The sequence below is a fragment of the Endozoicomonas sp. ALC020 genome, assembly GCF_049275935.1.
Classification (GTDB): domain Bacteria; phylum Pseudomonadota; class Gammaproteobacteria; order Pseudomonadales; family Endozoicomonadaceae; genus Endozoicomonas_A.
Genome location: NZ_CP184830.1, coordinates 2497844 through 2555514, shown reverse-complemented (window position 1 = coordinate 2555514; position 57671 = coordinate 2497844). Strand labels below are relative to the sequence as shown.

Genomic DNA, 57671 nt, shown 5'->3' with positions numbered 1-57671 from the left:
GATACGGCTGTCGAATCCGAACATCAGACAGGGCAGGGCACAATATGGATATATTTAACCACTACCAGGAGCGATTCCAGTCCACGCAGCAGGAAGAGCTTACCATTCAGGAATATCTCGACCTCTGTAAAGATGATCCCGGGGTCTATGCCAATGCAGCAGAAAGAATGCTGATGGCCATTGGCGAACCGGAGATGACAGACACCTCCCGGGATTCTCGCCTGAGTCGTATTTTTTCCAACAAACTGATCAAACGTTACCCCGCCTTTGAAGAGTTCTATGGTATGGAAGAAGCCATTGAACAGATTGTTTCTTACTTCAAGCACGCTGCCCAGGGACTGGAAGAAAAGAAACAGATCCTTTATTTGCTGGGTCCGGTGGGTGGCGGTAAATCTTCTCTAGCGGAAAAACTGAAAGCCCTGATGCAAAAGCAACCTTTCTACGCCATTAAGGGGTCGCCGGTTTTTGAATCACCACTGAATCTGTTCAATGCCGATGAAGATGGTGACATTCTGACTCAGGAATACGGCATTCCCAGACGTTATCTGGGCGGCATCATGTCACCCTGGGCAGTGAAGCGTCTTAACGAGTTTGGTGGTGACATCACCAAGTTCAAGATTGTAAAACTCTGCCCCAGCATTCTTAACCAGGTGGCCATCGCCAAGACCGAACCCGGTGATGAAAACAACCAGGACATTTCCAGTCTGGTGGGTAAAGTGGATATCCGTCAGCTGGAAGAATACTCTCAGGATGATCCGGATGCTTACAGCTTCTCCGGAGCACTCTGCCGCGCCAACCAGGGTCTGATGGAATTTGTGGAGATGTTCAAGGCTCCTATCAAAGTTCTCCACCCATTGTTGACTGCCACTCAAGAGGGTAATTACAACAGTACCGAAGGGATGGGCGCGATTCCTTTCAATGGTGTGATCCTGGCTCACTCCAACGAATCAGAATGGCAAACCTTCAAGAACAATAAAACCAACGAAGCCTTTATTGACCGGGTTAATATTGTCAAAGTGCCCTACTGCACAAGGGTGAAAGAAGAGATTCTGATTTATGAGAAACTGCTCTCCAGCAGCTCTCTGAGAGAAGCGCCCTGCGCACCCGATACCCTGAAGATGCTGGCCCAGTTCTCGGTTCTGTCTCGAGTTAAAGAACCTGAAAACTCCAACGTTTACTCGAAGATGCGAGTCTACGACGGTGAAAACCTGAAAGACACCGACCCTAATGCCAAGCCGCTGCAGGAGTACAAAGATGCTGCAGGAGTGGATGAAGGTATGGAAGGGCTTTCAACCCGTTTTGCCTTCAAGATTCTTTCCAAGGTCTTCAACTTCGATCCCACCGAAGTGGCGGCAAACCCGGTTCATATGCTGTACGTATTGGAGCAGCAAATAGAACAGCAGCAATTCCCGAAAGAAATCCATGAACGCTACCTGCGTTATGTGAAGGAATTTCTGGCGCCGAAGTACATTGAGTTTCTGGGCAAGGAAATCCAGACTGCTTACCTAGAATCATACTCTGAGTATGGACAGAATATCTTCGACCGTTACATCACCTACGCTGACTTCTGGATTCAGGATCAGGAATACCGTGATCCGGAAACCGGAGACATACTCGACCGGGCTTCAATCAATGAAGAGCTGGAGAAGATTGAGAAGGCCGCCAGTATCGCCAATCCGAAAGACTTCCGTAATGAAGTGGTGAACTTTGTACTCAGAGCCAGGGCCAACAATCAGGGTAAAAACCCAAGCTGGTCCAGCTACGAGAAAATGCGCACCGTGATTGAGAAGAAAATGTTCTCCAATACTGAAGACCTTCTGCCGGTCATTTCATTCAATGCCAAAAGCAGCAATGAAGACCAGCGCAAACACAACGAGTTTGTGAAGCGCATGGTCGAGAGAGGCTATACCGAGAAACAGGTGAGACTGCTGGCTGAATGGTACATCAGAGTCAGAAAGTCACAGTAAGAGCTGAGGCCTGCGACAGCGTCGCAGGCCCTTTTTAAGTACCTAATCAGGTACTTAATGGAATTATTCTTTGATCATTTACAGGTCCGACCAACGACCATGGGCAGGTGAAAAAAGTGATCAAAAAATAATTTCGAGACCGCTTCTAAAGTGACTGACGAACGTCAGAAAATAGCTTTCGGAGCCAAAATACACAAAAACGGTGGAAAGATGTCACCCTATTCCGATAACTACTAAAACCATGAGCAAAAAAAGCGGTAAGCGAAAAAAATCATGGCAAGCAGGGATTGGAATAACAAGGTTTTGAACAGGCAGTTCAAAACTGGCGACATGGAAATCATGAAATGTTCTGTGTCATAACAGACAGGGAGCGTGCTGATGAGCATTATTATTGATCGACGTCTGAACGGGAAAAACAAGAGTACTGTCAATCGACAGCGTTTTCTGGACAGATACCGAAAGCACATTAAAAAAGCGGTTTCTGAAGCGGTTAACAAACGCTCCATTACGGATGTGGAATCTGGGAGTCAGGTTACCATTCCCACTAAAGATCTCTCTGAACCCCACTTTCAGCATGGTCAGGGTGGCCGCTACAAACAGGTTCATCCCGGTAATAAAGAGTTTGTTTCCGGCGACAGAATCAAACGACCATCCGGTGGTTCCGGGCAGGGTTCAGGCCGGGGCAAAGCCGGTAACTCCGGCGAAGGCATGGACGAGTTCAGTTTCCAGATCAACCATGAAGAATTTCTGAATCACATGTTTGATGATCTTGAGCTGCCAAACCTGGTTCGAAAGCAGCTTCAGGATGCCACTGAATTCAAAATGAAGCACGCCGGTTACACCAGCGAAGGCTCTCCTGATCGATTGAACATTGTTCGCTCCCTGAGATCAGCACACGCTCGAAGAATTGCCCTCGGTGGCGGTGCCCGAAAGGAAGTAAGGGCATTAAGACGGCAGCTTCGTGAGCTGGAAGTCAGTCCGGAGGAAACCGATTCTCAACTTGTAGAAGAACTTCGCGAGAAGATTAAAGAGCTCAATGGCAAGTTGAAAAAGCTGCCCTTTATTGATGACTTTGATCTCAAGTACAACAACCTGATTAAAGTTCCCAGCCCCAGTAACAAGGCCGTAATGTTCTGTGTCATGGATGTCTCCGGTTCCATGACACAGGAAATCAAAGACATGGCCAAGCGCTTTTTCATCCTGCTTTATTTGTTCCTGCAACGTAATTACAAACAGATCGAAGTGGTCTTCATTCGGCACCACACTGCCGCAAAAGAAGTTGATGAGGATGATTTCTTTTATTCCAGAGAAACCGGCGGAACCATTGTCTCCAGTGCTCTGGAAATGACCAGTGACATCATCAACAAACGTTACAGCCCGGTGGACTGGAACATTTACGTCGCCCAGGCTTCCGATGGTGATAACTGGGAAGGAGATTCCAGCGTCTGTTCGAAAATTCTGACCGAGCAGATCATGTCGAAGGTTCAATACTTTTCCTACGTCGAAATCACCGACCGGGCTCACCAGAACCTGTGGCGTGAATACGAAAGCATAGCTGAACAGTTCGCCGATCAGTTTGCCATGCAACAGATCAAAACACCGAATGACATTTATCCGGTGTTCCGTCGTCTGTTTGAGAAAAAAGAAACCGTATAAGTGAGGCATCCGCCATGAGTGAGGTTACAGATATTAAAGAGAGAGAACCCATCTCCACGGGTTCAGAATGGACCTTTGATCTCATTCAGGAATACGACCGTGAGTTGGCGCGGCTGGCAGACAAGTTCCGGCTCGACACTTACCCGAACCAGATTGAGGTCATCAGTGCCGAACAGATGATGGATGCCTACTCTTCTACAGGCATGCCATTAATGTACAGTCACTGGAGCTTTGGCAAACAGTTTCTCCATACCCAACAGAATTATCAGCGCGGCCGCATGGGGCTGGCTTATGAAATTGTGATCAACTCCAACCCCTGCATTGCTTATCTCATGGAAGAAAACACCATGACCATGCAGGCTCTGGTACTGGCCCATGCCAGTTATGGTCATAACTCATTCTTTAAAGGTAACTATCTGTTCCAGACCTGGACCGATGCCGAATCCATTATTGACTACCTGATGTTTGCCAAGCGTTATGTTGCTGAGTGCGAAGAAAAATATGGCGTTGAAGCGGTTGAAGATGTTCTGGACGCTGCCCATGCCCTGATGAACCAGGGTGTTAATCGCTACAAGCGCCCGAGACCACTTTCAGCAGAACAGGAAAAAGAGCGCCAGCAGGAAAGAGCAGAGTATATTCAGAGAACCCTGAACGACATCTGGAGCACTATTCCAAAGACGGAAGATAAAGAAGAGAAAAAAGTTGAACGCTTTCCTAAAGACCCGGAAGAGAACATTCTCTACTTTCTGGAAAAAAATGCGCCACTGCTGGAAACCTGGCAGCGTGAACTGCTGCGAATAGTCAGGAAAGTATCCCAATACTATTACCCTCAACGTCAAACCCAGGTGATGAACGAAGGCTGGGCCTGCTTCTGGCACTACCATCTTCTCCATGAGCTTTATGATGAAGGAAAAGTCACCGATGGCTTTATGCTGGAATTTCTGCACTCTCACTCAAGTGTCGTATACCAGCCTCCCTTTGACAGCCCGCACTACAGCGGCATCAACCCCTACACACTGGGCTTCAGCATGTTTCAGGATATTCGCAGAATCTGTGAAAATCCTACCGATGAAGACAGACACTGGTTCCCGGACATTGCCGACAGTGACTGGCTGGAAACCGTGCATTTTGCGATGAAAAACTTCAAGGATGAAAGCTTTATTCTGCAATTCCTGTCTCCCAAGGTGATGAGAGAACTCAGACTCTTCTCGGTTCTGGATGACGAAAGCAAGTCCTACCTGGAAGTCGATGCGATTCATAACAGCACCGGATACAAAGAAGTAAGGGAGTCGCTGGCTGCTCAATACAATCTTGGCAACCGGGAGCCCAATATCCAGGTCTTTGATGTGGATGTGCGTGGCGATCGAACCCTGACTCTCAGACATTACCAGCACCAGGGACGTCCACTGGATAAAAGTACAGAGGAATTACTCAGGCACGTACACCGGCTCTGGCAATTTGATGTCAAACTGGAGTCGGTGACCATTGATAACAAGGTAAGCAAAAGCTATCAGTGCCCGGATAAAAAAGATTCCGGGAAGTCTCACTAAAAAGATCTGATTGAAAGACGAGGGTCTTTTTATATTGAAAACTAATAAGAATTAAAAAGCCATCCGAGAGTCTCCCGGACTTAAGCCTCCGTCCGGGTCACCCCGCAGCAAGGGTTGCTATTGCAACCTCACGACTGCATGGATGCAGGAGCAGTAGCTGCTTGGGACGGCCTTAAGTCCGGCAGGCTTCTGGCCCCACATATCCTATCCACTTAAAACCGAATCCCCGCTGCCACGACAGAAAGAACCAGCCCTTCCGTTCAATGCAAAAAATACTGACTACGGTGATAACCAGAAGCTTGATGCCTATTAACGATATTTTCAAAGAGTCAGATGCACGGCTGAATGGCTGTTTTTTAAAAACAAGCAATACCCACTCAAAGCAATTCAATTCATTTGCATGTCTTGATGACTCATAACCGTTTATGTATTGCACAAAATTATTCCTACCATCACATAAAGCGTTATTAAATCTATTTAAATAGTCCATAAAAGCACATTAAATGCTTCCATCAATTTAAAGCTTCCTGTATAAATAGTTACCTCCGTCATTGATAACCATTAATACCCGGTCGAATTAGTCTGAATTGGGAGTTCCTGAATGAACGTTTTTGAAGAAATTCATCACCGCCTGAGCAGTAAAACTCGTATCCGCTCTTTGTTTAAAGATGTTCATGTCGAAGATCTTGAGCGTATCATCTCCAGAATGCAGGACGTAATGCAGGAGAAAGTTGAAGCCCGCAATAAGATTGACGAAGAGCGTCAAGCCAAACTCGAAAACATTGAAGCCGTTAAGCAGATCATGGCCGAACGCGGCATTTCAATGGAAGACTTGGACCATCTGGAAATAGCGACTCAAAAACGTCGTCGTAATGTCCAAAGGTTTACTTTTGAGTACCAGACAGAAGCCGGCGACACTGTCCAATGGGATGGCTCTACCACAGGGCGCTTGCCGCGTGACTTCCAAAGCTACCTGGACCGCACCGGCAAAAAACGTCTGGAATGCGTCGTTGGCGAAGAGTAAGTCTACCTTCGTCAGTATTTCGGGTTCATGCCCGGTCTGCAACTTCTTGAATAGAGACACCAATGGATCAAAGTATCATTCTTTGAAAAACCTCCCCCTCTGACTCGAAGTAATCAGTTGGGGATCCCATTACAGAGTGCTCAGGTGGGACCACTCTCATCAACACTCTGACCAACAGCCCGCAGTGCACCCCACAGCAGGTGTTCAAGAGACAGATACAAACTAGTAAAGAAAATACAAATACGCAAGCCCGGTCTTTGCAGGATGGTTAAAATCCACCACCCTGCCAGCTCCCGGGGATTAGCGTTTCAGAGTAAAGATAGTCAGGATCAGTCTGTAGTACAACAGACTGTTCGCGAATGATGAAACCATGAAAAGATTATTCATTTTTTGATGGTAGTCCTAAAAGCAGAAAAGGTGCCACCGGCCCTTTTCTGCTTTCATGAGTGTTCCAACTCAAGGCATTTTTCCGGAAAGTGGCAAATAAAGCGGCTGCCTTTTCCTGGGTGACTGCTGATCGTGAGTTTGCCTCCGTGTCTCAGCATGACGTGCTTGACGATAGCCAGGCCAAGCCCCGTTCCCCCGGTATTCTGGCTACGACTTTTATCAATCCGGTAAAAGCGCTCAGTCAACCTCGGAATATGCATTGGATCAATACCGACACCATTGTCTTCTACCATCATATGTCCGCCTTCCCCGTCCTGCCACCAGCGCACAAGTATTTTCCCACCCTCGGGTGTATAGCGCACGGCATTAAAGACCAGATTCGAGAAGGCACTGCGCAACTCATTACTGCTGCCTGCCAAAAAGACATCTTCAGGACAATCCAGAGAAATCTGATGCTGGCTTTCACCACTGAGTGCACATCCGTCTTCAACGATACTGCTGAGCAGGGTTTTAACATGAACCCCATTCTCGTCTGCCTGAGCTTCAGCCGACTCCAGTTTGGACAGCAACAGCAGGTCTGCCACCAGATTCTGCATTCTCAGCGACTGCTCCTGCATCCTGTTCAGTGCTTTTTCCCAAACAGGGGGCAGACCTGAATCCGGGCCCAGACTGTCCAGCATGGTTTCGATGTATCCAGACACAACCGTCAGTGGTGTTCTCAGTTCATGGGAGACATTGGCAACAAAGTCTTTTCTCATGACTTCCAGCTGATTCAAGCGCGTGACATCTCTAACGGTCATGAGACGATTGCCTTTGCCATAAACCGTTATATTAAATTGCAGTTGATGATCAGGGTTGATTGGCGAGGGGATCTCAAGAGCTTTTTGATAACCACCCTGCTCAAAGTAGTCGACAAACCTTGGATCACGTAGCAGATTGGTAATCAACTGCCCCTGATCGTCAGGCGTCTTAAGCCCTATCAAAGTTCCAGCGGCGGGATTCCACCATTCCAGGTTGCTCTGATTATCTATCATTACAACACCGTCGTTCAGCGCAGCAGTTGATTCCTGAACACGTTCAATCACTCCGGCCAGCTTTTGCCGGGAACGACTGTGCTGTTTTTGCAATCGATAGATACCATCAAAAATTTGCCCCCAGAACCCTTTACTCTCAGGAGGCTCTTTGCTCCTGGCCTTGGGGTCATTCAGCCAGTCCAGCAGCTTGAAAAGCTGACGGAAGCTCCAGACAAAATAACCTCCCATGACCACACAGAGTCCTAAAAAAGGCTCTCCAAACAACCAGCCCAGGGAAAACCCGACAATCACGTAGGCGATCATGCGGCTCAGCAAATGGGTTTTTGAAATTGTTGTCATATTACTCCCGGCCAGATAACTGCTGAGCACTGAGCATAAAAGGTTTACACCCTCGTTGAGAAACGATATCCAGTACCACGAACCGTTTGCACAAAGGCTTCGTAGTTATCACCTAAGGCCTTACGCAAGCGTCGAATGTGTACATCAACGGTTCGCTCTTCCACATAAACGTTGCCACCCCAGACCTGATCCAGTAACTGCCCACGGGTATAGGCACGCTCCTGGTGCGTCAGGAAAAACTGCAGCAAACGGTACTCGGTAGGTCCTATTTCAGCAGGTGAGCCATCAATAGAGACTCTGTGGCTGACAGGGTCCAGCTCCAATCCCTTGATGACAATGGGAGACTGGTTATCAAATCCGCCTGTACGACGGAGAACCGCTTTTAAACGAGCAGCCAGCTCGCGGGGAGAAAAAGGCTTGGTGATGTAGTCATCGGCACCGGTTTCAAGTCCCTGGATTTTGTGGTCTTCTTCACCTTTGGCCGTCAACATAACAATGGGTATTTCAGAGGTCAGCTCATTGCGCTTCAGACGACGGGCCAGTTCAATTCCAGAGACATCTGGTAACATCCAGTCCAGCAAGATCAGATCGGGTTTGTTATCCACAATCAGAGAGTGCGCTTCTCTGGCATCTGCTGCCTCAAGACAGTCATACCCTGCCATTTCCAGAGCAACGGTCACCATTTCGCGAATCGGTGCTTCGTCATCTACGATCAGAATGGTCTTTCCTGGCATTAATCTCTACCTGTTATCTGTCGATTCGATTTCGGCGGTGACGTTCTGGCATCTATCAGCTGAAGCTCATTAGGGCTATATCAGGATGGTAGTGTCTCAGGACAGCACCTTTCCTATCGCTCAGGCTGTTTCTCACTACTTTGATCAACCGCACTATACACCGGACATTACACCTTTGAAATGTTACAGGCAGATGACACACTAAAGGCTGATATTGCAGCTTAAAAATAAAAAGATCCCTCAGGGTTTACAGGGTAAGGCTTTTCGCCATTTATCCCCACAGCCACCATAAGTAGCAATACTTACCGGGCTCTAAGCCGGATTGAAGATCAAAGATAACTCAACACGAAACCTGCAAATACAATGGCTCCGGCCCAGTGGTTACTAAGAAACGCCTTGAAGCAGGCTTCACGCTCACGACGACGGGTTAACCATTGCTGGTAAACGAAAAGGGCTGCGACAGCCAACAATGAGAGATAATAGAGAGCACCTAACTCCAGTTGATGGCCTGCCATGGCCAGTGTCATCAAGGTAAGTACCTGCAGGCAACCAACAATCAGGTTATCCATCTCGCCAAATAGAATGGCTGTGGACTTGATACCTACTTTCAGATCATCGTCACGATCCACCATGGCGTATTGAGTATCGTAAGCCACTGTCCAGAAGAGATTGGCCAGAAACATCAGCCAGACGATGTTTCCCAACGAGCCACTCTGAGCCGCAAAAGCCATGGGTATCGACCAGCCAAAAGCAGCCCCCAAAACCACCTGAGGCAGATGAGTGTGTCTTTTGGCAAAAGGGTAAGCCGAGGCCAGCAATAATCCGGCAAAAGAGAGCTGGACGGTAAGAGTATTGGTAAAGAGTACAAGAATGAAAGACAAAAGTACCATACCGGAGAAATAGATCAGCGCTTCTTTTTCCTGAATTTTACCCGTTACCAGCGGTCGATGCTGTGTTCTCTTAACATGGCCGTCCACTTTCCTGTCAGCAAAGTCATTAATAACGCAGCCTGCACTGCGCATCAAAACCACGCCGACCGAAAAAATCACCAGATTCTTCAGACTCGGTACACCTTCTGCCGCCACCCAGAGTGCCCACATAGTAGGCCAGAACAACAGATAAATACCAATAGGCCGGTCCAGCCGGGCCAGCCGTAAGAAATCTTTTAAACGGGGAAATCGTTGCAGAACTACTTCAGTGCCTGCCAATACCGCCATTGGTTTTCTGAATTGCATCATAATATTTAGCTGCTTATCTGCATCTTTATTATCATCGCTGAGATTCTTATTGCTCATCGCCCTGAATCATGACCCGCATCGCCAGTTTATCAGGTCAGGCCAGGTTCTCAATCAGGCCATGACCAGACCGACTGCGGAAATCTCTATATTTCACGAGGTAAGTGCTTCGACAAACAATCATTCTTGTAGAGCTTCAGGGTTCAGGATGCTTCGACATGACTCTGGAGTGCTTCTCTGTCTGTTCAGACAGGTCCGGCAAAAAGATTTCACAAACAGATATAGACTTTTCGTGCAAATAAAATAACGACCGCCTTCCCCAGGCTGTTTCATCAGAGTATTTTTCAACCAGATGAGGATTAAACTGACGAGCCGGCAGTTCCGCTACCTCAAATGGTCCCCGACGCATACCGGGATGATTAAATAAAAACTCCCCCAGGGGCTTAGTGCCCAGTTGCAGCAGCTCTCTGTTCGTGCCAATAAGACTGCTGTGAGGCAATACACTTCGTGCAAACACTCTGGGTCGGCCACCACAGATCAGCAGAACCTCCCTGATAGAAGCCATTTTGCTGCAATGTCTGTTTTCGAATGATCCTGCCAACTCACCAGACGTGGACGTAGCCTTTGACTGTTCATAGTTATTGAGAAACTTTAGCTCCGAACAGGTCGGCATAAAGGTCCCGTGACGAATAACCTGAACCCTGAAGTCGCCGTCAAACTCATGTTTCAAACGCTGAGTCAGGGAACCTCTGTCCAGCAGCCAGTCTCTCCAGGGCTCTGGAATCTGCTGTTTCAAATAATGTCTCGGCTTCCAGGATAAGCCTGAAAAATCAATAAAAGGCACCATCACTCCTGCTGCACAAATCCAATTTTCCAGAACTGCCCCGGGAGGAAACAAGGCAGCTCACCTTGACACTCCCCGCCTTGTCAGGCGAGGCTTCTGACTTCATAAGCTACAGCCAGCCTATAACGACCGGACTTACGCAGAAGCCTCCATCAGCAGCAACCGGGTGCCCCTCGGTTATTTATTGGTCTTTTGTTTGATTTGCCGCTGCCTTAACGGGTCACTCAGGTATGGGTTCATCTGGTTCTTCAAGGGCGGTTGGGCAGTTGGCTCTGCCTTAATTTTTTGTTAACAGTGCTTGGTTTTCATCATCGTGAGTTTCTGCATAGAGACAGACCGACAGTGAATTTAGCCAACTATGCACAAACACGCAAGCATAATGCTCTTCACCTGCGCGGCCCGACCTACGCGGCCCGACCTACGCGGCCCGACCTTCCCGACTTATATCTCCCTCCGCCCGATTGAGGGTGTCGCAAAACTCCAACAACTCGTTCCCACGCTGGAACCCACAGGGCCTAAAAGCATGGCAACCAGAGTTTTTGCGACACCCTCCAAGGAGCCTGACCGAGAATAGACTGCCCTACTGCGGCGGCAGCAAATTGGTCTGAAAATCCGCTTTTGTTCGTCAAATAGCTCGCTATTCTCCTCACAAAACCGAATTTTCATCCTCAATTTTCTGCCGTCCTCGCTACGGGCGCTATTCTCGGTCAGGCTCCAAGGCGGGGAGTGTCACGGTTTCCTCAATTTCTTTCTGCCTGACTTTAATGGACACGACCGAATTCTTTTCTATGCTTCCTGCCAATGGTATAAATCATCCCCAAGGGATGATCGAAAACTATAAATCAGGATCCGCGCATGGCTGTCGTAAAACGTACGCCCCAAAAGACCGGTCGTATAAGAACCGAGAGAGTTCGGCTGATTTTGAAAGCTGCCGAACAGGAGTTTGCCCGGCATGGATTCGGGGGAGCCACAATCCAGCGTATAGCTGACCTGGCCGATTTACCAAAACCGACTGTCTTGTATTACTTCAGTAACAAGCAGGAAATTTATGACGAAGTTCTTAACAATATTTTGTATCTCTGGAATGACAAACTGAACAGCTTTCATCCGAAAGATGACCCTGCAGAGTCACTTGAACGGTATATCCGCTCAAAAATAGAAGTCTCCAGAAGATACCCCACAGCCAGCCGAATTTTTGCCAGTGAAATCATTCATGGCTGCCAGCAGCTGTCTCCGTCCATGAAGGACTCTACCCAGCAGTGGTTTAAAAACAAAACAGAGATTTTTCAGCACTGGATGGATGAGGGTAAAATGGCCCGGGTAGAGCCCATGCACCTGATTTTTATGATCTGGGGATCGACTCAGCATTACGCTGATTATGAAAAACAGATCTGCCTTATCATGAACAAAAAGAAACTGCCTGCCTCAACCTACGATCAAGCCGCTGACACTATCTGCGACATTGTTCTTCGTGGTTGCGGTCTGAAGGTTTGAGAAACGATAAAAATCTTGTAGAGTCACAAGGTAAAAATGAACCGGGCAGATTAACACGCAAGTCACTGCCATAAACTGCTGTATTGGCGGTCTATGGTATACGGCAGCTTGTTGCACTATCCAGACCGTCCTGCTCATAACAAGAGGCAGATGATGAGAGTCTGGATAAAACATCCCCTGGCTATTTTCACCGCAAACAGTCAGGACGCCGGTAACGGCGTGGTGATTGATGAAAGCTCCGGCAAGATCACAGAGCTGGTTCCCTCGGGACAGTCTCCGAAAGTCTCCTGTGATCAAAGCTATGACGCTTCCGGACAGGTTCTCCTTCCCGGTCTGATCAATACTCATCACCATCTTTATCAGACCCTGACCCGCGCCTTCCCTCCGGCACTGAATAAAAAACTCTTTCCCTGGCTGCAAACGCTTTATCCTGTCTGGGCCAGACTGAAGCCAGAGATGCTGTTTAACGCCACTCAGCTGGGACTGACAGAACTGCAGCAGTCCGGTTGTACAACAGTGGCAGATCATCACTACCTATTCCCGGAAGCACTCACAGAAGCCATTGATATTCAGGTGAAGGCCGCTGACAGTATTGGCAGCAGGGTTATACTGACTCGGGGTTCCATGAGCCTTGGAGAGAAGGATGGAGGCCTTCCTCCCCAGTCTACCGTGCAAACAGAAGCTGAGATACTCGACGACTCCGAACGTCTGATTCATCGTTATCATGAGTCAGACGAGGGGGCAAAGGTTCAGATTGCCCTGGCACCCTGCTCACCTTTTTCAGTCAGCACAGAGTTGATGAAAGAGACCGCTGGGCTGGCCCGTAAACACAATGTTCGATTACATACCCATCTGGCTGAAACCCATGATGAAGACAACTTCTGCATCGAGCGGTTCGGTTTACGGCCACTGGATTACCTGGAATCTGTGGATTGGCTGGCTGACGATGTCTGGCTGGCCCATGGTATTCATTTCAATGACGATGAAATCAAAAGAATGGGACAGGCGGGCATGGGCGTCTGTCACTGCCCTACCTCGAATATGCTGCTGGCATCGGGCATCTGCCGCACCAAAGAACTGGCGTCTGCAGGCGTGCACGTCGGACTGGGTGTGGATGGCTCCGCTTCAAACGACGGCTCCAATATGATGCAGGAAGTCCGTCAGGCTTTGCTGATCAATCGTCTGCGTTACGCCGCAGACGAAGTCACTCATCTCGATGCTCTGTACTGGGCAACAAAAGGCTCAGCCAAAGTGCTTGGCAGGGGCGATATTGGAGAACTGGCAGAAGGAAAGCAAGCCGACCTTGCTCTTTTCAGCCTGGATGAGTTGCGTTTCAGTGGCAGCCATGACCCACTGGCAGCACTGGTTCTTTGTGGAGGCCATAAAGCAGCTGCCGTTATGTGTGCAGGAAAGTGGCTGATTAAAGATGAAACACTACTTCATCTTGATCAAGAGGCCATCATGGCTGCACACCAGCTTTCTGCCAGAAAGCTGGTGTCTTGAGAGGCTGTCGTAAATCTCTGGTTCCAATGCTCCAGAGATTTATGACGGGGAACGAGTTGTAGGGTATGACGGAAATAATCAGGAAGTGGTTTCTTCTTTGATGGCTCCCGAAGATGCATTAATATTTTTCACCACTTTTCTCTGATCGCTGGATTCAGGCCCGGAATCTTCAGGCAAAACCAGTGTCAGCAAAATAGCGGTCAGACCTCCGGTGGTAATCGCCGAGCTGAAAATGTTTTTGACCAGTTCCGGCATCTGGCTCAGCACCCCGGGCACAATAGTGACGCCCAGCCCCATACCCATGGACACAGCAATGATCATTACCTGTCGACGATCAAGTGATCCTGAAGCCAGGATGCGAATACCTGAAGCGGCCACCGTGCCAAACATAACCAATGTAGCCCCACCCAGCACAGGCTTGGGAACCAGCATCAGGATGGCCCCGAGTATCGGGAAAAGTCCCATCACTAAAAACAAACCGGCAATGATATAGCCAACAAACCGGCTGGCGACACCGGTCATTTGAATCACACCATTGTTCTGGCTAAACGTCGTCGTTGGAAAGCTGTTCAGGCAAGCTGCGGTCAGAGAGTTCACGCCATCAGCCAAAATACCGCCACGAATACGCTCAACGTATCCATTACCCTCAATAGGTTCACCCGAAAGTTTTGCTGTCGCAGTCAGGTCACCGGTAGATTCAATGGTCGTTATGACATAAATGAGAGCAATCGGAATGAATAGCTCCCAATCGAAGGTCATTCCATATTTAAAAGGCACCGGAGCAGTAAATAAAACCGAGTCCGACAATCCCTGCAGAGTCATTTTACCGGTATAAAGTGTTATCAGGCTGCCCACCAGCAAGCCAAGGAAGATCGCCGAGAGACGCACCATGGGACGAGAACTGCGATTAAAAAAGATCACAGTCGCTAACACGGTGATGCTCACTGCAAGGTTGCTCAGCGCACCAAAATCAGGCGCATTGAAGCCACCGGCCATATCGGTCACAGCTACCTTAATCAGGCTGAGACCAATCAGTGAAATAACAATTCCGGTAATGGTTGGCGTAATAATCTTGCGCAGCTTATGGAAAAAGCGGCTCAGGACAATCTCGATAAATGCCCCGAAAAAACAAAGACCCGTCATCAGTGCAATAATCTCTTCACTGCTGCCTCCCCGACTCTTAACCACAAAACCGGCAGCAATAAGGGAGCTCAAAAACGCAAAACTGGTTCCCTGAATACTCAACAAACCAGACCCCAGGGGACCAAACCGTCTGGCCTGGATAAAGGTACCTATCCCTGAGGCGATCAGCGCCATACTGATCAGGTAAGGAATATGCTCTCCCAAACCCAACACCCCACCGATGACCAGGGTCGGTGTCACAACCCCCACAAAGCTGGCTATCATATGCTGCAGGGCACTGAAAAAAGCTCGAAATAATGGTGGTTTGTCGTTTAATTGGTGGATGAGGTCGGGATTATGAGTCTGGCTATTCATGCATACTCCTGCCGTCTATTTTTTTTATACAGAGTGAGTATTGCAATTCCTTGACCAATTATTCAATTTTTTTTGGGGTACTATACCAGCGCAACCAGCCTGCCAGGTGCTAGCCTTTCCCACCTGGGCCTGCGACAAGCAGAAATCAATCACTTGACTTTGCATCATCAAGCTTTCGTTTCCGGTGTTGTCTTTTGTGATTCGACAGAGCTTGAGGGTTTGGCAGGAGCTTCTGGCACTCAGGGCAAGTTTGCACTCTGGTGTGATCTTTTCTTTTGTGAACCGACAAGACTTTCGCGTTTGGCAGGATCTTCTGGCACTCAGGGCAGGTTTGTTCTCCGCTGTGATATAGACTTTTGTGAACCGACAGGGCTTGGGCGTTTGCCAGGGTCTTCTGGCACCCAGGGCAGGTTTGCTTTCCGGTGTGATCTTTTCTTTTGTGAACCCACAGGGCTTGAGCGTTTGGCAGAGTCTCCAGGCACTCAGGGCAGGTTTGCTCTCCAGTGTGATCTTTTTTTTTGTGAAACGCCAGGGCTTGAGCATTTGGCAGGGGCTTCTTGCATTCAGGGCAGGTTTTCTCTCCAGTGTGATATTGACTTTTGTGAGCCGACAGGGACTTACCGTTTGCAAAAGTCTTCTGGCACTCAGGGCAGGTTTGCTTTCCCGTGTGATGTTTTCTTTTGTGAACCGCCAGGGCATAAGGGTTTGGAAGGGGCTTCTGGCACTCAGGGCAGGTTTGCTTTCCCGTGTGATGTTTTCTTTTGTGAACCGCCAGGGCATAAGCGTTTGGAAGGGGCTTCTGGCACTTAGGGCAGGTTTTCTCTCCGGTGTGATCTCTTCTTCTGTGAGACGACAGGGCTTGAGCGTTTGCCAGGATCTTCTGGCACTCAGGGCAGGTTTGTTCTCCGGTGTGATATTTTCTTTTGTGATGCGACAGGGCTTGAGCGTTTGGCAGGGTATTCTGGCATTCAGGGCAGGTTTGTTCTCCGGTGTGATATTTTCTTTTGTGATCCGACAGGGCTTGAGCATTTGGCAAGGACTTCTGGCACTCAAGGCAGCTTCGCTCTCCGGTGTGATATTGACTTTTGTGATTGCGCAATGAGGCTTGAGAGCTAAATGATTTCTCACAGCCAGGGTGATCACATCGGTATTTTTTGGAGCCTGCCTTCCTTTGTTTTTCCGCAGGTGGTGGATTTAATTTTAATGATGAACCAGTTCTGCTGTCAGCTTCTGAGACAACTGTCGATGCTTCAGCAGGATGGCTAACCGGGCCAGATTCCTGATCGCCTGTTTGCAAATAGACATCGCAAGCGAAAGAGTCATCTGAGATTGAACGACACCGGGTACTTGTGGAAGGAGCAAAGATACAGACTCCCTGTTGAATACAACAGGGCTGTTCATGGCAATTTTCGTCAAGACTATGTCGGGAGTCTGTGGGCTGCCCCGAATTTTCATCATTATGGTCATTGTCGTATAGATAATGCGGTTTTTCTGAATGTCTATTGAATGACTGACCATGATCCTCTGACCCCATTGCCCAGGAATTGTTACCGCCGCCCGCCCCGTCCATCAAAGTGATAATCTGAAGTTTGTTTCGCCGACAGGGTTTGTCATCGGGCAGCATGCCTGACCCCGAATATCCGTTTGTGCTGAGCATATGTGATGGCTGTTTTTGCATCAGCCTCCAACCAGTCATTGGCATTGCAGTTGATATGCCCGGCTCAGTTTTTATAGAAAAACTCTGGCTTGTCGAAGCCCCATTCTGATCAACCTCAACGATAAAACCATAAGTCTGTGGCTCAACCGGGGAGACGAAAGGCAAAAAGACCAATACGTGCGAGAGTAGACTTTTAATGGTTCTATCCTTTTTTTCCGGGGATAGGAGCAGTGAGGATAGACGATAGGAACTTTGGGAGCTTTTCAATGTTGGCAAGCTCTATTGCCTCCCATGTCTTTTTGTCATCGGTTAACCGCCGCTGGTGATAGACAGATAGACGTGATCATTGCACTTCAGATCATACCCAAACGTGTGCAGTGCCCTTCCCTCCTGAGCCTGTGACAAGCAGAAATCAATCACTTGACTTTGCATCTTCAAGCTTTCGTTTCCGGTGTAGCCTTCTGTGATTCGACAGAGCCTGATTGTTTGGCAGTAGCGCCTGGCACTCAGGGCAGGCTTGTTCTCCGGTGTGATATTTTCTTTTGTGTGCCAACAGGGCTTGGGCGTGTGGCAGGGTCTTCTCGCACTCAGGGCAGTTTTGCTCTCCGGTGTGTTCTTTTCTTTTGTGAAGCGCCAAGGCTTGAGCGTTTGGCAGGGGCTTCTGGCATTCAGGGCAGATTTGCCCTCCGCTGTGATATCGGCTTTTGTGATTCGACAGGGCTAGAGCGTTTGGCAGGGGCTTCTGGCATTCAGGGCAGGTTTGCTCTCCGCTGTGATATCGGCTTTTGTGATTCGACAGGGCTAGAGCGTTTGGCAGGGTCTTCTGGCACTCAGGGCAGGTTTTCTCTCCGGTGTGATATTGACTTTTGTGAACCGACAGGGCTTGAGCGTGTGGCAAGGTCGTCTGGCACTCAGGGCAGGTTCGTTCTCCGGTGTGATCTTTTCTTTTATGAACCCACAGAGCTTGAGTGTTTGGCAGGGTCTTCTGGCATTCAGGGCAAGTTTTCTCTCCGCTGTGATATTGACTTTTGTGAACCGACAAGGCTAGAGCATTTGCCAGGGTCTTCTGGCACTCAGGGCAGGTTTTCTCTCCGGTGTGATCTTTTCTTTTGTGAACCGTCAGGGCTTGAGCGTTTGGCAGGGGCTTCTGGCAATAAGGGCAGGTTCGTTCTCCGGTGTGATATTGGCTTTTGTGATTGTACAACGAGGTTTGAGAGCTAAGTGATTTTTCACAGCCGGGGTGATCACATCGGTATTTTTTGGAGCCTGCCTTCCTTTGTTTTTTCGCAGGTGGTGGTTTTAATTTTAATGAGGCACCGGTTGTGCTGTCAGCTCCTGAGACAACTGTCGGTGCTTCAGCAGGATGGCTTACCGGGCCAGATTCCTGATCGCCTGCTTGCAAATAGACATCGCAAGCGAAAGAGTCATCTGTGGTTGAACGACACCGGGTACTTGTGGCAGGAGCGTAGATACAGACTCTCTGTTGATTACAACAGGGCTGTTCATGGCAATTCTTGTCAAAGCTATGTCGGGAGTCAGTGGGCCGACCCGAATTTCCATCATTATTGTCGTTGTCGTATAAATAGTGTGATTTTTCTGAATGTCTATTGAATGACTGACCATGATCCTCTGACTCTGTTGTCCGGGAGTAGTTACCCCCGCCCGTTCCTTTCATCAAAGTGATGATCATGTGTGATGGTTCGTTTTGCATCAGCCTCCCATCGGTCATTGGCATTGCAGATAATAGGCCCGGCTCAGTTTTTATAGAAAAACTCTGGCTTGTCGAAGCCTCATTCTGATCAACCTCAACGATAAAACCATAAGTCTGTGGCTCAACCGGGCAGACGAAAGGCAAAAAGGCAAATACGTGCGAGAGTAGACTTTTAATGGTTCTATCCTTTTTTTCCGGGGATAGGAGCACTGAGGATAGACGATAGGAACATTGGGAGTTTTTCAATGTTGGCAGGCTCTATTGCCTTCCATGTCTTTTTGTCATCGGTTAACCGCCGCTGGTGATAGACAGATAGACCTGCGCATTGCACTTCAGATCATACCCAAACGTGTGCAGTGCCCTTCGTTCCTGACCCTGAGACAAGCAGAAATCAATCACTTGACTTTGCATCTTCAAGCTTTCGTTTCCGGTGTTGCCTTCTGTGATTCGACAGAGCCTTAATGTTTGGCAGTAGCGCCTGGCACTCAGGGCAGGTTTGTTCTCCGGTGTGATATTTTCTTTTGTGATCCGACAGGGCTTGAGCGTGTGGCAGAGTCTTCTGGCACTCAGGGCAGGTTTGTTCTCCGGTGTGTTCTTTTCTTTTGTGAACCCACAGGGCTTGAGTGTTTGGTAGGGTCTTCTGGCATTCAGGGCAGGTTTTCTCTCCGCTGTGCTCTTTGCTTTTGTGAACCGACAGGACCTGACTGTTTGCGAAGGTCGTCTGGCACCCAGGGCAGGTTTGCTTTCCGGTGTGTTCTTTTCTTTTGTGAACCCACAGGGCTTGAGTGTTTGGCAGGGTCTTCTGGCATTCAGGGCAGGTTTTCTCTCCGGTGTGATATTGACTTTTGTGAGCCGACAGGGCATGACTGTTTGCCAAGGTCTTCTGGCACTCAGGGCAGTTTTGCTCTCCGGTGTGTTCTTTTCTTTTATGAACCGCCAGGGCTTGAGCGTTTGGCAGAGTCTTCTGGCACTCAGGGCAGGTTTTCTCTCCAGTGTGATATTGATTTTTGTGATTCAACAGGGCCTGTTTGTTTGCCAAGGTTTTCTGACACTCGGGGCAGGTTTGCTCACCGGTGTGTTTTTTTCTTTTGTGAACCGCCAGGGCTTGAGCGTTTGGCAGGGGCTTCTGGCACTCACGGCAGGTTTGTTCTCCTGTGTGGTATTTTCTTTTATGATCCCAAAGGGCTTGAGTGTTTGGCAGGGTCTTCTGGCATTCAGGGCAGGTTTTCTCTCCAGTGTGATACTGACTTTTGTGAGTCGAAAGGGCCTGACTGTTTGCCAAGGTCTTCTGGCACTCAGGGCAGGTTTGCTCTCCGTTGTGTTCTTTTCTTTTGTGAGTCGCCAGGGCTTGAGCGTTTGGCAGAGGCTTCTGGCACTCAGGGCAGTTTTGCTCTCCGGTGTGTTCTTTTCTTTTGTGAACCGCCAGGGCTTGAGCGTTTGGCAGGGTCTTCTGGCACCCAGGGCAGGTTTGCTTTCCGGTGTGTTCTTTTCTTTTGTGAACCCACAGGGCTTGAGTGTTTGGCAGGGTCTTCTGGCATTCAGGGCAGGTTTTCTCTCCTGTGTGATATTGACTTTTGTGAGCCGACAGGGCATGACTGTTTGCCAAGGTCTTCTGGCACTCAGGGCAGTTGTGCTCTCCGGTGTGTTCTTTTCTTTTATGAACCGCCAGAGCTTGAGCGTTTGGCAGAGTCTTCTGGCACTCAGGGCAGGTTTTCTCTCCAGTGTGATATTGATTTTTGTGATTCAACAGGGCCTGTTTGTTTGCCAAGGTTTTCTGACACTCGGGGCAGGTTTGCTCACCGGTGTGTTTTTTTCTTTTGTGAACCATCAGGGCTTGAGCGTTTGGCAGGGGCTTTTGGCAATCAGGGCAGGTTCGTTCTCCTGTGTGATATTGACTTTTGTGATTGCACAACGAGTTTTGAGAGCTAAGTGATTTTTCACAGCCGGGGTGATCACATCGGTATTTTTTGGAGCCTGCCTTCCTTTGTTTTTTCGCAGGTGGTGGTTTTAATTTTAATGACGCACAGGTTGTGCTGTCAGCTCCTGAGACGACTGTCAAACTTTCAGCAGAATGGCTTTCCGAGCCAGATTCCTGATCGCCTGTTTGCAAATAGACATCGCAAGCGAAAGAGTCATCTGAGGTTGAACGACACCGGGTACTTTTGGAAGGAGCGTAGATACAGACTCTCTGTTGATTACAACAGGGCTGTTCATGGCAATTCTTGTCAAAGCTATGTCGTGAGTCAGTGGGCCGACCCGAATTTTCATCATTATGGTCGTTGTCGTATAAATAATGTGATTTTTCTGAATGTCTATTGAACGACTGACCATGATCCTCTGACTCTGTTATCCGTGAATAGTTACCACCGCCCGTTCCGTACATCAAAGTGATGATCATGTGTGATGGTTCGTTTTGCATCAGCCTCCCATCGGTCATTGGCATTGCAGTTAATAGGCCCGGCTCAGTTTTTATAGAAAAACTCTGGCTTGTCGAAGCCTCATTCTGATCAGCCTCAACGATAAAACCATAAGTCTGTGGCTCAACCGGGCAGACGAAAGGCAAAAAGGCCAATACGTGCGAGAGTAGACTTTTAATGGTTCTATCCTTTTTTCCGGGGATAGGAGCAGTGAGGATAGACGATAGGAACTTTGGGAGTTTTACAATGTTGGCAAGTTCTATTGCCTTCCATGTCTTTTTGTCATCGGTTAACCGCCGCTGGTGGTAGACAGATAGACGTGAGCATTGCACTTCAGATCATACCCAAACGTGTACAGTGCCTTTCCCTCTTAACCCTGAGACAAGCAGAAATCAATCACTTGACTTTGCATCTTCAAGCTTTCGTTTCCGGTGTAGCCTTCTGTGATTCGACAGAGCCTGAATGTTTGGCAGTAGCGCCTGGCACTCAGGGCAGGTTTGCTCTCCGGTGTGATCTTTTCTTTTGTGAACCGTCAGGGCTTTAGCGTTTGGCAAGGTCTTCTGGCATTCAGGGCAGGTTTTCTCTCCAGTGTGATATTGACTTTTGTGAGCCGACAGGGCTTTCGCGTTTGGCAGGGTCTTCTGGCACTCAGAGCAGGTTTGCTCTCCGGTGTGTTCTTTTCTTTTGTGAACCGCCAGGGCTTGAGCGTTTGGCAGGGTCTTCTGGCATTCAGGGCAGGTTTGCTCTCCGCTGTGTTCTTTTCTTTTGTGAACCGCCAGGGCTTGAGCGTTTGGCAGGGGCTTCTGGCAATCAGGGCAGGTTTGCTCTCCGCTGTGATCTTTTCTTTTGTGAACCCACATGGCTTGAGCATTTGGCAGGGGCTTCTGGCACTCAGGACAGGTTTGTTCTCCGGTGTGATATTTTCTTTTGTGATCCCACAGAGCTTGAGCGTGTTGCAGGGTCTTCAGGCACTTAGGGCAGGTTTGCTCTCCGGTGTGATATTGACTTTTGTGAACCGACAGGGCTTGAGCGTGTGGCAGGGTCGTCTGGCACTCAGGGCAGGTTTGTTCTCCGGTGTGATATCGACTTTTGTGATCCGACAGGGCTTTCGCGTTTGGCAGGGGCTTCTGGCACTCAGGGCAGGTTTGCTCTCCGCTGTGATATCGAGTTTTGTGATCCGACAAAGCTTTTGCGTTTGGCAGGGTCTTCTGGCACTCAAGGCAGGTTTGCTCTCCGCTGTGTTCTTTTCTTCTATGATTCGACAGGGCTTGGGCGTGTGGCAGGGTCGTCTGGCACTCAGGGCAGGTTTGCTCTCCGGTGTGATATTTTCTTTTGTGATCCGACAGGGCTTGAGCGTTTGGCAGGGTCTTCTGGCATTCAGGGCAGGTTTGCTCTCCTCTGTGATATCGACTTTTGTGCTCCGACAGAGCTTGAACGTTTGGCAGGGTCTTCTGGCATCCAAGGCAGGTTTGCTCTCCGCTGTGTTCTTTTCTTCTATGATTCGACAGGGCTTGGGCGTGTGGCAGGGTCGTCTGGCACTCAGGGCAGGTTTGCTCTCCGGTGTGTTCTTTTCTTTTGTGAACCGAAAGGGCTAGAGTGTTTGCCAGAGTCTTCTGGCACTCACGGCAGGTTTGTTCTCCGGTGTGGTATTTTCTTTTATGATCCCACAGGGCTTGAGTGTTTGGCAGGGTCTTCTGGCACTCAGGGCAGTTTTGCTCTCCGGTGTGTTCTTTTCTTTTGTGAACCGCCAGGGCTTGAGCGTTTGGCAGGGTCTTCTGGCACCCAGGGCAGGTTTGCTTTCCAGTGTGTTCTTTTCTTTTGTGAACCCACAGGGCTTGAGTGTTTGGCAGGGTCTTCTGGCATTCAGGGCAGGTTTTCTCTCCGGTGTGATATTGACTTTTGTGAGCCGACAGGGCATGACTGTTTGCCAAGGTCTTCTGGCACTCAGGGCAGTTTTGCTCTCCGGTGTGTTCTTTTCTTTTATGAACCGCCAGGGCTTGAACGTTTGGCAGTGCCTTCTGGCAATCAGGGCAGGTTCGTTCTCCGGTGTGATATTGACTTTTGTGATTGCACAACGAATTTTGAGAGCTAAGTGATTTTTCACAGCCGGGGTGATCACATCGGTATTTTTTGGAGCCTGCCTTCTTTTGTTTTTTCGCAGGTGGTGGATTTAGTTTTAATGACGCACCGGTTGTGCTGTCAGCTCCTGAGACAACTATCGAACCTTCAGCAGGATGGCTTATCGGGCCAGATTCCTGATCGCCTGTTTGCAAATAGACCTCGCAAGCGAAAGAGTCATCTGAGGTTGAACGACACCGGGTACTTTTGGAAGGAGCGTAGATACAGACTCTCTGTTGATTACAACAGGGCTGTTCATGGCAATTCTTGTCAAAGCTATGTCGTGAGTCAGTGGGCCGACCCGAATTTTCATCATTATGGTCGTTGTCGTATAAATAATGTGATTTTTCTGAATGTCTATTGAACGACTGACCATGATCCTCTGACTCTGTTATCCGTGAATAGTTACCGCCGCCCGTTCCGTACATCAAAGTGATGATCATGTGTGATGGTTCGTTTTGCATCAGCCTCCCATCGGTCATTGGCATTGCAGTTAATAGGCCCGGCTCAGTTTTTATAGAAAAACTCTGGCTTGTCGAAGCCTCATTCTGATCAGCCTCAACGATAAAACCATAAGTCTGTGGCTCAACCGGGCAGACGAAAGGCAAAAAGGCCAATACGTGCGAGAGTAGACTTTTAATGGTTCTATCCTTTTTTCCGGGGATAGGAGCAGTGAGGATAGACGATAGGAACTTTGGGAGTTTTACAATGTTGGCAAGCTCTATGGCCTTCCATGTCTTTTTGTCATCGGTTAACCGCCGCTGGTGGTAGACAGATAGACGTGATCATTGCACTTCAGATCATACCCAAACGTGTACAGTGCCTTTCCCTCTTAACCCTGAGACAAGCAGAAATCAATCACTTGACTTTGCATCTTCAAGCTTTCGTTTCCGGTGTAGCCTTCTGTGATTCGACAGAGCCTGATTGTTTGGCAGTAGCGCCTGGCACTCAGGGCAGGTTTGTTCTCCGGTGCGATATTTTCTTCTGTGAGCCGAAAGGGCTTTCGCGTTTGGCAGAGTCTTCTGGCACTCAAGGCAAGTTTGTTCTCCGGTGTGATATTGACTTTTGTGAACCGACAGGGCTTGAGCGTTTGGCAGGGTCTTCTGGCACTCAGGGCAGGTTTGCTTTCCGGTGTGATCTTTTCTTTTGTGATTCGACAGGGCTAGAGTATTTGGCAAGGTCTCCTGACATTCAGGGCAGGTTCGCTCTCCGGTGTGTTCTTTTCTTTTGTGATTCGACAGGGCTTGGACATTTGGCAGGGGCTTCTGGCACTCAGGGCAGGTTTGCTCTCCGGTGTGTTCTTTCCTTTTGTGAACCGACAGCGCTTTCGCATTTCGCAGGATCTTCTGGCACTCAGGGCAGGTTGGCTCTCCGGTGTGATATTGACTTTTGTGAGCCGACAGGGCTTGAGCGTTTGGCAGGGGCTTCTGGCACTCAGAGCAGGTTTGCTCTCCGGTGTGATCTTTTCTTTTGTGAACTGACAGGGCCTGAAGGTTTGCAAAGGTCTTCTGGCACTCAGGACAGGTTTGCTCTCCCGTGTGATATCGACTTTTGTGAACTGACAGGGCTTTCGCGTTTGGCAAAGTCTTCTGGCACTCAGGGCAGGTTTTCTCTCCGCTGTGATCTTTTCTTTTGTGAGCCGCCAGGGCTTGAGCGTTTGGCAGGGTCTTCTGGCACCCAGGGCAGGTTTGCTTTCCGGTGTGATCTTTTCTTTTGTGATCCCACAGGGCTTGAGTGTTTGGCAGGGTCTTCTGGCATTCAGGGCAGGTTTTCTCTCCGCTGTGATATTGACTTTTGTGAGCCGACAGGGCCTGACTGTTTGCCAAGGTCTTCTGGCACTCAGGGCAGTTTTGCTCTCCGGTGTGTTCTCTTCTTTTGTGAACCGCCAGGGCTTGAGCGTTTGACAGGGTCTTCTGGCACCCAGGGCAGGTTTGCTTTCCGGTGTGCTCTTTTCTTTTGTGAACCCACAGGGCTTGAGTGTTTGGCAGGGTCTTCTGGCATTCAGGGCAGGTTTTCTCTCCGCTGTGATATCGACTTTTGTGATACGACAGGGCTTGAGCGCTTGCCAGGGTCTTCTGGCACTCAGGGCAGTTTTGCTCTCCGGTGTGTTCTTTTCTTTTGTGAACCGCCAGGGCTTGAGCGTTTGCCAGGGTCTTCTGGCACTCAGGGCAGGTTTTCTCTCCGGTGTGATCTTTTCTTTTGTGAACCGTCAGGGCATAAGCGTTTGGCAGGGACTTCTGGCAATCAGTGCAGGTTCGTTCTCCGGTGTGATATTGACTTTTGTGATTGCACAACGAGTTTTGAGAGCTAAGTGATTTTTCACAGCCGGGGTGATCACATCGGTATTTTTTGGAGCCTGCGTTCCTTTGTTTTTTCGCAGGTGGTGGTTTTAATTTTAATGACACACCGGTTGTGCTGTCAGCTTCTGAGACAACTGTCGGTGCTTCAGCAGGATGGCTTACCGGGCCAGATTCCTGATCGCCTGCTTGCAAATAGACCTCGCAAGCGAAAGAGTCATCTGTGGTTGAACGACACCGGGTACTTTTGGAAGGAGCGTAGATACAGACTCTCTGTTGATTACAACAGGGCTGTTCATGGCAATTCTTGTCAAAGCTATGTCGTGAGTCAGTGGGCCGACCCGAATTTTCATCATTATGGTCGTTGTCGTATAAATAATGTGATTTTTCTGAATGTCTATTGAACGACTGACCATGATCCTCTGACTCTGTTATCCGTGAATAGTTACCGCCGCCCGTTCCGTACATCAAAGTGATGATCATGTGTGATGGTTCGTTTTGCATCAGCCTCCCATCGGTCATTGGCATTGCAGTTAATAGGCCCGGCTCAGTTTTTATAGAAAAACTCTGGCTTGTCGAAGCCTCATTCTGATCAGCCTCAACGATAAAACCATAAGTCTGTGGCTCAACCGGGCAGACGAAAGGCAAAAAGGCCAATACGTGCGAGAGTAGACTTTTAATGGTTCTATCCTTTTTTCCGGGGATAGGAGCAGTGAGGATAGACGATAGGAACTTTGGGAGTTTTACAATGTTGGCAAGCTCTATGGCCTTCCATGTCTTTTTGTCATCGGTTAACCGCCTCTGGTGATAGACAGATAGACGTGAGCATTGCACTTCAGATCATACCCAAACGTGTACAGTGCCTTTCCCTCTTAACCCTGAGACAAGCAGAAATCAATCACTTGACTTTGCATCTTCAAGCTTTCGTTTCCGGTGTTGCCTTCTGTGATTCGACAGAGCCTGAATGTTTGGCAGTAGCGCCTGGCACTCAGGGCAGGTTTGCTCTCCGGTGTGATATTTTCTTTTGTGATCCGACAGGGCTTGAGCGTTTGGCAGGGTCTTCTGGCATTCAGGGCAGGTTTGCTCTCCTCTGTGATATCGACTTTTGTGCTCCGACAGAGCTTGAACGTTTGGCAGGGTCTTCTGGCATCCAAGGCAGGTTTGCTCTCCGCTGTGTTCTTTTCTTCTATGATTCGACAGGGCTTGGGCGTGTGGCAGGGTCGTCTGGCACTCAGGGCAGGTTTGCTCTCCGGTGTGATCTTTTCTTTTGTGAACCGAAAGGGCTTGATTGTTTGGCAGAGTCTTCTGACACTCATGGCAGGTTTGCTCTCCTCTGTGATATCGACTTTTGTGCTCCGACAGAGCTTGATGGTTTGGCAGGAGCTTCTGGCACCTAGAGCAAGTTTGCCCTACGGTGTGATATTTTCTTTTGTGAGTCGACAGGGCTTGAGCGTGTGGCAGTCTCGTCTGGCATTCAGGGCAGGTTTGCTCTCCGCTGTGTTCTTTTCTTTTGTGACTCGAGAGGGCTAGAGTGTTTGCCAGAGTCTTCTGGCACTCAGGGCAAGTTCGCTCTCCGCTGTGATCTTTTCTTCTGTGAATCAACAGAGCTTGAGCGTTTGGCAGGGGCTTCTGGCACTCACGGCAGATTTGTTCTCCGGTGTGGTATTTTCTTTTATGATCCCACAGGGCTTGAGTGTTTGGCAGGGCCTTCTGGCATTCAGGGCAGGTTTTCTCTCCAGTGTGATACTGACTTTTGTGAGTCGAAAGAGCCTGACTATTTGCCAAGATCTTCTGGCACTCAGGGCAGGTTTGTTTTCCGGTGTGGTACTTTCTTTTATGATCCCACAGGGCTTGAGTGTTTGGTAGGGTCTTCTGGCATTCAGGGCAGGTTTTCTCTCCGCTGTGATATTGACTTTTGTGAGCCGACAGGGCCTGACTGTTTGCCAAGGTCTTCTGGCACTCAGGGCAGGTTTGCTCTCCGGTGTGCTCTCTTCTTTTGTGAACCGCCAGGGCTTGAGCGTTTGGCAGGGTCTTCTGGCACCCAGGGCAGGTTTGCTTTCCGGTGTGTTCTTTTCTTTTGTGAACCCACAGGGCTTGAGTGTTTGGCAGGGTCTTCTGGCATTCAGGGCAGGTTTTCTCTCCGGTGTGATATTGACTTTTGTGAGCCGACAGGGCAAGACTGTTTGCCAAGGTCTTCTGGCACTCAGGGCAGTTTTGCTCTCCGGTGTGTTCTTTTCTTTTATGAACCGACAGGGCTTGAGCGTTTGGCAGAGTCTTCTGGCACTCAGGGCAGGTTTTCTCTCCGGTGTGATCTTTTCTTTTGTGAACCATCAGGGCTTGAGCGTTTGGCAGGGGCTTTTGGCAATCAGGGCAGGTTCGTTCTCCGGTGTGATATTGGCTTTTGTGATTGCACAACGAATTTTGAGAGCTAAGTGATTTTTCACAGCCGGGGTGATCACATCGGTATTTTTTGGAGCCTGCCTTCCTTTGTTTTTTCGCAGGTGGTGGTTTTAATTTTAATGACGCACAGGTTGTGCTGTCAGCTCCTGAGACGACTGTCAAACTTTCAGCAGAATGGCTTTCCGAGCCAGATTCCTGATCGCCTGTTTGCAAATAGACATCGCAAGCGAAAGAGTCATCTGAGGTTGAACGACACCGGATACTTTTGGAAGGAGCGTAGATACAGACTCTCTGTTGATTACAACAGGGCTGTTCATGGCAATTCTTGTCAAAGCTATGTCGTGAGTCAGTGGGCCGACCCGAATTTTCATCATTATGGTCGTTGTCGTATAAATAATGTGATTTTTCTGAATGTCTATTGAACGACTGACCATGATCCTCTGACTCTGTTATCCGTGAATAGTTACCGCCGCCCGTTCCGTACATCAAAGTGATGATCATGTGTGATGGTTCGTTTTGCATCAGCCTCCCATCAGTCATTGGCATTGCAGTTAATAAGCCCGGCTCAGTTTTTATAGAAAAACTCTGGCTTGTTGAAGCCTCATTCTGATCAACCTCAACGATAAAACCATAAGTCTGTGGCTCAACCGGGCAGACGAAAGGCAAAAAGACCAATACGTGCGAGAGTAGACTTTTAATGGTTCTATCCTTTTTTTCCGGGGATAGGAGCACTGAGGATAGACGATAGGAAGGTTGGGAGTTTTTCAATGTTGGCAAGTTCTATTGCCTTTCATGTCTTTTTGTCATCGGTTAACCGCCGCTGGTGGTAGACAGATAGACGTGATCATTGCACTTCAGATCATACCCAAACGTGTGCAGTGCCTTTCTCCCTTAACCCTGAGACAAGCAGAAATCAATCACTTGACTTTGCATCTTCAAGTTTTCGTTTCCGGTGTTGTCTTTTGTGATTTACCAGAGCTTGAACGTTTGGCAGGATCTTCTGGCAATCAGAGCAGGTTTGCTCCCCAGTGTGTTCTTTTCTTTTGTGATTCGACAGGACTTGAGCGTTTGGCAGAGTCTTCTGGCACTCAGGGCAGATTTGCTCTCCGCTGTGATATCGACTTTTGTGCTCCGACAGAGCTTGATAGTTTGGCAGGAGCTTCTGGCACTCAGGACAGGTTTGTTCTCCGGTGTGGTATTTTCTTTTATGACCCCACAGGGCTTGAGTGTTTGGTAGGGTCTTCTGGCAATCAGAGCAGGTTTGCTCCCCGGTGTGTTCTTTTCTTTTGTGAGTCGACAGGGCTTGAGCGTTTGGCAGGGTCTTCTGGCACTCAGGGCAGGTTTGTTCTCCGCTGTGATATCGACTTTTGTGAGTCGACAGGGCTTGAACGTTTGACAGGGTCTTCTGGCACTCCGGGCAGTTTTGCTCTCCGCTGTGTTCTTTTCTTTTGTGAGTCGACAGGGCTTGAGTGTTTGGCAAGGTCTTCTGGCAATCAGAGCAGGTTTGCTCCCCGGTGTGTTCTTTTCTTTTGTGATTCGCCAGGGCTTGAGCATTTGGCAGGGTCTTCTGGCACACAGGGCAGGTTTGCTCTCCGGTGTGATAATGACTTTTGTGAGCCGACAGAGCTTGAGCGTTTGACAGGGTCTTCTGGCACTCAGGGCAGATTTGCTCTCCGGTGTGCTCTTTTCTTCTATGATGCAACAGGGCTTGAGCGTGTGGCAGGGTCGTCTGGCATTCAGGGCAGGTTTGCTCTCCGCTGTGATGTTTGCTTCTGTGATTTGACAGGCCTTGAGCGCTTGCCAGGGTCTTCTGGCACTCAGGGCAGGTTTGCTCTCCGGTGTGCTCTTTTCTTTTGTGATTCGACAGGGCCTGAGGGTTTTTCAGAGTCTTCTGGCACTCAGGGCAGGTTTTCTCTCCGGTGTGATCTTTTCTTTTGTGAACCCACAGGGCTTGAGCGCTTGCCAGGGTCTTCTGGCACTCAGGGCAGGTTTGCTCTCTGGTGTGATATTTTCTTCTGTGAGCCGAAAGGGCTTTCGCGTTTGGCAGAGTCTTCTGGCACTCAAGGCAGGTTTGTTCTCCGGTGTGATATTGACTTTTGTGAACCGACAGGGCTCGAGCATGTGCCAAGTTCTTCTGGCACTCAGGGCAGGTTTGCTCTCCGCTGTGATATCGGCTTTTGTGATACGACAGGGCTTGAGCGCTTGGAAGGGTCTTCTGGCACTCAGGGCAGGTTTGTTCCCCGGTGTGATATTTTCTTCTATGATCCGAAAGGGTTTGAGCGTTTGGCAGGGTCGTCTGGCACTTGAGGCAGGTTCGTTCTCCGGTGTGATATTGGCTTTTGTGATTGCACAACGAGTTTTGTGAGCTAAGTGATTTTTCACAGCCGGGGTGATCACATCGGTATTTTTTGAAGCCTGCCTTCTTTTGTTTTTTCGCAGGTGGTGGATTTAATTTTAATGATGAACCGGTTGTGCTGTCAGCTCCTGAGACAACTGTCGGTGCTTCAGCAGGATGGCTTACCGGGCCAGATTCCTGATCGCCTGTTTGCAAATAGACATCGCAAGCGAAAGAGTCATCTGAGGTTGAACGACACCGGGTACTTTTAGAAGGAGCGTAGATACAGACTCTCTGTTGATTACAACAGGGCTGTTCATGGCAATTCTTGTCAAAGCTATGTCGGGAGTCAGTGGGCCGACCCGAATTTTCATCATTATGGTCGTTGTCGTATAAATAATGTGATTTTTCTCTATGTCTATTGAATGACTGGCCATGATCCTCTGACTCTGTTACCCGGGAATAGTTACCGCCGCCCGTTCCGTACATCAAAGTGATGATCATGTGTGAAGGTTCGTTTTGCATCAGCCTCCCATCAGTCATTGGCATTGCAGATAATAGGCCCGGCTCAGTTTTTACAGAAAAACTCTGGCTTGTCGAAGCCTGATTCTGATCAACCTCAACGATATAACGATAAGTCTGTGGCACAACCGGGCAGACGAAAGGCAAAAAGACCAATACGTACGAGAGTAGACTGTTAATGGTTCTATCCTTTGTTCTCTGGGGATAGGAGCAGTGAGGATAGACGATAGAAGTTTGGGGGCTTTACAATGTTGGCAAGCTCTATTGCCCTCCATGTCTTTTTTTCATCGGTTAACCGCCGCTGGTGGTAGACAGATAGACGTGAGCATTGCACTTCAGATCATACCCAAACGTGTACAGTGCCTTTCCCTCCTGAGCCTGTGACAAGCAGAAATCAATCACTTGACTTTGCATCTTCAAGCTTTCGTTTCCGGTGTTGTCTTCTGTGATTCGACAGAGCCTGATTGTTTGGCAGTAGCGCCTGGCACTCAGGGCAGGTTTGCTCTCCGGTGTGATATCGACTTTTGTGATTCGACAGGGCTTGAGCGCTTGCCAGGGTCTTCTGGCACTCAGGGCAGGTTTGCTCTCCGGTGTGATATCGACTTTTGTGATTCGACAGGGCTTGAGCGCTTGCCAGGGTCTTCTGGCACTCAGGGCAGGTTTGCTCTCCGCTGTGTTCTTTTCTTTTGTGAGTCGACAGGGCTTGAGCGTGTGGCAGGGTCTTCCGGCACTCAGGGCAGGTTTGCTCGCCACTGTGATATTGACTTTTGTGATTTACCAGAGCTTGAGAGTTTGGCAGTAGCTTCTGGCACTCAGGGCAAGTTTGCTCTCCTGTGTGTTCTTTTCTTTTGTGAGCCGAAAGGGCTTGAGGGTTTGGCAGAGTCTTCTGACACTCATGGCAGGTTTGCTCTCCTCTGTGATATCGACTTTTGTGCTCCGACAGAGCTTGAACGTTTGGCAGGGTCTTCTGGCACTCAAGGCAGGTTTGCTCTCCGCTGTGATCTTTTCTTTTGTGAGCCAACAGGACTTTCGCGTTTGGCAGGGGCTTCTGGCAATCAGGGCAGGTTTGCTCTCCGGTGTGATCTTTTCTTCTGTGAGCCGAAAGGGCTTTCGCGTTTGGCAGAGTCTTCTGGCACTCAAGGCAAGTTTGTTCTCCGGTGTGATATTGACTTTTGTGAACCGACAGGGCTTGAGCGTTTGGCAGGGTCTTCTGGCACTCAGGGCAGGTTTGCTTTCCGGTGTGATCTTTTCTTTTGTGATTCGACAGGGCTAGACTATTTGGCAAGGTCTCCTGGCATTCAGGGCAGGTTTGCTCTCCAGTGTGTGCTTTTCTTTTGTGATTCGACAGGGCTTTCGCGTTTGGCAGAGTCTTCTGGCACTCAGAGCAGGTTTGCTTTCCGGTATGCTCTTTTCTTTTGTGATTCGACAGGGCTTGAGGGTTTGGCAGGTGCTTCTGGCACTCAGGGCAGGCTTTCTCTCCGGTGTGATCTTTTCTTCTGTGAGCCGAAAGGGCTTTCGCGTTTGGCAGAGTCTTCTGGCACTCAAGGCAGGTTTGTTCTCCGGTGTGATATTGACTTTTGTGAACCGACAGGGCTCGAGCATGTGCCAAGGTCTTCTGGCACTCAGGGCAGGTTTGCTCTCCGCTGTGATATCGGCTTTTGTGATTAGACAGGGCTTGAGCGCTTGCCAGGGTCTTCTGGCACTCAGGGCAGGTTTGCTCTCCGCTGTGATATCGGCTTTTGTGATTAAACAGGGCTTGAGCGCTTGCCAGGGTCGTCTGGCACTCAGGGCAGGTTTGCTCTCCGGTGTGATATCGACTTTTGTGATTCGACAGGGCTTGAGCGCTTGCCAGGGTCTTCTGGCACTCAGGACAGATTTTCTCTCCGGTGTGTTCTTTTCTTTTGTGAACCGCCAGGGCTTGAGCGTTTGGCAGGGGCTTCTGGCACTCAGGGCAGGTTTGCTTTCCGGTGTGATATCGAGTTTTGTGATCCGACAGGGCTTTTGCGTTTGCCAGGGTCTTCTGGCACTCAGGGCAGGTTTTCTCTCCGGTGTGATCTTTTCTTTTGTGAACCGTCAGGGCATAAGCGTTTGGCAGGGACTTCTGGCAATCAGTGCAGGTTCGTTCTCCGGTGTGATATTGACTTTTGTGATTGCACAACGAGTTTTGAGAGCTAAGTGATTTTTCACAGCCGGGGTGATCACATCGGTATTTTTTGGAGCCTGCGTTCCTTTGTTTTTTCGCAGGTGGTGGTTTTAATTTTAATGACGCACCGGTTGTGCTGTCAGCTTCTGAGACAACTGTCGGTGCTTCAGCAGGATGGCTTACCGGGCCAGATTCCTGATCGCCTGCTTGCAAATAGACATCGCAAGCGAAAGAGTCATCTGTGGTTGAACGACACCGGGTACTTTTGGAAGGAACGTAGATACAGACTCTTTGTTGATTACAACAGGGCTGTTCATGGCAATTCTTGTCAAAGCTATGTCGGGAGTCAGTGGGCCGACCCGAATTTTCATCATTATGGTCATTGTCGTATAAATAATGTGATTTTTCTGAATGTCTATTGAATGACTGACCATGATCCTCTGACTCTGTTACCCGGGAATAGTTATTGCCGCCCGTTCCGTACATCAAAGTGATGATCATGTGTGATGGTTCGTTTTGCATCAGCGTTCCATCAGTCATTGGCAATGCAGATAATAGGCCCGGCTCAGTTTTTATAGAAAAACTCTGGCTTGTTGAAGCCTCATTCTGATCAACCTCAACGATAAAACCATAAGTCTGTGGCTCAACCGGGCAGACGAAAGGCAAAAAGACCAATACGTGCGAGAGTAGACTTTTAATGGTTCTATCCTTTTTTTCAGGGGATAGGAGCAGTGAGGATAGACGATAGGAAGTTTGGGAGTTTTTCAATGTTGGCAAGCTCTATTGCCTTCCATGTCTTTTTGTCATCGGTTAACCGCCTCTGGTGATAGACAGATAGACCTGCGCATTGCACTTCAGATCATACCCAAACGTGTGCAGTGCCCTTCCCTCCTGAGCCTGTGACAAGCAGAAATCAATCACTTGACTTTGCATCTTCAAGCTTTCGTTTCCGGTGTTGTCTTTTGTGATTTACCAGAGCTTGAACGTTTGGCAGGATCTTCTGGCAATCAGAGCAGGTTTGCTCCCTGGTGTGTTCTTTTCTTTTGTGAGTCGACAGGAGTTGAGCGTTCGGCAGAGTCTTCTGGCACTCAGGGCAGGTTTGCTCTCCGCTGTGCTTTTTTCTTTTGTGAACCGACAGGGCTAGAGCGTGTGGCAGGGTCTTCTGGCACTCAGGGCAGGTTTTCTCTCCGGTGTGATATCGACTTTTGTGAACCGACAGGGCTCGAGCGTGTGGCAGGGTCTTCTGGCACTCAGGGCAGGTTTGCTCTCCACTGTGATATCGACTTTTGTGAACCGACAGGGCTCGAGCGTGTGGCAGGGTCTTCTGGCACTCAGGGCAGGTTTGCTCTCCACTGTGATATCGACTTTTGTGCTTCGACAGAGCTTGATGGTTTCGCAGGAGCTTCTGGCACTCAGAGCAAGTTTGCCCTCTGGTGTGATCTTTTCTTTTGTGTACCAACAGGGCCTGAGCGTTTGGCAGGGTCTTCTGGCACTCAGGGCAGGTTTGCTCTCCGCTGTGATATCGGCTTTTGTGAGTCGACAGGGCATAGGCGTGTGGCAGGGTCGTCTGGCATTCAGGGCAGGTTTGCTCTCCGCTGTGATATCGGCTTTTGTGAGTCGACAGGGCTTGAGCGCTTGCCAGGGTTTTCTGGCACTCAGGGCAGGTTTGCTCTCCGGTGTGTTCTCTTCTTTTGTGATTCGACAGGGCTAGAGTGTTTGGCAGGGTTTCCTGGCACTCAGGGCAAGTTTGCTCTCCGCTGTGATCTTTTCTTCTGTGAATCAACAGAGCTTGAGCGTTTGGCAGGGGCTTCTGGCACTCAGAGCAGGTTTGTTCTCCGGTGTGGTATTTTCTTTTATGATCCCACAGGGCTTGAGTGTTTGGCAGGGTCTTCTGGCATTCAGGGCAGGTTTTCTCTCCGGTGTGATATCGACTTTTGTGAGCCGACAGGGCCTGACTGTTTGCCAAGGTCTTCTGGCACTCAGGACAGGTTCGTTCTCCGGTGTGTTCTTTTCTTTTGTGAACCATCAGGGCTTTCACGTTTGGCAAGGGCTTCTGGCACTCAGGGCAGGTTTGCTCTCCGCTGTGATATCGACTTTTGTGAGTCGACAGGGCTGTCGAGTTTGACAGGGTCTTCTGGCATTCAGGGCAGGTTTGCCTTCCGGTGTGTTCCTTTCTTTTGTGAAACGACAGGACCTGAGCGTTTGGCAGGGTCTTCTGGCACTCAGGACAGGTTTTCTCTCCGGTGTGATCTTTTCTTTTGTGAACCGACAGGGCTTGAGCGTTTGGCAGGGTCTTCTGGCACTCAGGACAAGTTTTCTCTCCGGTGTGATCTTTTCTTTTGTGAACCGACAGGGCTTGAGAGTTTGGCAGGGTCTTCTGGCACTCAGGACAGGTTCGTTCTCCGGTGTGATATTGACTTTTGTGATTGTACAATGAGGTTTGAGAGCCAAGTGATTTTTCACAGCCTGGGTAATCACATCGGTATTTTTTGGGGCCTGCTTTCCTTTGTTTTTTCGCAGGTGGTGGATTTAATTTTAATGACGCACCGGTTGTGCTGTTAGCTCCTGAGACGACTGTCAAACTTTCAGCAGAATGGCTTTCCGAGCCAGATTCCTGATCGCCTGTTTGCAAATAGACATCGCAAGTGAAAGAGTCATCTGAGGCTGAACGACACCGGGTACTTGTGGAAGGAGCGAAGATACAGACTCTTTGTTGATTACAACAGGGCTGTTCATGGCAATTTTTGTCAAGGCTATGTCGGGATTCGTTGGGCCGACCTGAATTTTCATCATTATGGTCATTGTCGTATAAATAATTTGATTTTTCTGAATGTCTATTGAATGACCGATCATGATCCTCTGACTCTGTTGTTCGGGTATAGTCAGTGCCGCCCGTTCCGTACATCAAAGTGATGATCTGAAGTTTGTTTCGCCGACAAGGTTTGTCATCGGGTAGCATACCTGAACCAGAATATCCGTTTGTGCTGACCATGTGTGATGGTTCGTTTTGTATCAGCCTCCCATCAGTCATTGGCATTGCAGTTAATAGGCCCGGCTCAGTTTTTATAGAAAAACTCTGGTTTGTCAAAGCCTGATTCTGATCAACCTCAATGATAAAACGATAAGTCTGTGACACAACCGGGCAGACGAAAGGCAAAAAGACCAACACGTATGAGAGTAGACTGTTAATGGTTCTATCCTTTGTTTTCCGGGGATAGGAGCAGTGAGGATAGACGATAGAAGTTTGGGAGCTTTTCAATCTTGGCAAGCTCTATTGCCCTCCATGTCTTTTTGTCATCGTTTAAGCCCCGCAGGTGATAGACAGATAGACGTGAGCATTGCACTTCAGATCATACTCAAACGTGTGCAGTGCCTTTCCCTCCTGGCCCTGAGACAAGCAGAAATCAATCACTTGACTTTGCATCTTCAAGCTTTCGCTTCCGGTGTTGTCTTTTGTGATTTGACAGAGCGCCGGAGTTTGGCAGGATTTTTTGGCACTCAAGGCAGGTTTGCTCTCCTCTGTGAAATTGACTTTTGTGGCCCGACAGGGCTTGAGCGCTTGGCAGAGACTTCTGGCACTCGGGACAAGTTTGCACCCCGGTGTGATATTGATTTTTGTGAACCCACAGGGCTTGAGCGCTTGCCAGGGTCTTCTGGCACTCAGGGCAGGTTTGCTCTCCGGTGTGTTCTTTTCTTTTGTGATTCGACAGGGCTTGAGCGCTTGCCAGGGTTTTCTGGCACTCAGGGCAAGTTTGCTCTCCGGTGTGATATTGACTCTTGTGAGACGACAGAGCTTGAGCGTTTGGCAGGGTCTTCTGGCACCTAGGGCAGGTTTGCTCCCCGGTGTGATCTTTTCTTCTATGATTCGACAGGGCTTGAGCGCTTGCCAGGGTCTTCTGGCACTCAGGGCAGGTTTGCTCTCCGGTGTGTTCTTTTCTTTTGTGATTCGACAGGGCTAGAGTGTTTGGCAGGGTCTCCTGGCACTCAGGGCAGGTTTGTTCTCCGGTGTGTTCTTTTCTTTTGTGAGTTGACAGAGCTTGAGCGCTTGGCAGGGTCTTCTGGCATTCAGGGCAGGTTTGCTCTCCGGTGTGATATTGACTCATGTGAGCCGACAGGGCTTGAGCGTTTGGCAGGGGCTTCTGGCACTCAGGGCAGGTTTGCTCTCCGCTGTGATCTTTTCTTTTGTGAACCGTCAGGGCATAAGCGTTTGGCAGGGGCTTCTGGCAATCAGGGCAGGTTCGTTCTCCGGTGTGATATTGACTTTTGTGATTGTTCAACGAGGCTTGAGAGCTAAATGATTTTTCACAGCCGGGGTGATCACATCGGTATTGTTTGAAGCCTGCCTTCTTTTGTTTTTTCGCAGGTGGTGGTTTTAATTTTAATGACGCACCGGTTGTGCTGTCAGCTCCTGAGACAACTATCGGTGCTTCAGCAGTATGGCTTACCGGGCCAGATTCCTGATCGCCTGTTTGCAAATAGACACCGCAAGCGAAAGAGTCATCTGAGGTTGAACGACACCGGTTACTTTTGGAAGGAGCATAGATACAGACTCTCTGTTGATTACAACAGGGCTGTTCATGGCAATTCTTGTCAAAGCTATGTCGGGAGTCAGTGGGCCGACCCGAATTTTCATCATTATTGTCGTTGTCGTATAAATAGTGTGATTTTTCTGAATGTCTATTGAATGACTGACCATGATCCTCTGACTCTGTTGTCTGGGAGTAGTTACCCCCGCCCGTTCCTTTCATCAAAGTGATGATCATGTGTGATGGTTCGTTTTGCATCAGCCTATCATCAGCCATTGGCATTGCAGTGAATAGGCCTGGCTCAGTTTTTATAGAAAAACTCTGGCTTGTCGAAGCCTGATTCTGATCAACCTCAACGATAAAACGATAAGTCTGTGGCATAACCGGGCAGACGAAAGGCAAAAAGACCAATACGTGCGAGAGTAGACTGTTAATGGTTCTATCCTTTTTTTCCGGGGATAGGAGCAATGAGGATAGACGATAGAAGTTTGGGAGCTTTTCAATGTTGGCAAGCTCTAGTGCCTTCCATGTCTTTTTGTCGTTGGTTAACCACCGCTGGTGATAGACAGGTAGACCTGCGCATTGCACTTCAGATCATACCCAAACGTGTGCAGTGCCCTTCCCTCCTGAGACTGTGACAAGCAGAAATCAATCACTTGACTTTGCTCCATCAAGCTTTCGTTTCCGGTGTTGCCTTTTGTGATTCGACAGGGCTAGAGCGTTTGGCAGGGTCTTCTGGCACTCAGGGCAGGTTTGCTCTCCAGTGTGATCTTTTCTCCTGTGACCCGAAAGGGCTTTCGCGTTTGGCAGAGTCTTCTGACACTCAAGGCAGGTTTGTTCTCCGGTGTGATATTGACTTTTGTGAACCGACAGGGAATTGGCATTTGACAGGGTCTTCTGGCACTCAGGGCAAGTTTGCTCTCCGGTGTGTTCTTTTCTTTTGTGCTCCGACAGAGCTTGAGGGTCTGGCAGGAGCCTCTGGCACTCAGGGCAAGTTTGCCCTCCGATGTGTTCTTTTCTTTTGTGAGCCGACAGAACTTTCGCGTTTGGCAGGGTCTTCTGGCAGTCAAGGCAGGTTTGTTCTCCGGTGTGATATAGACTTCTGTGAACCGTTAGGGCTTGAGCGTTTGGCAGGGTCTTCTGGCACCCAGGGCAGGTTTGCTTTCCGGTGTGATCTTTTCTTTTGTGAACCCACAGGGCTTGAGCGTTCGGCAGAGTCTCCAGGCATTCAGGGCAGGTTTGCTTTCCGGTGTGATCTTTTTTTTTGTGAGCCCACAGGGCTTGAGCGTTTGGCAGAGGCCTCTGGCATTCAGTGCAGGTTTTCTCTCCGCTGTGATATTGACTTTTGTGATTCGACAGGGCTTGAGCGTTTGGCAGGGTCTTCTGGCACTCAGGGCAGGTTTGCTCTCCGGTGTGATCTTTTCTTTTGTGAGCCCTCAGGGCATAAGCGTTTGGCAGGGGCTTCTGGCACTCAGGACAGGTTCGTTCTCCGGTGTGATATTGACTTTTGTGATTGTACAATGAGGTTTGAGAGCCAAGTGATTTTTCACAGCCGGGGCGCTCACATCGGTATTTTTTGGAGTCTGCCTCCCTTTGTTTTTTCGCAGGTGGTGGATTTAATTTTAATGAAGCACCGGTGGTGCTGTCAGCTCCTGAGACAACTGTCGGACCTTCAGCAAGATGGCTGACCGGACCGGATTCCTGATCGCCTTTTTGCAAATAGACATCGCAAGCGAAAGAGTCATCTGAGGTTGAACGACACCGGGTAATCGTGGAAGGAGCCAAGATACAGACTCCTTGTTGATTACAACAGGGCTGTTCATGACAATTTTTGTCAAAGCTATGCCGGGAGTCAGTGGGCTGACCCGAATTTTCATCATTATGGTCGTTGTCGTATAAATAATGTAATTTTTCTGAATGTCTATTGAATGACTGACCATGATCCTCTGACCCTGTTGTCCCGGAATAGTTACCGCTGCCCGTTCCGTACATCAAAGTGATCATCTGAAGTTTATTTCGCCTGGAAGGCTTGTCATCGGGTAGCATGCCTAACCCCGAATATCCGTTTGTGCTGATCATGTGTGATGGTTCGTTTTGCATCAGCCTTCCATCAGTCATTGGCATTGCAGTTAATAGGCCCGGCTCAGTTTTTATAGAAAAACTCTGGCTTGTCAAAGCCTCATTCTGATCAACCTCAACGATAAAACGATAAGTCTGTGGCTCACCCGGGCAGACGAAAGGCAAAAAGACCAATACGTGCGAGAGGAGACTTTTAATGGTTCAATCCTTTTTTTACCGGGGATAGGAGCAGTGAGGATAGACGATAGGAAGTTTGGGAGTTTTTCAATGTTGGCAAGCTCTATTGCCTTTCATGTCTTTATGTCGTCGGTTAACCGCCGCTGCTGATAGACAGATAGACCTGAGCATTGTACTTCAGATCATGCCCAAACGTGTGCAGTGCTCTTCCCTCCTGAGACTGTGACAAGCAGAAATCAATCACTTGACTCTGTACCATCAAGCTTTCGTTTCCGGTGTAGCCTTCTGTGATTCAATAGGGCTTGAGCGTGTGGCAGGGTCTTCAGGCACTCAGGGCAGGTTTTCTCTCCGGTGTGATATTGACTTTTGTGAACCGACAGGGCATGAGCGTGTGCCAGGGTCGTCTGGCACTCAGGGCAGGTTTGCCCCCCGCTGTGATCTTTTCTTTTGTGAACCGACAGGGCTTGAGCGTGTGCCAGGGTCGTCTGGCACTCAGGGCAGGTTTTCTCTCCTGTGTGATATTGACTTTTGTGAACCGACAGAGCATGAGCGTGTGCCAGGGTCGTCTGGCACTCAGGGCAGGTTTGTTCTCCGGTGTGATATCGACTTTTGTGATCCGACAGGGCTTGAGCGTGTAACAGGCTCGTCTGGCACTCAGGGCAGGTTTGCTCGCCAGTGTGATATCGACTTTTGTGAGCCGACAGGGCATTCGCATTTGGCAGGGTCTTCTGGCACACAGGGCAGGTTTTCTCTCCGGTGTGATCTTTTCTTTTGTGAAACGCCAGGGCTTGAGCGTTTCGCTGGGGCTTCTGGCACTCAGGACAGGTTTTCTCTCCGGTGTGATATTGACTTTTGTGAGTCAACAGGGATTGAATGTTTGCAAAGGTCTTCTGGCACTCAGGGCAGGTTTGCTGTCCGGTGTGATCTTTTCTTTTGTGGACCACCAGGGCTTGAGCGTTTGGCAGGGGTTTCTGGCACTCTGGACAGGTTCGTTTTCCGGTGTGATATTGACTTTTGTGATTGTACAACGAGGTTCGAGAGCCAAGTGATTTTTCACAGCCGGGGTAATCACATCGGTATTTTTTGGAGCCTGCCTTCCTTTGTTTTTTCGCAGGTGGTGGATTTAATTTTAATAATGAACCGGTTGTGCTGTCAGCTCCTGAGACAACTGTCAGACCTTCAGCAGGATGGCTTACCGGGCCAGATTCCTGATCGCCTGTTCGCAAATAGACATCTGTTGTGCAAGTGAAAGAGTCATCTGAGGCTGAACGACATCGGGTAATTGCGGAAGGAGCGAAGATACAGACTCCTTGTTGATTACAACAGGGCTGTTCATGGCAATTTTTGTCAAGGCTATGCCGGGAGTCGGTGGGCCGACCCGAATTTTCATCATTGTGGTCGTTGTCGTATAGATAATGCGGTTTTTCTGAATGTCTATTGAATGACTGACCATGATCCTCTGGCCCCGTTTTCCGGGAATAGTTACCGCCGCCCGTTCCGTACATCAAAGTGATGATCTGAAGTTTGTTTCGCCGACAGGGTTTGTCATCGGGTAGCATACCTGACCCCGAATATCCGTTTGTGCTGATCATGAGTGATGGTTCGTTTTGCATCAGCCTCCCATCAGTCATTGGCATTGCAGTTAATAGGCCCGGCTCAGTTTCTATAGAAAAACTCTGGCTTGTCGAAGCCTCATTCTGATCAACCTCAACGATAAAACCATAAGTCTGTGGATCAACCGGGCAGACGAAAGGCAAAAAGACCAATACGTATGAGAGTAGACTTTTAATGTTTCTATCCTTTTTTTCCGGGGATAGGAGCAGTGAGGATAGACGATAGGAAGTTTGGAAGCTTTTCAATGTTGGCAAGCTCTATTGCCTTCCTGTCTTTTTGTCATCGGTTAACCGCCGCTGGTGATAGACGATAGACGTGAGTATTGCACTTCAAATCATGCCCAAACGTTTGCAGTGCCTTTACCTCCTGACCCTGAAACAAGCAGAAATCAATCACTTGGCTTTGCATCATCAAGCTTTCGTTTCCGGTGTTGCCTTCTGTGATTCGATAGGGCTTGAGCGTGTGGCACTGTCGTCTGGCACTCTGGGCAGGTTTTCTCTCCGGTGTGATATTGGCTCTTGTGAACCGACAGGGCTTGAACGTGTGGCAGGGTCTTCTGGCACTCAGGGCAGGTTTTCTCTCCGGTGTGATATTGACTTTTGTGAACCGACAGGGCTTGAGCATATGGCAGGGTCGTTTGGCACTCAGGGCAGGTTTTCTCTCCGGTGTGATATTGGCTTTTGTGAACCGACAGGGCTTGAACGTGTGGCAGGGTTTTCTGGCACTCAGGGCAGGTTTGCTTTCCGGTGTGATCTTTTCTTTTGTGAACCCACAGGGCTTGAACGTTTGCCAAGGTCTTCTGGCACTCAGGGCAGGTTTGCTTTCCGGCGTGAGCATTTCTTTTGTGAATCGCAAGGGCTTGAGCGTTTGGCAGAGTCTCCAGGCACTCAGGGCAGGTTTGCTTTCCGGTGTGATCTTTTCTTTTGTGATTCGCCAGGGCTTGAGCGTTTGGCAGGGGCTTCTGGCACTCAGGGCAGGTTTTCTCTCCGGTGTGATCTTTTCTTCTGTGAGCCGAAAGGGCTTTTGCGTTTGGCAAGGTCTTCTGGCACTCAGAGCAGGTTTGCTCTCCGGTGTGATATTGACTTTTGTGAACCGACAGGGCATTCGCATTTGACAGAGTCTTCTGGCACTCAGGGCAGGTTTGCTCTCCGGCGTGACCTTTTCTTTTGTGAACCGCCAGGGCATGAGCGTTTGGCAGGGGTTTTTGGCACTCAGGACAGGTTTTCTCTCCGGTGTGATACAGACTTTTGTGAACAGACAGGGTTTGAGCGTTTGGCAAGGTCTTATGGCACTCTGGACAGATTTGCACTCCGGTGTGATCTTTTCTTTTGTGAGCCGACAGGGCTTGTGCGCTTGGTAGAGACTTCTGGCACGAAGGGCAGCTTTGCTTTCCAGTGTGATATTGCCTTTTGTGAGTGTTCAATGAGGCTTGAGAACCAAGTGATTTTTCACAGCCGGGTTGATCACATAGGTATTTTTTGGCACCCGCCTTCCTTTGTTTCTTCGCAGATGGTGGATTAAATTTTAATGATGAATCGATTGTGCTTTCAGCTCCTGAGACAACTGTCGGACCTTCAGCAGGATGGCTCACCGGGCCAGATTCCTGATCGCCTGTTTGCAAATAGACATCTGTTGTGCAATCGAAAGAGTCATCTGAGTTTAAACGACATCGGGTACTTGTTGAAGGAGCGAAGATACAGACTCTTTGTTGATTACAACAAGGCTGCTCATGGCAATTTTTGTCAAAGCTATGTCGGGAGTCTGTGGGTCGGCCCGAACTTTCATCATTATGGTTGTTATCGTATAGATAGTGCGATTTTTCTGAATGTCTATTGACTGACTGACCATGATCCTCTGACCCCGTTTTCCGCGAATAGTTACCGCCGCCTGTTCCGTACATCAAAGTGATGATCTGAAGTTTGTTTCGCCTTGAGGGTTTGTCATCCGGTAGCATGCCCGGCCCCGAATATCCGTTTGTACTGATCATGTGTGATGGTTCGTTTTGCATCAGCCTCCCATCAATCATTGGCATTGCAGTTAATAGGCCCGGCTCAGTTTTTATAGAAAAACTCTGGCCTGTCGAAGCCCCATTCTGATTAACCTCAACGACTAAACGGTAAGTCTGCGACTCAAACAGGCAGACGAAAGGTACAAAGAGCAATACGGGCGAGAGTAGACTTTTAATGGTTCTATCCTCTGATTTCTATGGATAGGAGCAGTGAGGATAGACGAGAAGAAGTTTGGCAGTTTTTCAGTGCTTGCAAGCTCTATAGGAGTTACAAAGCGTAGATAGATAACCAACTGGCTTATCGAATTAGCGCAAAACCCCGTACTTTGAGAGGGTGTCGCAAAACTCCAACAGCGCGTTCCCATGCTCTGAGTTCGTCATTCCCGCGAAGGCGGGAATCCAGCGCCAACGGTGGATCTCTGCCTTCTCGGGGATGACAAGGCCAGGGGAGCACCGGGCAGTATGGTTCTGGTGGTGAGTCAGTGTGGATTCCCGCCTTCGCGGGAATGACGAGAATGAAATCGGGAATGACGGGGGTGAAGGCGGGAACCAGAGTTTTGCGACACCCTCTTCACGGCGGGGAGGATGTCAAAAAATAAGGTTTAAGTACTGCTTGGTGAAGAAAATTTCTTCCCATGTCTTTTTGTTATCAGTCAACCCGCGATGGACGTGAACATTGCACTTAAGATCATGCTCAAACGTGCTCAGTGCCCTTGCGTCCTGAGCCTGTGACAAGTCGAAATCATTCACTTGACTTTGCATCATCAAGTTTTCGTTTTCGGTGTTGTCTTTTGTGATTCGACAGGGCTTGGACGTTTGGCAGGTGCTTCTGGCACTCAGGGCAGGTTTGCTCTCCGGTGTGTTCTTTCCTTTTGTGAACCGACAGCGCTTTCGCATTTCGCAGGATCTTCTGGCACTCAGGGCAGGTTCGCTCTCCGGTGTGATATTGACTTTTGTGAGCTGACAGGGCTTGAGCGTTTGGCAGGGGCTTCTGGCACTCAGAGCAGGTTTGCTCTCCGCTGTGATCTTTTCTTTTGTGAACTGACAGGGCCTGAAGGTTTGCAAAGGTCTTCTGGCACTCAGGACAGGTTTGCTCTCCCGTGTGATATCGACTTTTGTGAACTGACAGGGCTTTTGCGTTTGGCAAGGTCTTCTGGCACTCAGGGCAGGTTTTCTCTCCGCTGTGATCTTTTCTTTTGTGATCCGAAAGGGCTGGACCGTTTGGCAGGGTCTTCTGGCACTCAGGGCAAGTTTGCTCTCCGGTGTGTTCTTTTCTTTTGTGAGCCGAAAGGGCTGGACCGTTTGGCAGGGTCTTCTGGCACTCAGGGCAAGTTTGCTCTCCGGTGTGTTCTTTTCTTTTGTGAGCCGACAGGGCTTGAGCGCTTGGCAGGGTCTTCTGACACTCAGGGCAGGTTCGCTCTACCGTGTGATAATTTCTTTTATGATCCGACAGGGCTTGAGCGTTTGGCAGGGTCTTCTGGCACTCAGGGCAGTTTTGCTCTCCAGTGTGTTCTTTTCTTTTGTGAACCGACAGCACTTTCGCGTTTCGCAGGATTTTCTGGCACCGAGGGCAGCTTTGCTTTCCAGTGTGATATTGCCTTTTGTGAGTGTTCAATGAGGCTTGAGAGCCAAGTGATTTTTCACAGCCGGGTTGATCACATGGGTATTTTTTGAAGCCTGCCTTCTTTTGTTTTTTCGCAGGTGGTGGATTTAGTTTTAATGACGCACCGGTTGTGCTGTCAGCTCCTGAGACAACTATCGAACCTTCAGCAGGATGGCTTATCGGGCCAGATTCCTGATCGCCTGTTTGCAAATAGACATCGCAAGCGAAAGAGTCATCTGAGGTTGAACGACACCGGGTACTTTTGGAAGGAGCGTAGATACAGACTCTCTGTTGATTACAACAGGGCTGTTCATGGCAATTCTTGTCAAAGCTATGTCGTGAGTCAGTGGGCCGACCCAAATTTTCATCATTATGGTCGTTGTCGTATAAATAATGTGATTTTTCTCTATGTCTATTGAATGACTGACCATGATCCTCTGACTCTGTTGTCCGGGAATAGTTACCGCCGCCCGTTCCGTATATCAAAGTGATGATCTGAAGTTTGTTTCTCCTGGAGGGTTTGTCATCGGGTAGCATGCCTGACCCTGAATATCCTTTTGTGCTGACCATATGTGATGGTTCGTTTTGCATCAGCCTCCCATCAGTCATTGGCGTTGCAGTTAATAGGCCCGGCTCAGTTTTTATAGAAAAACTCTGGCCTGTCAAAGCCCCATTCTGATCAACCTCTACGATAAAACCACAAGTCTGCGGCTCAACCGGGCAGACGAAAGGCAAAAAGACCAATACATGCGATAGTAGACTTTTAATGGCTCTACCCTTTGTTTTCCGGGGATAGGAGCAGTGAGGATAGACGATACCCCCGCAGGTGATAGACAGATAGACGTGAGCATTGCACTTCAGATCATACCCCAAACTGTGCAGTGCCTTTCCCTCCTCGGCCTGTGACAAGCAGAAATCAATCACTTGACTTTGCATCATCAAGCTTTCGTTTACGGTGTTGCCTTTTGTGATTCGACAGGGCTTGGGCGTTTAGCAAGGTCTTTTGGCACTCAGGACAGGTTCTTTCTCCGGTGTGATATTGACTTTTGTGAACAGAGAGCGTTTGAGCGTTTGGTAGGGTCTTCTGGCACTCAGGGCAGGTTTGCTCTCCGGTGTGTTCTTTTCTTTTGTGAATCCACAGGGCTTGAGCGTTTGACAGGGTCTTCTGGCACTTAGGGCAGGTTTGCTCTCCGCTGTGATATTGACTTTTGTGAGCCGACAGGGCTTGAAGGTTTGCAAAGGTCCTCTGGCACTCAAGACAGGTTTGCTCTCCGGTGTGATCTTTTCTTTTGTGAGTCGACAGGGCTTGTGCGTCCGGCAGGATCTTCTGGCACTCAGGGCAGGTTTGTTCTCCGGTGTGATATTTTCTTTTGTGATCCCACAGGGCTTGCGCGTTTGGCACGGTCTTCTCGCAATCAGGGCAGGTTTTCTCTCCGGTGTGATATTGAGTTTTGTGAGTCGACAGGGCCTTTTTGTTTGGCAAGGTTTTCTGGCACTCGGGGCAGGTTTGCGCTCCGGAGTGATCTTTTCTTTTGTGAACTGCCAGAGCATGAGCGTTTGGCAGGGGCTTCTGGCACTTGAGACAGGTTCGTTCTCCGGTGTGATATTGACTTTTGTGATTGTAAAACGAGGTTTGAGAGCTAAGTGATTTTTCACAGCCGAGGTGATCACATCGGTATTTTTTGGCGCCTGCCTTCTTTTGTTTTTTCACAGGAGGTGGATTTAATTTTAATGATGAACCGGTTGTGCTTTCAGCTTCTGAGATAACTGTCGAACTTTCAGCAGGATGGTGTACCGGGCCAGATTCCTGACCGCCTGTTTGCAAATAGACATCTGTTGTGTAAGCGAAAGAGTCATCTGAGGCTGAAGGACACCGGGTACTTGTGGAAGGAGCGAAGATACAGACTCTTTGTTGATTACAACAGGGCTGTTCATGGCAATTTTTGTCAAGGCTATGTCGAGAGTCAGTGGGTCGGCCCGAACTTTCATTATGGTCGTTGTCGTAGAGATAATGCGATTTTTCTGAATGTCTATTGAATGACTGACCATGATCCTCTGACGCTGTTGTCTGGGAATAGTTACCGCCGCCCGTTCCATACATCAAAGTGATGATCTGAAGTTTGTTTCGCCGACAGGATTTGCCATCGGGTAGCATGCCTGACCCTGAATATCCGTTTGTGCTGGTCATGTGTGATGCTTCGTTTTGCATCAGCCTCCAGTCGGTCATTGGCATTACAGTTAATATGCCCGGCTCAGTTTTTATAGAAAAACTCTGGCTTATCGAAGCTCCATTCTGATTAACCTCAACGATAAAACGGCAAGTCTGAGGCTCAAACGGGCAGACGAAAGGCACAAAGAGCAATATGTGCGAGAGTAGACTTTTAATGGTTCTATCCTTTGTTTTCCAGGGATAGGAGCAGTGAGGATAGACGATAGAAAGTTTGGAAGGTTTTCAATATTGGCAAGCTCTAAAGACTTAAATCTTCAGCGCAATAAAATCAATCACTTGACTTTGCTTCACCAAGCTTTCGTTTCCGGTGTTTCCTTTTGTGATTCGACAGGGCTAGGGCGTTTGGCAGGGGCTTCTGGCACTCAGGGCAGGTTTGCTCACCGGTGTGATATTGCCTTTTGTGATTCGAAAGGGCTAGAGCGTTTGGCAGGGGCTTCTGGCACTTGAGACAGGTTCGTTCTCCGGTGTGATATTGGCTTTTGTGAGCCGACAGGGCCTGACTGTTTGCCAAGGTCTTCTGGCACTCAGGGCAGGTTTGCTCTCCGGTGTGTTCTTTTCTTTTGTGATTCCACAGGGCTAGAGCATTTGACAGGGTCTTCTGGCACTCAGGGCAGGTTTGCTCTCCGCTGTGTTCTTTTCTTTTGTGATTCCACAGGGCTAGAGCGTTTGACAGGGTCTTCTGGCACTCAGGGCAGGTTTGCTCTCCGCTGTGATATTTACTTTTGTGATTCGACAGGTCTTGAGCGCTTGGTAGGATCTTCTGGCACTCAGGGCAGGTTTGCTCTCCGGTGTGTTCTTTTCTTTTGTGATTCGACAGGGCATGAATGTTTCGCAGGGTTTTCTGGCACTCAGGGCAGGTTTGCTCTCCTCTGTGATAATGACTTTTGTGATCCGACAGGCCGTGAGCGTTTGGCAGGGTCGTCTGGCACTCAGGGCAGTGTTGCTCTCCAGTGTGTTCTTTTCTTTTGTGAGTCCACAGGGCTTGAGCGTTTGACAGGGTCTTCTGGCACTCAGGGCAGGTTTGCTCTCCACTGTGATATTGACTTTTGTGAGCCGACAGGGCTTGCGCGTTTGGCAGGGGTTTCTGGCACTCAGGGCAGGTTTGTTCTCCGGTGTGACATTTTCTTTTGTGATCCGACAGGGCTTGCGCGTGTGGCAGTGTCGTCTGGCACTCAGGGCAGGTTTGTTCTCCGGTGTGACATTTTCTTTTGTGATCCGACAGGGCTTGCGCGTGTGGCAGTGTCGTCTGGCACTCAGGGCAGGTTTGCTCTCCGTTGTGATATCGACTTTTGTGAACCGACAGGGCTTGCGCGTTTGGCACGGGCTTCTGGCAGTCAGGGCAGGTTTGCTCTCCGGTATGGCATTTTCTTTTGTGATCCGACAGGGCTCGAGCGTTTGCCAGGCTCTTCCGGCACTCGGGGCAGGTTTGCTCTCCGGTGTGATATTTTCTTTTGTGAACCGACAGGGCATAAGCGTTTGGCAGGGGCTTCTGGCACTCAGGACAGGTTCGTTCTCCGGTGTGATATTGACTTTTGTGATTGTACAATGAGTTTTGAGAGCTAAGTAATTTTTCACAGCCGGGGTGATGACATCGGTATTTGTTGGAGCCTGCCTTCCTTTGTTTTTTCGCAGGTGGTGGATTTAATTTTAATGATGCACCGGTTGTGCTGTCATCTTCTGAGACAACTTTTGTACCTTCAGCAGGATGGCTTACCGGGCCAGATTCCCGGTCGCCTGTTTGCCAATAGACATCGCAAGCGAAAGAGTCATCTGAGGTTGAACGACACCGGGTACTTGTGGAAGGAGCGAGGATACAGACTCCTTGTTGATTACAACAGGGCTGTTCATGGCAATTCTTGTCAAGGCTATGTCGGGAGTCGGTGGGCTGACCCGAACTTTCATCATTGTTGTCGTTGTCGTATAAATAATGTGATTTTTCTGAATGTCTATTGAACGACTGACCATGATCCTCTGACTCTGTTATCCGTGAATAGTTACCACCGCCCGTTCCGTACATCAAAGTGATGATCATGTGTGATGGTTCGTTTTGCATCAGCCTCCCATCAGTCATTGGCATTGCAGTTAATAGGCCCGGCTCAGTTTTTATAGACAAACTCTGGCTTGTCGAAGCCTCATTCTGACCAACCTCAACGATAAAACCATAAGTCTGCGGCTCAACCGGGCAGACGAAAGGCAAAAAGACCAATACGTGCGAGAGTAGACTTTTAATGGCTCTATCCTTTGTTTTCCCGGGATAGGAGCAGTGAGGATAGACGATACCCCCGCAGGTGATAGACAGATGGACGTGAGCATTGCACTTCAGATCATGCCCAAACGTGTGCAGTGCTTTCCCTCCTGAGCCTGTAACAAGCAGAAGTCAATCACTTGACTTTACATCACCAAGCTTTCGTTTTCGGTGTTGCCTTCTGTGATCCGACAGGGCTTTCGTGTTTGACAGGGTCTTCTGGCACTCAGGGCAAGTTTGCTCTCCGGTGTGATGTCGAGTTTTGTGAGCCGACAGAGCTTGAGCATTTGGCAGGGTCGTCTGGCACTCTGGGCAGGTTTGCTCTCCGGTGTGATATTTTCTTTTGTGAGCCCACAGGGCTTGGTTGTTCGGCAGGGTCTTCTGGCACTCAGGGCAGGTTTGCTCTCCTGTGTGATATTTTCTTTTGTGAGCCAACAGGACTTGAGTGCTTGGCAGAGTCTGCTGGCATTCAGGGCAGGCTTGCTCTCCGGAGTGATATTGACTTTTGTGAGCCGACAGGGACTGAGCGTTTGCCAGGGTTCTCTGGCACTCAGGGCAGGTTTGCTTTCCCGTGTGATATTTTCTTTTATGATACGACAGGTCTATCGCGTTCGGCAGGGTCGTCTGGCAATCAGGGCAGTTTTGCTCTTCGCTGTGATCTTTTCTTTTGTGAGCCCACAGGGCTAAAGTGTTCGGCAGGTTCTTCTGGCACTCAGGGCAGGTTTGCTCTCCCGTGTGATGTTTTCTTTTATGATACGACAGGGCTTTCGCGTTCGGCAGGGGCTTCTGGCACTCAGGGCAGGTTTGCTCTCCCGTGTGATAGTTTCTTTTGTGGTCTGACAGGGCTTGAGCGTTTGACAGGGGCTTCTGGCACTCAGGGCAGGTTTGCTCTCCGCTGTGTTTTTTTCTTTTGTGATCCGACAGGGCTTGAGCGTTTGGCACGATCTTCTTGCACTCAGGGCAGGTTTGCTTTCCTGTGTGATCTTTTCTTTTGTGTGCCGACAGGCATTGAGCGCTTGGTAGGGGCTTCTGGCACTCAGGGCAGGTTTGCTCTCCCGTGTGATATTTTCTTTTATGATCCGACAGGGCTTTCGCATTTGGCACGCTCTTCTGGCAATCAGGGCAAGTTTGCTCTCCGGTGTGATCTTTTCTTTTGTGAACCGTCAGGGCATAAGCGTTTGGCAAGGGCTTCCGGCACTCGAGGCAGGTTCGTTCTCCGGTGTGATATTGACTTTTGTGATTGTACATTGAGGCTTGAGAGCTAAATGATTTTTCACAGCCGGGGTGATCACATCGGTATTTTTTGGAGTCCGCCTTCTTTTGTTTTTTCGCAGTAGGTGGATTTAGTTTTAATGATGAACCGGTCGTGCTGTCAGCTCCTGAGACAACTCTCGGTGCTTTGGCAGGATAGCTTACCGGGCCAGATTCCTGATCGCCTGTCTGCAGATAGACATCTGTTATGCAAGCGAAAGAGTCATCTGAAGTTGAACGACACTGGGTACTTGTGGAAGGAGCGAAGATACAAACCCCTTGTTGATTGCAACAGGGCTGTTCATGGCAATTTTTGTCAAGGCTATGTCGGGAGTCATTGGGCCGACCCGAATTTTCATCATTATGGTCTTTGTCGTAGAGATAATGCGATTTTTCTGAATGTCTATTGAATGACCGACCATGATCCTCTGGCCCCGTTGTCCGGGAATAGTTACCGCCGCCCGTTCCGTACATCAAAGTGATGATCTGAAGTTTGTTTCGCCGACAGGGTTTGTCATCGATTGGTATGCCTGACCGGGAATATTCGTTTGTGCTGCTAATCTGTGGTGGTTCGTTTTGCCTCGGCCTCCAATCGGTCATTAGCATTGCAGGTAATATGCCCGACTCAGTTTTTATAGAAAAACTCTGGCTTGTCGAGGCCCTGTTCTGATCAACCTCAACGATAGAACCATAAGTCTGCGGCTCAACCGGGCAGACGAAAGACACAAAGACCAATACGTACGAGAGTAGACTTTTAATAATTCTATCCTTTGTTTTCTTGGGATAGGAGCAGTGAGGATAGACGATAGTGAGCATTGCACTTCAGATCATGCCCAAACGTGTGCAGTGCCTTTCCCTCCTGGGCCTGTGACAAGCAGAAATCAATGACTTGACTCTACATCATCGAGCTTTCGTTTCCGGTGTTTTCTTCTGTGATTCGACAGGGCTTTCGCGTTTGGCAGGGTCTTCCGGCACTCTGGGCAGGTTCGCTCTCCGCTGTGTTCTTTTCTTTTGTGATCCCACAGGGCTTGAGCGTTTGGCAGGGCCTTCTGGCACTCTGGGCAGGTTTGCTCTCCGGTGTGATATTGACTTTTGTGAGTCGACAAGGCTTTCGCGTTTGGAAGGGACTTCTGGCAATCAGGGCAGGTTTGCTCTCCGCTGTGTTCTTTTCTTTTGTGAGCCGAGAGGGCTGTAGGGTTTGGCAGGGTCTTCTGGCACTCTGGGCAGGTTTGCTCTCCGCAGTGATAACGAATTTTGTGAGCCGATAGGGCTTGAGTGCTTGGTAGGGCCTTCTGACACTCAGGGCAGGTTTGTTCTCCTGTGTGATATTTTCTTCTGTGATTCGACAGGGCTTTCGCGTTTGGCAGGGTCTTCCGGCACTCTGGGCAGGTTTGCTCTCCGCTGTGTTCTTTTCTTTTGTGATCCCATAGGGCTTGAGCGTTTAGCAGGGTCTTCTGGCACTCTGGGCAGGTTTGCTCTCCGGTGTGATATTGACTTTTGTGAGTCGACAGGGCTTTCGCGTTTGGAAGGGACTTCTGGCAATCAGGGCAGGTTTGCTCTCCGCTGTGTTCTTTTCTTCTGTGAGCCGAGAGAGCTGGAGGGTTTGGCAGGGTCTTCTGGCACTCAGGGCAGGTTCGCTCTCCGCAGTGATAACGAATTTTGTGAGCCGATAGGGCTTGAGTGCTTGGTAGGGCCTTCTGACACTCAGGGCAGGTTTGTTCTCCGGTGTGATATTTTTTTTTGTGAGTCGACAGGGCTTGAGCGTTTCGCAGGGGCTCCTTGCAATCAGGACAGACTTGCTCTCCGGTGTGCTCTTTTCTTTTGTGATACGCCAGGGTTTGATAGTTCGGCAGGGTTTTCTGGCACTCTGGGCAGGTTTGTTCTCCGGTGTGATATTTTTTTTTGTGAGCCCACAGGGCTTTCGCGTTTGGCAGGGGCTTCTGGCACTCTGGGCAGGTTTTCTCTCTAGCGTGATATCGACTTTTATGAACCGACAGGGCTTGAGCGTGTGGCAGGGTCTTCAGGCACTCTGGGCAGGTTCGCTCTCCGGTGTGATATCGTTTTTTGTGATCTGACAGGGCTTGATTATGTGACAGGGTCGTCTGGCACTCAGGACAGGTTTGCTCTCCTCTGTGATATCGACTTTTGTGAGCCGACAAGGCATTCGCATTTGGCAGGATCTTCTGGCACTCAGGGCAGGTTTGCTCTCCGGTGTGTTCTTTTCTTTTGTGAGTCCACTGGGCTTCAGCGTTTGGCAGGGTCTTCTGGCACTCAGGGCAGGTTTGCTCTCCGGTGTGATATCGACTTTTGTGAGCCGACAGGGCATTCGCATTTGGCAGGGTCTTCTGGCACTCAGGGCAGGTTTGCTTTCCGGTGTGAGCATTTCTTTTGTGAAACGCCAGGGCATTAGCGTTTGGCAAGGGCTTCCGGCACTCGAGGCAGGTTCGTTCTCCGGTGTGATATTGACTTTTGTGATTGTACATTGAGGCTTGAGAGCTAAATGATTTTTCACAGCCGGGGTGATCACATCGGTATTTTTTGGAGTCCGCCTTCTTTTGTTTTTTCGCAGTAGGTGGATTTAGTTTTAATGATGAACCGGTCGTGCTGTCAGCTCCTGAGACAACTCTCGGTGCTTTGGCAGGATAGCTTACCGGGCCAGATTCCTGATCGCCTGTCTGCAGATAGACATCTGTTATGCAAGCGAAAGAGTCATCTGAAGTTGAACGACACTGGGTACTTGTGGAAGGAGCGAAGATACAAAACCCTTGTTGATTGCAACAGGGCTGTTCATGGCAATTTTTGTCAAGGCTATGTCGGGAGTCAGTGGGCCGACCCGAATTTTCATCATTATGGTCGATGTCGTATGGATAATGTGATTTTTCTGAATGTCTATTGAATGACCGACCATGATCCTCTGGCCCCGTTGTCCGGGAATAGTTACCGCCGCCCGTTCCGTACATCAAAGTGATGATCTGAAGTTGGTTTCGCCGACAGGGTTTGTCATCGGGTAGCATGCCTGATCCTGAATATCCGTTTGTGCTGGTCATGTGTGATGGTTCATTTTTTATCAACCTCCAGTCGGTCACTGACATTGCAGTTAATAGGCCCGGCTCAGTTTTTATAGACAAACTCTGGCTTGTCGAAGCCCCATTCTGACCAACCTCAACGATAAAACCATAAGTCTGCGGCTCAACCGGGCAGACGAAAGGCAAAAAGACCAATACGTGCGAGAGTAGACTTTTAATGGCTCTATCCTTTGTTTTCCCGGGATAGGAGCAGTGAGGATAGACGATAGGAATTTAGGGCGTTTTTCAATGTTGGCAAGCTCTATGGGAATTAAAAAAGCGCAAAAAAAAATCTAATGTCGTATAAATTATTTTTTCCAACAGGGTTTAAGAGCTGTGAACATTGCCTTTCCCTCCCGGGCAGAAATCAATCACTTGACTTTGCATCATCAAGCTTTCGTTTCCGGTGTTGCCTTTTGTGACTCGACAGGGCTTTCAAGCTTGGCAGGGTCTTCCGGCACTCTGGGCAGGTTTGCTCTCCGCTGTGTTCTTTTCTTTTGTGAACCGCCAGGGCTCGAGCGTTTGGCAGGGGCTTCTGGCACTCAGGGCAGGTTTGCTCTCCGCTGTGATATTGACTTTTGTGAACCGAAAGGACATGCGCGTTTGACAGGGTCTTCTGGCACTCTGGGCAGGTTTGCTCTCCGCTGTGTTCTTTTCTTTTGTGATACGACAGGGCTAGAGCGTATGGCAGGCTCTTCTGGCACTCAGAGCAGGTTTGTTCTCCGCTGTGATAATGACTTTTGTGAGCCGAAAGGACTTTCGCGTTTGGCACTGTCTTCTGGCACTCTGGGCAGGTTCGCTCTCCTGTGTGATATTGACTTTTGTGATTCGACAGGGCTTGCGCGTTTGGCATGGTCTTCTGGCACTCTTGGCAGGTTCGCTCTCCGCTATGTTCTTTTCTTTTGTGATCCGACAGGGCTTTCATGTTTACTAGGGTCTTCTGACACTCTGGGCAGGTTCGCTCTCCGGTGTGATCTTTTCTTTTGTGATTCGACAGGGCTTGAATGTTTGGCAGAATCTTCTGGCACTCAGGGCAGGCTTGCTCTCCGCTATGTTCTTTTTTTTTGTGATCCGACAGGGCTTGAGCGTTTGGCAGGGGCTTCTGGCACTCAGGGCAGGTTTGCTCTCCGGTGTGATCTTTTCTTTTGTGAATCGCCAGGGCTCGAGCGTTTGGCAGGGGCTTCTGGCACTCAAGACAGGTTTGTTCTCCGGTGTGATATTGACTTTTGTGAGTGCTCAATGAGCCTTGGGAGCTAAATGATTTTTCACAGCCGGGGTGATTACATCGGTATTGTTTGGAGTCCGTCTTCTTTTGTTTTTTCGCAGGAGATGGATTTAGTTTTAATGATGAACCGGTCGTGCTGTCAGCTCCTGAGACAACTCTCGGTGCTTTGGCAGGATGGCTTACCGGGTCAGATTCCTGATCTCCTGTCTGCAAATAGACATCTGTTGTGCTAGCGAAAGAGTCATCTGAGATTGAACGACAGTGGGTACTTTTGTAAGGAGCGAAGATACAGACTCCTTGTTGATTACAACAGGGCTGTTCATGGCAATTTTTGTCAAGGCTATGTCGCGAGTCGGTGGGCTGACCCGAATTTTCATCATTGTTGTCGTTGTCGTATAAATAATGTGATTTTTCTGAATGTCTATTGAATGACTGTCCATGATCCTCTGACCCCGTTGTCCGGGAATAGTTACCGCCGCCCGTTCCGTACATCAAGGTGATGATCTGAAGTTGGTTTCGCCGACTGGGTTTGTCATCGGGTAGCATGCCTGACCCTGAATATCCGTCTGTGCTGGTCATGTGTGATGGTTCGTTTTGCATTAGCCTCCAATCGGTCATTGGCATTGCAGTTAATAGGTCCGGCTCAGTTTTTATAGAAAAACTCTGGCTTGTCGAAGCCTCATTCTGATCAACCTCAACGATAAAACAATAAGTCTGTGGCTCAACCGGGCAGACGAAAGGCAAAAAGACCAATATGTGGGAGAGTAGGCTGTTAATGGTTCTATCCTTTGTTTTCCAGGGATAGGAGCAGTGAGGATAGACGAGAAGATGAGGGGCACGAAACTAAAACATAGTGGTTCCTGGATTCTCTCACCTATGACAAAGGTTATGGAATTTTACTGAAACGCCGATGTTTTATATCTGATGACTGTCGTAAAGCCCGGTTTGATAAAAGCGATGAACTCAGCGACGATCACAGAGCTGAAGCCATAATCTACACAGATTGAAAGTGAACAGGCTTGCTCACCAGAAATGAGCAAGCCAGAGAAGCTTAAACGCCAAAGAACACAAACTTGAGGACAAAGAGCACAGCCAATACCCAGACACTGATACTGACATCGCTGGAACGTCCGGCCAGAACTTTAATCACCGGATAAGCGATGAATCCCAGAGCAATACCATTAGCAATAGAGAAGCTCAGTGGCATCATGATAGCAGTCATCATGACCGGTCCGGCTTCAGTCAGATCGTTCCAGTCGATATTAGCAAGGCTGCCCACCATCAGAACGGCAACATAAATCAGCGCTCCCGCAGTTGCATAAGCAGGTACCATCCCGGCCAGGGGAGAGAAGAAAGCACAGAGCAAAAACAGCAGACCAATGGTAACCGCTGTCAGACCGGTGCGACCTCCTGCGGCCACACCTGAAGCACTTTCAACATAGGAAGTGACCGTCGGTGTACCCACCAGTGCACCCGCCCATGAAGCTGTACCGTCAGTGATCATGGCTCTGTTCATGTTGTGCATTTTACCGTCTTTGTCGGCCAGACCCGCCTTGTCGCCCACAGCAATCAGGGTACCTGTCGTATCAAACAGATTGACGAACATGAAAGCAATAATGACACCCAGCATTTCAGGGTTCAGAGCACCCATAATGTCCAGTCCACCGACGATAGGCATCATGCTGGGTGGTGCTGAAGCCACGCCACTAAAGGCAACATCACCGGCCAACAAGGCAATAGAGGTGACAACGGCAATAGCGATCAGCACGGCGGCTTTGAGGCCACGGAATGCCAGACCCAGAATAAGAAACAGACTGAGACAGGCCATCATTGGGCCAAACTGAGTGATGTCCCCCAACGTCACTATGGTGCCGGGGCTGGCCACCACAATGCCGGCATTTTTAAGACCAATCAGTGCCAGGAAGAGGCCAATACCGCTGGTGATTCCGACTCTGAGACCGACAGGAATGCTGTCTACAATCCATGCCCTGACTTTGAAAAGGCTCAACAACATAAAGCCTATGCCGCCCCAAAATACAGCACCCATGGCTTCTTGCCAGGTGTAACCCATTCCCAGCACCACCGCGTAGGCAAAAAAAGCGTTCAAACCCATACCCGGAGCCAGTCCTACAGGCCAATTAGCGAAAAGACCGATGGCAATGGTACTCAGGCCCGCGACCAGACAGGTGGCAGTGAACAGGGCACCCTTATCCATCCCGGCATCACTGAGCATTCCCGGTATGACAAACACCACATAACACATGGTAACAAAGGTCGTCAGACCTGCCATCATTTCAGTTTTTACTGTCGTGTTTTTGGCACTGAGTTTGAAGAGACGATCGAGCAATGATGCACCCTTATCCCCACCCACAGCGGGCGACATTTCAGCGTTATCCATTCCAGACTCCATATAATTGTTGTTCTTATCGATGCAATGATCCAAGCAACTGATCAAAACTGATAATACTGAATTTACCCCGGGTCAATAAAAAACGATCCAAAGGTATACGAGGCTTTTTTGATAGCATTATTCGTTCCAGGACAGCTGAGTCTGCTGCCTGCCTCTTTAATACCAGCCTGTTTTTAATACCAGCATTTTGCTGATTTCGCTTGCTATTTTCCCGACCAAATAGTCAAATTACAAGTCGCAGATATGAGCTAAGAAAAATATTCTACGTAAATCAAAAACAAAAAAACGACCATGCAGAATATTTTTCCCTATAGAGAATTAGAATAAAGGAGTCAGTCGTCGTGATTCGATTTCTGCTCAACGAGACTCTGGTT

The 57671-nt window shown here is 49.1% G+C and carries 32 protein-coding genes and 2 pseudogenes (1 of these 34 cut by a window edge); 7 read left to right on the top strand and 27 right to left on the bottom strand.

Annotated elements, in window-relative coordinates; translation table 11 throughout:
• Window positions 1-44 precede the first annotated feature (44 nt).
• From ACOJUO_RS09030 to ACOJUO_RS09015, 4 genes are all read left to right on the top strand, one after another.
• Complete coding sequence (locus ACOJUO_RS09030) at window positions 45-1967, top strand: PrkA family serine protein kinase (protein ID WP_422136402.1); 1923 nt, start codon at window positions 45-47, stop codon at window positions 1965-1967.
• 378 nt (window positions 1968-2345) lie between these two features.
• The gene (locus tag ACOJUO_RS09025) at window positions 2346-3623 is read left to right on the top strand and encodes a YeaH/YhbH family protein (RefSeq protein ID WP_422139582.1); all 1278 of its coding nucleotides are present in this window, start codon (window positions 2346-2348) and stop codon (window positions 3621-3623) included.
• Between the two features lie 14 nt (window positions 3624-3637).
• Window positions 3638-5173, top strand: a complete 1536-nt coding sequence (locus ACOJUO_RS09020; RefSeq protein ID WP_422136400.1) for a SpoVR family protein — start codon at window positions 3638-3640, stop codon at window positions 5171-5173.
• A 601-nt stretch (window positions 5174-5774) separates the two neighbouring features.
• On the top strand, window positions 5775-6197 hold the full coding sequence (locus tag ACOJUO_RS09015; RefSeq protein ID WP_422136399.1) for a hypothetical protein: 423 nt from the start codon (window positions 5775-5777) through the stop codon (window positions 6195-6197).
• Window positions 6198-6637: 440 nt separating this feature from the next.
• Here ACOJUO_RS09015 and phoR read toward each other — a convergent pair whose 3' ends face one another.
• The 4 genes from phoR to ACOJUO_RS08995 form a co-directional block, all read right to left on the bottom strand.
• Entirely contained in the window at window positions 6638-7957 is a 1320-nt protein-coding gene (phoR, locus tag ACOJUO_RS09010; protein WP_422139581.1) for a phosphate regulon sensor histidine kinase PhoR, read from the bottom strand.
• 44 nt (window positions 7958-8001) lie between these two features.
• On the bottom strand, window positions 8002-8691 hold the full coding sequence (phoB, locus tag ACOJUO_RS09005; protein WP_422136397.1) for a phosphate regulon transcriptional regulator PhoB: 690 nt from the start codon (window positions 8689-8691) through the stop codon (window positions 8002-8004).
• Between the two features lie 329 nt (window positions 8692-9020).
• Window positions 9021-9908 carry a 4-hydroxybenzoate octaprenyltransferase gene (gene ubiA / locus ACOJUO_RS09000; protein WP_422140064.1) on the bottom strand — a complete coding sequence of 296 codons (888 nt, stop codon included), beginning with the start codon at window positions 9906-9908 and terminating at the stop codon, window positions 9021-9023.
• Window positions 9909-10122: 214 nt separating this feature from the next.
• The gene (locus tag ACOJUO_RS08995; RefSeq protein ID WP_422136396.1) at window positions 10123-10773 is read right to left on the bottom strand and encodes a chorismate--pyruvate lyase family protein; all 651 of its coding nucleotides are present in this window, start codon (window positions 10771-10773) and stop codon (window positions 10123-10125) included.
• Window positions 10774-11625: 852 nt separating this feature from the next.
• Between ACOJUO_RS08995 and ACOJUO_RS08990 the strand changes: the two genes are divergently transcribed.
• A complete protein-coding gene (locus tag ACOJUO_RS08990) occupies window positions 11626-12264 on the top strand; it encodes a TetR/AcrR family transcriptional regulator (RefSeq protein WP_422136395.1) in 639 nt (212 codons plus the stop codon).
• Window positions 12265-12414: 150 nt separating this feature from the next.
• Complete coding sequence (locus ACOJUO_RS08985) at window positions 12415-13767, top strand: 8-oxoguanine deaminase (RefSeq protein ID WP_422137058.1); 1353 nt, start codon at window positions 12415-12417, stop codon at window positions 13765-13767.
• A gap of 78 nt (window positions 13768-13845) precedes the next feature.
• On the opposite strand, the gene ACOJUO_RS08980 is transcribed toward ACOJUO_RS08985, so the two are convergent.
• From ACOJUO_RS08980 to ACOJUO_RS08870, 23 genes and pseudogenes are all read right to left on the bottom strand, one after another.
• Window positions 13846-15264, bottom strand: a complete 1419-nt coding sequence (locus ACOJUO_RS08980) for a uracil-xanthine permease family protein (protein WP_422139580.1) — start codon at window positions 15262-15264, stop codon at window positions 13846-13848.
• A 145-nt stretch (window positions 15265-15409) separates the two neighbouring features.
• On the bottom strand, window positions 15410-16942 hold the full coding sequence (locus ACOJUO_RS08975; RefSeq protein WP_422139579.1) for a C2H2-type zinc finger protein: 1533 nt from the start codon (window positions 16940-16942) through the stop codon (window positions 15410-15412).
• 258 nt (window positions 16943-17200) lie between these two features.
• Window positions 17201-17302: pseudogene (locus ACOJUO_RS08970) on the bottom strand (transposase); the annotation flags it as partial.
• A gap of 31 nt (window positions 17303-17333) precedes the next feature.
• Window positions 17334-18632, bottom strand: a complete 1299-nt coding sequence (locus ACOJUO_RS08965; protein WP_422139578.1) for a C2H2-type zinc finger protein — start codon at window positions 18630-18632, stop codon at window positions 17334-17336.
• A 391-nt stretch (window positions 18633-19023) separates the two neighbouring features.
• Complete coding sequence (locus ACOJUO_RS08960; RefSeq protein ID WP_422139577.1) at window positions 19024-21381, bottom strand: C2H2-type zinc finger protein; 2358 nt, start codon at window positions 21379-21381, stop codon at window positions 19024-19026.
• Window positions 21382-21441: 60 nt separating this feature from the next.
• Complete coding sequence (locus ACOJUO_RS08955) at window positions 21442-23631, bottom strand: C2H2-type zinc finger protein (protein ID WP_422139576.1); 2190 nt, start codon at window positions 23629-23631, stop codon at window positions 21442-21444.
• A 390-nt stretch (window positions 23632-24021) separates the two neighbouring features.
• On the bottom strand, window positions 24022-26298 hold the full coding sequence (locus tag ACOJUO_RS08950; protein ID WP_422139575.1) for a C2H2-type zinc finger protein: 2277 nt from the start codon (window positions 26296-26298) through the stop codon (window positions 24022-24024).
• 60 nt (window positions 26299-26358) lie between these two features.
• Window positions 26359-28386, bottom strand: coding sequence for a C2H2-type zinc finger protein (locus ACOJUO_RS08945; RefSeq protein WP_422139574.1), 2028 nt, complete (start codon window positions 28384-28386; stop codon window positions 26359-26361).
• Window positions 28387-28777: 391 nt separating this feature from the next.
• Complete coding sequence (locus ACOJUO_RS08940) at window positions 28778-30724, bottom strand: C2H2-type zinc finger protein (RefSeq protein WP_422139573.1); 1947 nt, start codon at window positions 30722-30724, stop codon at window positions 28778-28780.
• A 391-nt stretch (window positions 30725-31115) separates the two neighbouring features.
• Window positions 31116-33386: a C2H2-type zinc finger protein gene (locus tag ACOJUO_RS08935; protein ID WP_422139572.1), complete on the bottom strand. Its 2271-nt coding sequence runs from the start codon at window positions 33384-33386 to the stop codon at window positions 31116-31118.
• Between the two features lie 391 nt (window positions 33387-33777).
• Window positions 33778-35895 carry a C2H2-type zinc finger protein gene (locus tag ACOJUO_RS08930; protein ID WP_422139571.1) on the bottom strand — a complete coding sequence of 706 codons (2118 nt, stop codon included), beginning with the start codon at window positions 35893-35895 and terminating at the stop codon, window positions 33778-33780.
• A 373-nt stretch (window positions 35896-36268) separates the two neighbouring features.
• Window positions 36269-37648 (bottom strand): C2H2-type zinc finger protein, encoded by a 1380-nt coding sequence (locus ACOJUO_RS08925; protein ID WP_422140063.1) that lies wholly within the window; start codon window positions 37646-37648, stop codon window positions 36269-36271.
• Between the two features lie 390 nt (window positions 37649-38038).
• Window positions 38039-39490, bottom strand: coding sequence for a C2H2-type zinc finger protein (locus tag ACOJUO_RS08920; protein WP_422136382.1), 1452 nt, complete (start codon window positions 39488-39490; stop codon window positions 38039-38041).
• A 392-nt stretch (window positions 39491-39882) separates the two neighbouring features.
• A complete protein-coding gene (locus ACOJUO_RS08915; RefSeq protein ID WP_422139570.1) occupies window positions 39883-41259 on the bottom strand; it encodes a C2H2-type zinc finger protein in 1377 nt (458 codons plus the stop codon).
• Window positions 41260-41648: 389 nt separating this feature from the next.
• The gene (locus ACOJUO_RS08910) at window positions 41649-43268 is read right to left on the bottom strand and encodes a C2H2-type zinc finger protein (RefSeq protein ID WP_422139569.1); all 1620 of its coding nucleotides are present in this window, start codon (window positions 43266-43268) and stop codon (window positions 41649-41651) included.
• A 742-nt stretch (window positions 43269-44010) separates the two neighbouring features.
• Window positions 44011-45462, bottom strand: a complete 1452-nt coding sequence (locus tag ACOJUO_RS08905; RefSeq protein ID WP_422139568.1) for a C2H2-type zinc finger protein — start codon at window positions 45460-45462, stop codon at window positions 44011-44013.
• A 325-nt stretch (window positions 45463-45787) separates the two neighbouring features.
• Entirely contained in the window at window positions 45788-47080 is a 1293-nt protein-coding gene (locus ACOJUO_RS08900) for a C2H2-type zinc finger protein (RefSeq protein WP_422139567.1), read from the bottom strand.
• Between the two features lie 289 nt (window positions 47081-47369).
• Window positions 47370-49154, bottom strand: coding sequence for a C2H2-type zinc finger protein (locus ACOJUO_RS08895; protein WP_422139566.1), 1785 nt, complete (start codon window positions 49152-49154; stop codon window positions 47370-47372).
• A gap of 222 nt (window positions 49155-49376) precedes the next feature.
• Window positions 49377-49448 (bottom strand): annotated as a pseudogene (locus ACOJUO_RS08890) (transposase); the annotation flags it as partial.
• A 30-nt stretch (window positions 49449-49478) separates the two neighbouring features.
• Window positions 49479-51197, bottom strand: a complete 1719-nt coding sequence (locus ACOJUO_RS08885; RefSeq protein ID WP_422136376.1) for a C2H2-type zinc finger protein — start codon at window positions 51195-51197, stop codon at window positions 49479-49481.
• Between the two features lie 281 nt (window positions 51198-51478).
• Complete coding sequence (locus tag ACOJUO_RS08880) at window positions 51479-53644, bottom strand: C2H2-type zinc finger protein (RefSeq protein WP_422139565.1); 2166 nt, start codon at window positions 53642-53644, stop codon at window positions 51479-51481.
• 385 nt (window positions 53645-54029) lie between these two features.
• A complete protein-coding gene (locus tag ACOJUO_RS08875; RefSeq protein WP_422139564.1) occupies window positions 54030-55487 on the bottom strand; it encodes a C2H2-type zinc finger protein in 1458 nt (485 codons plus the stop codon).
• Window positions 55488-55938: 451 nt separating this feature from the next.
• Window positions 55939-57285 (bottom strand): NCS2 family permease, encoded by a 1347-nt coding sequence (locus tag ACOJUO_RS08870; protein ID WP_422136373.1) that lies wholly within the window; start codon window positions 57283-57285, stop codon window positions 55939-55941.
• A 353-nt stretch (window positions 57286-57638) separates the two neighbouring features.
• Here ACOJUO_RS08870 and xdhA point away from each other — a divergent pair, with 353 nt between their 5' ends.
• On the top strand, window positions 57639-57671 hold the 5' end (the start) of the coding sequence (gene xdhA, locus ACOJUO_RS08865) for a xanthine dehydrogenase small subunit (RefSeq protein ID WP_422139563.1). Its footprint extends 1398 nt past the window's final position; only the first 33 of its 1431 coding nucleotides appear in the window; its start codon is at window positions 57639-57641; its stop codon lies beyond the right edge, outside the window.

What these genes read in the sequence shown, in the direction of transcription:
- ACOJUO_RS08925 (WP_422140063.1), bottom strand. Translation starts at nt 37,648, where the DNA reads ATGCAAAACGAACCATCACACATGATCATCACTTTGATGAAAGGAACG.
- ACOJUO_RS08895 (WP_422139566.1), bottom strand. Translation starts at nt 49,154, where the DNA reads ATGCAAAACGAACCATCACACATGATCATCACTTTGATGTACGGAACG.
- ACOJUO_RS08980 (WP_422139580.1), bottom strand. Translation starts at nt 15,264, where the DNA reads ATGAATAGCCAGACTCATAATCCCGACCTCATCCACCAATTAAACGAC.
- ACOJUO_RS08985 (WP_422137058.1), top strand. Translation starts at nt 12,415, where the DNA reads ATGATGAGAGTCTGGATAAAACATCCCCTGGCTATTTTCACCGCAAAC.
- ACOJUO_RS08965 (WP_422139578.1), bottom strand. Translation starts at nt 18,632, where the DNA reads ATGCAAAACGAACCATCACACATGATCATCACTTTGATGAAAGGAACG.
- ACOJUO_RS08995 (WP_422136396.1), bottom strand. Translation starts at nt 10,773, where the DNA reads ATGGTGCCTTTTATTGATTTTTCAGGCTTATCCTGGAAGCCGAGACAT.
- ACOJUO_RS09030 (WP_422136402.1), top strand. Translation starts at nt 45, where the DNA reads ATGGATATATTTAACCACTACCAGGAGCGATTCCAGTCCACGCAGCAG.
- ACOJUO_RS08915 (WP_422139570.1), bottom strand. Translation starts at nt 41,259, where the DNA reads ATGCAAAACGAACCATCACTCATGATCAGCACAAACGGATATTCGGGG.
- ACOJUO_RS08935 (WP_422139572.1), bottom strand. Translation starts at nt 33,386, where the DNA reads ATGCAAAACGAACCATCACACATGATCATCACTTTGATGTACGGAACG.
- ACOJUO_RS08870 (WP_422136373.1), bottom strand. Translation starts at nt 57,285, where the DNA reads ATGGATAACGCTGAAATGTCGCCCGCTGTGGGTGGGGATAAGGGTGCA.
- ACOJUO_RS08955 (WP_422139576.1), bottom strand. Translation starts at nt 23,631, where the DNA reads ATGCAAAACGAACCATCACACATGATCATCACTTTGATGTACGGAACG.
- ACOJUO_RS08885 (WP_422136376.1), bottom strand. Translation starts at nt 51,197, where the DNA reads ATGACCGATTGGAGGCCGAGGCAAAACGAACCACCACAGATTAGCAGC.
- ACOJUO_RS09025 (WP_422139582.1), top strand. Translation starts at nt 2,346, where the DNA reads ATGAGCATTATTATTGATCGACGTCTGAACGGGAAAAACAAGAGTACT.
- ACOJUO_RS08990 (WP_422136395.1), top strand. Translation starts at nt 11,626, where the DNA reads ATGGCTGTCGTAAAACGTACGCCCCAAAAGACCGGTCGTATAAGAACC.
- ACOJUO_RS08945 (WP_422139574.1), bottom strand. Translation starts at nt 28,386, where the DNA reads ATGCAAAACGAACCATCACACATGATCATCACTTTGATGTACGGAACG.
- ACOJUO_RS08905 (WP_422139568.1), bottom strand. Translation starts at nt 45,462, where the DNA reads ATGCAAAACGAACCATCACATATGGTCAGCACAAAAGGATATTCAGGG.
- ACOJUO_RS08940 (WP_422139573.1), bottom strand. Translation starts at nt 30,724, where the DNA reads ATGCAAAACGAACCTTCACACATGATCATCACTTTGATGTACGGAACG.
- ACOJUO_RS08910 (WP_422139569.1), bottom strand. Translation starts at nt 43,268, where the DNA reads ATGCAAAACGAACCATCACACATGATCAGTACAAACGGATATTCGGGG.
- ACOJUO_RS08920 (WP_422136382.1), bottom strand. Translation starts at nt 39,490, where the DNA reads ATGCAAAACGAACCATCACACATGATCAGCACAAACGGATATTCGGGG.
- ACOJUO_RS08930 (WP_422139571.1), bottom strand. Translation starts at nt 35,895, where the DNA reads ATGACTGATGGGAGGCTGATACAAAACGAACCATCACACATGGTCAGC.
- ACOJUO_RS08880 (WP_422139565.1), bottom strand. Translation starts at nt 53,644, where the DNA reads ATGACCAGCACAAACGGATATTCAGGATCAGGCATGCTACCCGATGAC.
- ACOJUO_RS08900 (WP_422139567.1), bottom strand. Translation starts at nt 47,080, where the DNA reads ATGCAAAACGAAGCATCACACATGACCAGCACAAACGGATATTCAGGG.
- ACOJUO_RS08975 (WP_422139579.1), bottom strand. Translation starts at nt 16,942, where the DNA reads ATGCAAAAACAGCCATCACATATGCTCAGCACAAACGGATATTCGGGG.
- phoB (WP_422136397.1), bottom strand. Translation starts at nt 8,691, where the DNA reads ATGCCAGGAAAGACCATTCTGATCGTAGATGACGAAGCACCGATTCGC.
- ubiA (WP_422140064.1), bottom strand. Translation starts at nt 9,908, where the DNA reads ATGGCGGTATTGGCAGGCACTGAAGTAGTTCTGCAACGATTTCCCCGT.
- ACOJUO_RS08875 (WP_422139564.1), bottom strand. Translation starts at nt 55,487, where the DNA reads ATGCAAAACGAACCATCACACATGACCAGCACAGACGGATATTCAGGG.
- ACOJUO_RS09015 (WP_422136399.1), top strand. Translation starts at nt 5,775, where the DNA reads ATGAACGTTTTTGAAGAAATTCATCACCGCCTGAGCAGTAAAACTCGT.
- phoR (WP_422139581.1), bottom strand. Translation starts at nt 7,957, where the DNA reads ATGACAACAATTTCAAAAACCCATTTGCTGAGCCGCATGATCGCCTAC.
- ACOJUO_RS09020 (WP_422136400.1), top strand. Translation starts at nt 3,638, where the DNA reads ATGAGTGAGGTTACAGATATTAAAGAGAGAGAACCCATCTCCACGGGT.